We start from the raw sequence: 55,045 nt of genomic DNA, 5'->3' as shown, positions 1-55,045 counted from the left end.
CAGTAACGCCGTTGAGAGACCTAATTTCGCGACCGCAATCCCTAAACAACCATGCGATAATGATCGGCTTACCCAACTGATCAAGCGGGTTTTCTCTAGCGCGGCTGACGCTAAGATCAGCAGCACCAAGGTCAATAACGACGAGTTAGTGAAGTTAGTGGCAACGTCACCCAGCTCAATCATCCCGGCAAGAAAAGCGATAAACGCCGCACCTGCAAAAATAAAACTGGGTTTGATTCTCGTGGTCAATAAGCAAGTCACTATTCCTAGTAACATTGCCAATACTAAACCTTGTTGCCACATATACTTCCCTATCGCCTTCGCGGACTATTTCAGTCGCTGGCTAATATCTTTGCTTTCCCAATGTGGGAAATGTTTGCGCACTAGGGCATTGAGCTCTAGTTCAAACGCCGAGATATCTGTCGCTTTTTGTTCAATCTGAGACAGACTTTCACGTACTAGCCCAGCGCCAACCGTCACATTCGTTAAGCGGTCGATAATGATAAAGCCGCCCGTGTCTTGGCAAGCCAAGTAGCCATCCAGAGCCACAGATTCGGTTAGCGTCCACTCACACAGACCAATACCATTGAGTGGCAGCTCGGCGGCGCTATGTGTCGAGAGGTTATTAATATCGTACTGATGGCGAATCGCTTCCACTCGACCAACCGTCTTCTTACCGGCTAACTTGATGTCATACTCACGGCCAGGTTGCAGTGGTTGCTCAGTCATCCATACCACATCCGCAAGTAGATGATTACTTGACTCAACACTGGCATTTTCAAGCACAATCAAATCACCGCGACTGATATCAATTTCATCTTCGAGTGTCAGCGTCACCGCAAGGCCAGCTTGGGCTTGGTCAAGGTCATCATCAAAAGTAACAATTCGCGCCACTTTTGATGCTTTGCCAGAAGGTAAGGCTTTAACCGCATCACCGACGTTGACACTGCCTGACGCAATCGTGCCAGCAAAGCCACGGAAATCGAGATTTGGTCGATTAACGTATTGCACAGGGAAGCGGAAATCACCGACTTTTTTCTCGTAGTCGACATCAATGTTTTCTAAGATCTCTAACAAAGGCGGCCCTTCAAACCAGCTCATGTTCGAGCTTGGTTCGACGACGTTATCCCCTTCTAGCGCTGACAATGGCAAGATCTGAATGTTGATCTCTCCATGAAGGTTTTTTGAGAACTCAAGATACTCATCGCGAATCTGTTCAAAACGGCTTTGTGAGTAGTCGACCAAATCCATCTTGTTGACCGCAACCACAAAGTGCTTCAGACCAAGCAAGTTCGAGATGAAGGAGTGACGACGCGTTTGATCAAGCACACCTTTACGGGCATCAATTAAGATCACGGCCAAATCACAGGTAGACGCACCTGTTGCCATATTACGCGTGTACTGCTCATGCCCTGGAGTATCCGCAATAATAAACTTACGTTTTTGGGTCGAGAAGTAACGGTACGCCACATCAATGGTGATACCCTGTTCGCGTTCAGCCTGTAGTCCATCTACCAGCAGTGCTAAATCAGGACGCTCCCCAGTCGTACCAACACGCTGGCTATCATTGTGAACCGCCGCTAACTGATCTTCATAAATCTGTTTTGAGTCATGTAATAAACGACCAATTAGCGTACTTTTACCATCATCAACCGAGCCACAAGTTAAGAATCTAAGCATTGACTTGTACTGGTGCTGTGTGAGGTATCCTTCGATACCAAGCTCTTCAAGTTGAGCTTCAACTGCGCTATTCATTTTCTTTCCTTAGATCTATAGGCCAATGGCCCTAAAAGTAACCTTGACGCTTTTTCAGCTCCATCGATCCTGACTGATCGTGGTCGATCGCTCGCCCTTGACGTTCACTCGAGGTTGCGACCAACATCTCTTCGATGATGCCGGTTAACGTGTTCGCTTCAGATTCAATCGCTCCAGTGAGTGGATAACAGCCCAAGGTACGAAAACGTACGCTCTTATGTTCGATCTGCTCACCCGGTTCGAGTTTCATACGTTCATCATCAACCATGATCAACATGCCATCGCGCTCAACCACTGGACGAGTGTCCGACAGATAAAGCGGAACAATTTCAATATTTTCTAGGTAGATGTATTGCCAGATATCAAGCTCAGTCCAATTCGACAGAGGGAAAACTCGGATGCTCTCACCCTTGTTGATCTGACCGTTATAGGTGCGCCATAGCTCCGGTCGCTGGTTTTTCGGATCCCAAGTATGGTTCTTGTCGCGAAATGAGTAGACACGCTCTTTGGCGCGAGACTTCTCTTCATCACGTCGCGCACCACCAAAAGCAGCATCAAACCCATACTTGTTTAGCGCCTGCTTTAAGCCTTGCGTTTTCATGATGTCAGTGTGCTTTGATGAACCATGAGTAAACGGGCTACACCCCATCGCAAGACCTTCTGGGTTCTTATGCACCAAAAGATCAAAGCCATATTTTTTGGCGGTACGATCGCGAAATTCGATCATCTCTTTGAATTTCCAATCGGTATCGACATGAAGTAGCGGGAATGGAATCTTTCCTGGGTAAAAAGCTTTACGCGCCAAATGAAGCATGACCGATGAGTCTTTACCGATCGAGTACATCATCACAGGATTATCAAACTCGGCGGCCACTTCACGAATAATGTGAATACTCTCCGCTTCGAGTTGCTTTAAATGGGTTAAACGTTCTTGGTCCATGTTAGTTGCTTCCTTTACAGATCTATGAGCCTGTGGCTAATCTAAATAATGGCGTGAGTTAGGCTGACTGACGCTGCTTGGGATTCACGTGCGGTTGCGGCTCAAACCAAGCCAATTTATCCGACAGTGATACCACTTCACCAATCACAATCAGTGATGGTGATTGAGCGTCTTTGGCAAGATCAGCGAGTTGAGATAACTGACCTTTAAACACTTTTTGTTGGCGCTGGGTGCCGCGCTCAATAATCGCGATCGGTGTATCGAGTCGGCGACCGTGCGCAATCAACTGGCTTTGAATATATTCCGACGTCATCAAGCCCATGTAGATCACCAGTGTTTGCTGACCACGAGCGAGGGTTGTCCAATCCATTTGATCACTTTCAGCTTTAAGGTGACCAGTAATGAACATCGCTGATTGGGCGTAATCACGATGAGTGAGTGGAATACCAGCGTAAGCGGTCGCCCCTGCCGCTGCGGTAATTCCTGGCACAACATGAAAAGAGACGCCGGCTTCAGCCAAGACTTCTAACTCTTCACCGCCGCGACCAAAGATAAATGGATCGCCCCCCTTGATACGCACGACTCGATAGCCCTGTAGAGCAAAGTCGAGCAGCAGTTGATTGGTTTTTTCTTGAGGGACACTATGGTGGCCAGCGCGCTTACCCACACAAACTAAAATACTATCGCTTGGCACCAACGACATGATCTCATCAGCAACGAGATAATCATAAAGCACTACGTCAGCTTGCTGGAGGAAACGCATCGCTTTAATGGTCAGCAATTCGATATCACCGGGGCCTGCACCAACCAGCGCCACCTCACCCTTAGCCAGCACACTCGCGCCAATGGCGTTAAAGTCGGTTTGATTGCTACGTTGTGCACGCTGATTACTCACAGGAAATTGAGAAATCGTATCCTTGCTCGCCATAATGTCATCCTTCATCGTTTATGTTGGCATTATGGCGCCCTTGGCATATTACCTGAAATTCTAAAATTTCATTTTTTATACCTTTTTATGATAAGGGAAAATCATCACGATTTTCTCGCTGAGCGTTTTTGAGAGATTACCGACAGATCAGTTCATGTCCGGCGCTTCACGTCACACTTTGTCGCTGAATGAAATTATTGTTTCATTAAGTTTTGTTACATTATGCAGCGTCTAACTAAACGTTATCGGAGCTCAAAATGAAAGTAGTAGTGAAACCTCTGTCTCTTGCCATCCTCGGCGCAATGCTGACCATGGCTGGTCCTACAATGGCAGATACGATCAAACTTCGTATTGTCGAAACGACTGATATTCACACCAACGTAATGGATTATGACTACTACAAAGACACACCATCGCAAAAAATCGGCCTTACTCGCGCCGCAACCCTCGTCAAGCAAGCTCGAGCTGAAGTAGAAAATAGTGTCTTGGTTGATAACGGTGACTTGATTCAAGGCAGCCCGATGGGAGATTACATCGCTGCAAAAGGCATCAACGCTGGCGAAGTTCACCCAGTCTACAAAGCGATGAACCAATTGAACTACGACGTCGGTAACATCGGTAACCACGAATTTAATTACGGTTTAGAGTTCCTCGCAGAAACGATTAATGACGCAGATTTCCCATACGTCAATGCTAACGTATTCGATAAAAAAACCGGCGAGCACTATTTCAAGCCTTACATGATCAAGTCACACACTTTTAAAGACGTTGACGGTGCTGAGCACGAAATCAAAGTAGGTTACATCGGCTTTGTTCCACCACAGATCATGGTTTGGGATAAGAAAAATCTCGAAGGCAAAGTGTTTGCAAAAGACATCAAAGAGACGGCTGAAGAACTTGTCCCTCAGATGAAAAAAGAGGGGGCAGACGTTATCGTTGCGATTCCACACTCTGGAGTATCTTCTGATCCCCATAAAGTGGGCGCCGAGAACTCAACCTACTACCTAGCAGAAGTCGATGGCATCGATGCGATTGCTTTTGGTCATTCCCACGCGGTGTTCCCAGGTAAAGGCTTTGATAATATCCAAGGCGTCGACAACCAAGCAGGTACTATCAATGGCGTCGCGGCAGTCATGCCTGGCCGCTGGGGCAGTCATGTTGGTGTGATTGACCTTGAGCTTAAAGAGCAAGATGGCAAATGGACAGTGGTTAAAAGCCAATCGCAAGCACGCCCAATCTTTGATAAAGCCACCAAGAAACCGCTCGTTGACGCCGATACGGAGATGGTAAAAGTGCTTGAAGCCGACCACAAAGGCACGCGTGATTTTGTTAACCAACCGATTGGTAAAGCCAACGATGTGATGTACAGCTTCTTGGCCTTGGTGCAAGATGATCCAACGGTTCAGATCGTTAACTTAGCGCAAAAAGATTATGTCGAGCGCTTTATTCAGGGTGATCCTGACTTGGCCGATATCCCCGTGCTCTCCGCCGCCGCACCATTTAAAGCTGGCGGTCGTAAGAATGATCCAGGTAACTTTACCGAAGTTGAGTCTGGTCAGTTAACTTTCCGCAACGCTGCCGATCTTTACCTCTACCCGAACACGCTGGTGGCGATGAAGGTAACGGGTAAAGAAGTTAAAAAGTGGTTGGAATGCACCGCAGGTCAGTTCAAACAAATCGACGTGAACAGTAGCGCACCTCAACAACTGATTGATTGGGATGGTTTCCGTACGTATAACTTTGATGTAATCGATGGGGTCAACTATCAGATTGATGTCACTAAGCCTGCTAAGTACGATGGTAACTGTAAAGTCATCAACCAAGATGCAGAGCGTATTGTTGATCTGACTTACCAAGGTAAACCTATCGATACCAAGCAAGACTTCATTATCGCAACCAATAACTACCGCGCTTACAGCAACAAGTTCCCAGGAACTGGCTCTGACTTTGTCGCGTTCGACTCACCAGATGAAAACCGCTCCGTTATCGCAGCTTACATTAGTCGTGTTAGCCAAGAGAAAGGCCAAGTCACACCAAGTGCGGATAACAACTGGTCATTTGCACCGATCCAATCAGATAAGGCTCTCGATATTCGCTTTGAAACCTCACCGAGCGATAAAGCAGCACAATTTATCGAGCAAAAAGGCCAATATCCAATGAAGCGCGTCGCCACTGACGATGTCGGCTTTGCGGTCTACCAAATTGACTTACAAAAATAGTCTTTAAGTACGCCAAAAGCCGCGACTCTGTTCGCGGCTTTTTTATCTTTCTGATGGCATAAAATCGGTTAGAATCAGCTCACCTTCCTCCAATCAGACTGCAACCATGTTAGACAGCTTTAAGCAGCAACTCTCAGAATACGGTTTTCACTCATGTGAAATAAACCAACTGTGCCAATCTGCCCAGCTTATTGAGCTGCCCACTCGCCACATTTTGCTGCATCAGGGACAAATGGCCCAAGCGATCTATTTCTTACTTGATGGAATTTGTCACTCCGCTTACCTGACCGAGAAAGGCAAAGAGTTCAGCAAAGAGTTTTATTGGGAAAACGATTGGATTATTGGTTTCGAAAGCTTAATCAAACAGCAACCCTCCCCCTATTTACTTGAGTCTTTAACCCCCTGCTCGATGATCGCTTTACCGCTTGAAACGTTACGAATTTGGCGCGCTGAAAAACAGAGCCTTTATCTTAAGTTACTCGAAACTCAATTAATGCATAAAGAGAACAAAGAACGCTTTATGTTGCTTTACAGTCCAGAGGAACGTTATGCACTGTTTTGTCAGCACTTTCCTCATCTACTCTCGCGGCTCAATGACTATCAAATTGCCGCTTACTTGGGAATTACATCGATCAGCTTGAGTCGTATCAAAAAGCGCGCTCAAAGTTAACAATTGTTAATGTCGAACTTGAAGTGAGTTGCTACATTCGCGCTAAACACAGCATTAAGGCAAAGCAAATATGATCGATTGGCAACTCATTCCTTTTTCACAGCTTGACACCACCGAGCTCTATCAGCTGCTAAAACTCAGGGTCGATGTTTTCGTCGTTGAGCAGACGTGCCCTTACCCTGAGCTTGATGATAAAGATCATCAAGCAGGGGTTTACCATCTTCTTGGCTACCAAAATAAACAATTAGTCGCATATGCGCGTTTGCTACCTAAAGGCGTTAGTTACCCTAACAGCAGCATTGGTCGAGTGGCGACACTAGCGAGCAAACGCGGCGGCGGTTTAGGTCACCAACTCATTAAACAAGCCATCGCAAGCTGTCAAACACTGTGGCCAAATGAGAGCATTGAAATCGGCGCACAACAACATCTCGCAAACTTTTATCAGCGGCATGGTTTTGTCCAAACGTCACCGATGTACCTTGAAGATGATATTCCCCACATCGACATGAAGCTTGAGCAATAGCGTGGTTGCCTCAGCGACTTATAGCGCCATTCTACTATTGGTGATCGGGAACTTGGCTGCATCACTGTCAGATGTAGCCGTTAAGTTGCTTGATGGCCAAGTCTCTACGTTTCAATATGTGTTTCTGCGCCAATTGATTGCCACTGTAGTGATTTTACCTTTGTGGTGGCGACAAGCACCAAGCAACAAACAACTTCACAACCCCAGACTCAATTTATTCCGTGCCCATCTGATCATCATCGGTAGCGCTTGTATGGTGGTGGCAATTACTCATCTAACGTTAGCGACTGCCAATGCCGTGTTCTATGCCGCGCCACTATTGATGCTGCCGTTGGCCGTGTTACTACTGGATGAAAAAACGTCGCTACAGCGCTGGATCGCCTCCATCTTTGGTTTTATCGGTGTGATTGTGGTCTTGCGTCCTTCAGAATTCCATTGGGCCGCCCTTTTTGCGCTGGGCACAACGCTAACTCTGGCGCTATTTAACCTGACCGCACGTAAACTACCCAGCAATCAGAGCGTGATCAGTACCCTTTTCTGGACGTCGTTACTTTCATTGCCTGTGTCAGCCCTGCTGGCTTTTATCTATTGGACACCGATTTCACTTAGTCATTTGACACTTATCGTCGCCAGTGCGAGTTTAATATTGTTTTATAACGGTTTAGCTGTGATGGCTTATCGAAAGGCGCCTGCCGGACAGATTGCAATAGCTGAAAACTCAGGGCTAATCTTCGTGGTGTTGTTTGGCGTGATTGGGTTTGATGAGATTCCAGACTGGATGACGGCACTCGGGATAACAATGATTATTATCCCCCTAATGCCTTGGCAATTTCTACGTTACTTGCTGCGACCAAAACCGCCGTCTGACAAGCGGAAAAACATCACTGACTGATTGTTTTTTTCAAGCTGCAGGATATCGAGCTGACCGTTGTCCGCCAATTTAAATCGCACCAGTTGGCCTTGTTTGATGTAGCTTAACGGTTTATCAGAACCTTCAACTTTAACCAGTGCGTTTAAGTCTGCCATCGCTAATCCATTACTACGGAAAACCTGTGCTAAGGTATCGCCATTTTGCACTTGATACTCTTTCCAAGCATCTGCTGAAGTCTGTGACTTCTTGGGGGCACTGTTTTGCTCGCTCAAACTGCGCGTGTTGATATCCACATTGACACGCTGAGTCGCTGATGGCTGAGGAGAATCACTAGCAGCATCAGGTTTAGGTGCTGGAATTATCAGTAAAATAACCAATATCGGTATCAGTACCATTAATGCGCGCTGATGAAGTTTTGGTAGTATGTGCCACTTCCCTACGACCCGCTGCTTGGTAGCTGACCAGTCAACGGAGTTGAGCTTTGCCTTTACCATCTCAACGTAATCCACTTTCTGTTGCCTGTTCTTCTTTCTACGGTTCATCGCACCTTGTCTCCAAATCGGCGTTATTCTAAGTATAAAAACCAAGCCGCTATCAGTATAGGAATTTTATTGATTGATAGTGATAACGCAGTCAAATTTGACCGAAACGTGGTTAAAAAGAGAGACAGATCTCAGCCTGTAACACCACACTCGAATACCCATCGACCATTTCATCATAAGCGCATAACTGGTATCCTTGGCACTTTATACACCATAAATAGAGAGACACCATGTCTGAAGTAAAATTTGACACTGTAGAGCAAAAAGCAAGCTACGGTATCGGTCTACAAATGGGTCAGCAACTGGCTGGTTCTGGTCTAGAAGGTCTTAACGTTGACGCTATCGCAGCTGGTATCGCAACTGCACTTGTTGGTGAACAGCCAGCAATTGAAGTGGATGAAATCAACGCTGCACTACAAGAACTTCACACTCGTATGGAATCATCACGTCAAGAAGCCGCTAAAGTTGCTGCCGCTGACGGAGAAGCGTTCCTAAAAGACAATGCTCTACGTCCAGAAGTAACGGTTCTTGAGTCTGGTCTACAGTACGAAATGATCACTGAAGGTACTGGTGAAATCCCAACTTCAGATAAGCAAGTTCGCGTTCACTACCACGGCGAACTAACAGACGGTACTGTATTCGACAGTTCTGTTTCACGTGGCCAACCTGCTGAATTCCCTGTAACAGGTGTTATCAAAGGTTGGGTAGAAGCACTTCAACTAATGCCTGTAGGTTCTAAATGGAAACTCTACATCCCACAAGATCTTGCCTATGGTGAGCGCGGCGCAGGTGCAGCTATCCCTCCATTTGCAGCGCTAGTGTTCGAAGTAGAACTACTCGACATCCTTTAATTTTTCGCAAATTAACACATTTAAACGGCGACCAATGTGTCGCCGTTTTTATACCCAGAATTCAGGCACAAAAAAACCGAGCTAATGCTCGGTTTTTTCGTTCATACGAACCTGATTACTCAGCAGCTTCTTCAGCAGCTGGGCGATCGACAAGCTCAATGTAAGCCATTGGAGCTTTATCACCAGTACGGAAACCAGCTTTTAGGATACGAGTGTAACCGCCCTGACGAGCAGCAAAACGTGGACCTAGTTCGTTAAATAGTTTTGCAACTACTTCGTTGTCACGAGTACGTGCAAATGCTAGACGACGGTTAGCAACGCTGTCAGTCTTAGCTAGTGTAATCAAAGGCTCAACTACGCGACGTAGCTCTTTTGCTTTTGGCAATGTAGTCTTGATAACTTCATGACGTACTAGAGAGCTAGCCATGTTGCTAAACATCGCTTTACGATGTGAGCTGTTGCGGTTGAGTTGACGACCACTCTTACGATGGCGCATGACCTAATCCTTCTAACTATTATCGATTAATCTTCAGCGATAGACGCTGGTGGCCAGTTTTCTAGGCGCATGCCCAGAGACAGACCACGTGATGCAAGTACGTCTTTAATCTCTGTAAGAGATTTTTTACCAAGGTTAGGCGTTTTAAGTAGCTCAACCTCAGTACGCTGTACAAGATCACCGATGTAGTGAATCGCTTCTGCTTTTAGACAGTTAGCAGAGCGAACTGTTAGTTCAAGATCGTCTACAGGACGCAGTAGGATCGGATCGAATTCTGGCTTCTCTTCCTTCTCCTCAGGTACACGTACATCACGAAGATCTACGAACGCATCCAGTTGTTCAGCTAGGATGGTAGCTGCACGACGGATTGCTTCCTCAGGGTCTAGTGTACCGTTCGTTTCCATATCGATGACAAGCTTGTCTAAGTCTGTACGCTGCTCTACACGAGCCGCTTCAACAGAATAAGCAATTTTATCCACTGGGCTGTACGTAGCGTCAACCAGTAGGCGACCAATAGGACGCTCATCTTCTTCAGTATGGATACGAGCTGAAGCCGGAACATAACCGCGACCACGTTCAACTTTGATACGCATTGCGATCTCAGCGTTGTCATTAGTTAGATGACAAATAACGTGTTCAGGGTTAGCGATCTCTACATCACCATCATGGGTGATGTCACCTGCAACCACAGGGCCCGAGCCTGATTTATTCAAAGTAATGAACACTTCATCTTTGCCTTCGGCAACGTGTACAGCCAAACCTTTAAGGTTTAGAAGGATTTCAAGAATATCTTCTTGAACACCTTCTTTAGTGCTGTACTCATGAAGTACGCCTTCAATTTCTACTTCTGTTACAGCACAACCTGGCATAGAAGATAGAAGAATACGGCGAAGTGCATTACCAAGAGTATGGCCAAAACCACGCTCTAATGGCTCAAGAGTTACTTTTGCGTGAGTCGTGCTGACTTGTTCGATGTCAACAAGACGCGGCTTAAGAAATTCTGTTACAGAACCCTGCATTGTGTCCTCTCTTTAGTTTAACCTTACTTAGAGTAAAGCTCGACGATCAATTGTTCGTTGATGTCAGCAGACAGATCTGAACGCTCAGGCATACGCTTGAATGTTCCTTCCATCTTGCTACCATCTACTTCAATCCAAGTTGGTTTTTCACGTTGTTCAGCAACTTCTAGAGCCGCTTTAATACGAGATTGCTGTTTAGCTTTCTCGCGGATAGAAACAACGTCATTAGCCGCAACTTTGAAAGAAGGAATGTTTACAACTTTACCGTTAACTAGGATAGCTTTATGGCTAACTAGCTGACGTGCTTCTGCGCGAGTTGCACCAAAGCCCATGCGGTAAACCACGTTATCAAGACGACCTTCAAGAAGCTGAAGTAGGTTCTCACCCGTGTTGCCTTTAAGGCGTGCAGCATCTTTGTAGTAGTTACGGAATTGTTTTTCTAGAACGCCGTACATACGACGTACTTTTTGCTTCTCACGAAGCTGAACGCCATACTCAGATAGACGACCGCGACGAGCGCCGTGTACACCTGGTGCGTTATCAATTTTACACTTGGTATCGATCGCGCGTACACCAGACTTAAGGAATAAGTCAGTACCTTCGCGACGGCTAAGCTTCAGCTTAGGACCCAAATATCTTGCCATGATCTTTCTCCAGTGTTCTAAAAAACGTTATACGCGACGTTTCTTAGGTGGACGACAACCGTTATGAGGGATTGGTGTAGCATCAACGATGTTAGTGATGCGGAAACCAGCAGCGTTCAGTGCACGAACTGTAGATTCGCGACCTGGACCTGGACCCTTAACCATAACTTCCAAGTTCTTTAGACCGTATTCTTTAGCCATTTCAGCACAACGTTCAGCAGCAACCTGTGCAGCGAACGGAGTAGACTTACGAGAACCACGGAAACCTGAACCACCGGCAGTAGCCCATGCAAGAGCATTACCTTGACGGTCAGTGATGGTTACGATTGTGTTATTGAAAGAAGCATGGATGTGCGCTACGCCATCTGCTACTTGCTTGCGTACGCGCTTACGAGCGCGAGTTGGTTGTTTAGCCATTGTACTCTATACCTTCCCGATTATTTCTTGATCGGCTTACGCGGACCCTTGCGGGTGCGAGCATTGGTTTTAGTACGCTGTCCACGTAGTGGTAGACTGCGACGATGACGAAGACCACGGTAACAACCAAGGTCCATAAGGCGCTTGATGTTCATTGATACTTCACGACGTAGATCACCTTCTACAGTGTATTTAGCTACACCATCACGCAGTTGATCGATCTGCTCTTCAGTTAGTTCACTGATCTTAACATCTTCAGCAATACCCACTTCAGCTAGAATAGCTTGAGAGCGAGTTTTACCGATGCCGTAGATTGACGTTAGTGCAATCACAGCATGTTTCTGATCAGGAATGTTAATGCCTGCTATACGGGCCATTATTCACTCCATAGTGTTTCATAAAAGAATTAGCCGCAGCAAAGCCCGTTTAGGATACGCTGCGGAGTACTACTTCTTTTGCACGCAAAAGGTAGGCCGGGAAATATACTCGACACTACCTTATATTTCAAGTAAAAATTTCTGCTTATTAGCCTTGGCGTTGTTTATGCTTTGGCTCACTGCAAATCACACGAACGACACCGTTACGCTTGATAACTTTACAGTTACGGCAGATTTTTTTAACGGAAGCACGAACTTTCATTGCTAAACTCCGTAGATGAAATCTGAGACTACTGTCGGATTAACGACCGTACCCTTTCAGATTTGCCTTCTTCAACACAGAATCATACTGTTGGGACATCAGATGAGTCTGTACCTGTGCCATAAAGTCCATAATAACAACCACTACGATAAGTAGTGATGTACCGCCGAAGTAGAAACGTACGTTCCACGCGACCATCATGAACTCAGGAATCAGACAGATAAAGGTAATGTAAAGCGCACCCGCTAGGGTTAAACGCGTCATTACTTTATCAATATACCTAGCTGTCTGTTCACCTGGGCGGATGCCGGGTACGAATGCACCTGACTTCTTCAAGTTATCTGCTGTTTCACGCGGGTTGAATACCAACGCCGTGTAAAAGAAACAGAAGAAAATAATCGCTGCTGCATAAAGCATTACATACAGAGGTTGACCTGGGCTAAGAGCCAAAGACACGTCAGTTAACCAACCGAACGCGCTGCTCTCACCATTTTGACCAAACCACTGCGCCAATGTTCCTGGGAACAGGATAATACTTGATGCGAAGATTGCTGGAATAACACCTGCCATATTAATTTTAAGTGGCAAGTGAGTGCTTTGCGCAGCAAATACTTTACGACCTTGTTGACGCTTTGCGTAGTTAACGACGATTCGACGTTGACCGCGCTCCATGAACACAACGAAGTAAATAACTGCAAAAGCAAGTACACCAATCAACAACAGAAGAAGTACATGCAATTCACCTTGACGCGCTTGCTCGATTGTTTGACCGATTGCAGATGGCAATCCAGCAACAATACCTGCAAAAATGAGTATCGAAATACCATTACCGATTCCGCGCTCTGTAATTTGTTCACCTAGCCACATTAGGAACATGGTACCGGTTACTAAACTTACGGTTGCAATAAGCGTAAACATGGTTTGGTTGATAACAACCAGATTATCGACCATGTTTGGTAGGCCTGTTGCAATACCAATCGCTTGGAATGTTGCAAGTACAAGCGTGCCGTAGCGTGTATATTGGCTTATCTTACGACGGCCTGCTTCACCCTCTTTTTTGAGTTCAGCTAACGCTGGATGAACTACAGTTAGCAATTGGACAACAATAGATGCCGAAATATACGGCATGATGCCCAACGCTAATATAGATGCACGCTCAAGAGCACCACCGGAGAACATGTTAAACATTTCTACGATGGTCCCTTTTTGCTGTTCGAACAAATCGGCAAGTACAGCTGCGTCAATACCAGGAATCGGCACGAAAGAGCCTGCTCGGAATACTAAAAGTGCACCAATTACGAATAATAAGCGCGACTTTAGCTCACTTAAGCCGCTCTGAGCACTACGAAAATCTTGTCCTGGTTTCTTAGCCATCTGTACCTCGTTCCTCGAGATTATTCCTCGATTTTGCCGCCTGCAGCTTCGATTGCAGCTTTAGCGCCTTTAGTCACACGTAGACCTTTAACAGTCACTGCTTTGTTAATTTCACCAGATAGAACAACTTTTGCAAATTCGATGTTCTTAGTGATAACGTTCGCAGCTTTAAGGCTGTTTAGATCTACAACGTCACCTGTTACCTTCGCTAGCTCAGCTAGACGAACTTCAGCAGACACTAGGCTCTTACGAGAAGTGAAACCGAATTTAGGTAGACGTTGTTTTAGAGGCATCTGACCGCCTTCAAAACCTGGACGGACAGAACCGCCAGAACGTGACTTTTGACCTTTGTGACCGCGGCCACCAGTTTTACCTAGGCCAGAGCCGATACCACGACCTACACGCTTAGCGGTAGTTTTAGCACCAGCTGCTGGTGATAGAGTATTCAAACGCATTCTGATTACTCCTCAACTTTAACCATGTAGTAAACCTTGTTGATCATGCCGCGTACACACGGAGTATCTTCAAGTTCTACTGTATGATTGATTTTACGAAGGCCTAAACCGCGCAAAGTAGCTTTGTGCTTAGGTAGGCGACCAATTGAGCTTTTAGTCTGAGTTACTTTAATAGTTGCCATGGTGTTCTTACTCCGAAATAGATTCAACAGTTAGACCACGTTTAGCAGCAACCATGTCAGGTGACTTCATGCTACCTAGAGCATCGATCGTAGCACGAACGATGTTGATAGGGTTCGTAGAACCATATGCTTTAGATAGTACGTTATGTACACCAGCAACTTCTAGTACTGCACGCATCGCACCACCTGCGATAACACCAGTACCTTCAGCAGCAGGCTGCATGTAAACTTTAGAGCCCGAATGGCGACCTTTCACTGGGTGGTGAAGGGTACCTTCGTTAAGCGCGATCGTAGTCATGTTACGACGTGCTTTTTCCATTGCTTTTTGGATCGCTGCAGGTACTTCACGAGCTTTGCCGTAACCGAAACCTACACGACCATTACCGTCACCAACTACTGTTAGTGCAGTGAAGCTCATGATTCGACCACCTTTAACCGTTTTAGAAACGCGGTTAACGGCGATTAGCTTTTCTTGCAAATCATTCGCTTGAACTTGTTGTTCTTTAGCCATCTTCCAACCCTACCTTAGAATTTCAGACCAGCTTCGCGAGCAGATTCTGCTAGCGCCGCCACTCGACCGTGGTATTGGAAACCAGAACGATCAAATGCAACTGCTTCAACGCCTTTTTCAAGAGCGCGCTCAGCAACGGCTTTACCCACTGCTTTAGCTGCATCGATGTTACCAGTGTTCTTAACTTGCTCACGGATCGCTTTTTCTACAGTAGAAGCTGCTGCGATAACCTCAGAGCCATTAGCTGCAATAACCTGAGCGTACACGTGACGAGGAGTACGGTGTACTACTAGGCGAGTTGCACCCAGTTCTGCAATCTTACGACGTGCGCGTGTAGCACGACGGATGCGAGATGCTTTCTTATCCATAGTGTTACCTTACTTCTTCTTAGCTTCTTTAGTACGCACATTTTCATCTGCGTAACGAACACCTTTACCTTTATAAGGCTCAGGCTCACGGTAAGAACGAATGTCAGCCGCAACCTGACCAACAAGTTGTTTGTCACAACCCGTGATCACGATTTCAGTTTGGCTTGGACATTCAGCTTTAATACCCGCTGGCAACTCGTGCTCAACTGGGTGTGAGAAGCCTAAAGTTAGGCCTACAGCGTTGCCTTTGATAGCAGCACGGTAACCAACACCCTTAAGGGTTAGCTTCTTAGTAAAGCCTTCAGTAACGCCAACAACCATGTTATTAACTAGAGCGCGAGCAGTACCTGCTTGTGCCCATGCGTTAGCAACACCTTCGCGTGGACCGAAAGTAAGATTGTTTTCTTCCTGAGCAACAACTACTGCGTCGTTAAGAACACGAGATAGTTCGCCTTTAGCACCTTTTACAGTAACTTCTTGGCCGTTTAGTTTCACCTCTACGCCAGCTGGAATAGCGACAGGTGCTTTAGCAACACGAGACATAGTCTACTCCTTATTAAGCTACGTAACAGATGATTTCACCGCCAAGACCTGCTTTGCGTGCAGCTCGGTCTGACATCAGACCCTTGGAAGTTGAAACGACGGCAACACCAAGACCACCCATTACAGAAGGAAGTTGATCTTTCTTCTTGTAAACACGTAGACCTGGACGAGAAACACGTTTGATTTGCTCGATTACCGGTTTAGCTTGGAAGTACTTAAGAGTAACTTCTAGCTCAGGTTTTGCTTCGCCTTCAACAGCGAAGTCAACGATGTAACCTTCAGCTTTTAGTAGTGCAGCAATTGCAACTTTAAGCTTTGAAGAAGGCATTTTAACAGAGACTTTGTCTGCTGCTTGACCGTTACGAATGCGGGTCAGCATATCCGAAATCGGATCTTGCATGCTCATATGATTTACTCCAAATGATTAAGTGGCAATTACCAGCTAGCCTTACGAAGTCCAGGAATCTCGCCTTTCATGCAAGCTTCACGAACTTTAATACGGCTGAGACCGAACTTACGTAGGTAACCGTGTGGACGACCAGTTTGGTTGCAACGGTTGCGCTGACGTGATGCACTTGAATCACGTGGAAGAGATTGCAATTTAAGCACTGCATTCCAACGATCTTCTTCAGATGCGTTTACATCGCTAATGATAACTTTAAGCGCTGCACGCTTTTCAGCGAACTTAGCTACAAGTTTCGCGCGTTTTACTTCGCGCGCTTTCATTGAATTTTTAGCCATAACAGTAACCCTTCACCTTACTTACGGAATGGGAAGTTAAAGGCAGCCAGCAGAGCTCGGCCTTCCTCATCAGTAGCAGCAGACGTCGTAATAGTGATGTCTAGACCGCGTACTTTATCAACTTTATCAAAGTCGATTTCCGGGAAGATGATTTGCTCGCGAACGCCCATGCTGTAGTTACCGCGACCGTCAAAAGACTTAGCGCTAACGCCACGGAAGTCACGTACTCGTGGAAGAGCGATATTAATTAAACGCTCAAGAAAATCCCACATACGTTCGCCACGCAAGGTTACTTTACAACCGATAGGGTAGCCTTCGCGGATTTTGAAACCTGCAACAGATTTACGTGCTTTAGTGATAAGTGGCTTTTGACCTGAGATCGTTGCCATATCACTTGCTGCGTTTTCTAGCAGTTTCTTGTCGTTGATTGCTTCACCAACACCCATGTTTAGGGTGATTTTCTCGACTCTAGGGACTTGCATGACGCTTGTGTAGCCGAACTCTTTGGCAAGTTCAGCGACTACAGACGACTTGTAGTAATCATGCAGTTTCGCCATAGTAGAACTCCAAATTACTTCTATTAGTTAGAAACGATTTCGTCGTTAGACTTAAAGAAACGAACTTTCTTACCATCTTCGAAACGGAAACCGATACGGTCAGCTTTACCAGTAGCTGCGTTGAAAATAGCAATGTTAGAAACGTCAATTGCTGCTTCCTGCTCAACGATACCGCCTTGGATACCTAGAGCTGGAACAGGTTTTTGATGCTTCTTAACAAGGTTAATACCTTCAACGATAACTTTACCGGTTGCTAGAACCTTAGTTACTTTACCTTTCTTGCCTTTATCTTTACCAGCAAGAACGATTACTTCGTCATTACGACGGATTTTAGCTGCCATCTTACGTGCTCCTTACAGAACTTCTGGAGCCAGTGAAACGATCTTCATGAACTTATCGCCACGAAGTTCGCGAGTCACAGGACCAAAGATACGTGTACCGATTGGTTGCTCAGTATTGTCATTCAACAATACGCAAGCATTACGGTCGAAGCGAATGACAGAACCGTCTGGACGACGTACGCCTTTACGGGTGCGAACTACCACCGCCTTCAGAACGTCACCTTTTTTAACTTTACCGCGAGGAATTGCTTCCTTAACAGTAACTTTAATGACGTCACCGATATGTGCATAACGGCGGTGAGAGCCACCCAGAACCTTAATACACATTACGCTGCGAGCGCCTGAGTTATCAGCTGCGTCCAGCATACTTTGCATTTGGATCATGTTAGTGCTCCGCTAATATATAAAAAAACTAGACCCTCACGGGTCGGGCTGCCTCTTTAAAAGGGACGCGAATTGTACCACCCTTTTTTATAATTGGGTAGTCAAAAAATAAACGGCTCCAAAATATTTTTTGGAGCCGTTCTAGCTATAGAATAGAGAAGATTACATCTTCGCTTTTTCTAAAACTTTTACCAAAGCCCAAGACTTAGTCTTAGACAGTGGACGACACTCTACGATTTCAACTTTGTCGCCTAGGCCACATTGGTTGTTCTCATCGTGTGCGTGTACTTTAGTCGTGCGTTTTACGAACTTACCGTAAATTGGGTGTTTTACGAAACGCTCGATAGCAACAGTGATAGACTTATCCATCTTGTCGCTAACAACACGACCTTGTTGAGTACGTTTTACTTCGCTCATTATGCGCCTGCCTTTTCAGTCAAAACAGTTTTCACACGTGCGATATCACGGCGTACAGCTTTCAGAGTATGAGTTTGCTGTAGTTGACCAGTCGCAGCTTGCATACGCAAGTTGAACTGTTCACGCAACAAATTCAATAGCTCAGAGTTAAGCTCTTCAACGCTCTTCTCGCGTAGATCTTGTGCTTTCATCACATCACCTGCTTAGTTACAAATGTAGTTTTGAATGGCAGTTTACGAGCCGCAAGGCGGAACGCTTCACGCGCCAATTCTTCAGGTACACCACCCATTTCGTACATCACCTTTCCAGGTTGGATTTGGGCTACCCAGTACTCAACGTTACCTTTACCCTTACCCTGACGAACTTCAAGTGGTTTTTCTGTGATAGGCTTATCTGGGAACACACGGATCCAGATTTTACCTTGACGCTTAACGTGGCGTGTCATTGCACGACGTGCCGCTTCGATTTGACGAGCAGTCAGACGACCACGGCCAATAGCTTTAAGACCGAATTCGCCGAAGCTTACATCAGTACCTTTAGCTAGACCACGGTTACGACCAGTCATAACCTTACGGAACTTAGTACGTTTAGGTTGTAGCATCTGTCGACTCCTTACTTACGGCCTTTGCGCTGCTTCTTAGGCTTGTCGCCTTTAGGCTCTACAGCGTTAGCTGCTGGCATACCGCCTAGAATCTCACCTTTGAAGATCCAAACTTTAATGCCGATTACACCGTATTGGGTGTGAGCCGAAGAAGTTGCGTAATCAATGTCAGCACGTAGAGTGTGTAGAGGCACACGGCCTTCACGATACCACTCAGCACGTGCAATTTCAGCGCCGCCTAAACGACCACTTACTTGTACTTTGATACCCTTAGCACCTAGACGCATTGCGTTTTGTACCGCGCGCTTCATAGCACGACGGAACATCACACGACGTTCTAGTTGAGACGCGATGCTGTCGCCAACAAGCTGAGCATCTAGCTCTGGCTTGCGTACTTCAGCGATGTTGATCTGTGCTGGTACACCTGCAATTTTAGCTACAGCTGCGCGTAGTTTCTCTACGTCTTCACCTTTCTTACCGATAACAACACCTGGGCGAGCCGTGTGAATAGTCACACGGATGCTCTTAGCAGGACGCTCGATAATGATACGTGAAAGAGATGCTTTTTTCAGTTCGCTTGTAAGGAACTGACGTACCTTGAAGTCGCCGTCTAGGTTGTCAGCGAAATCTTTGGTGTTAGCAAACCATGTAGCATTCCAAGGCTTAACGATGCCTAGACGAATACCATTAGGATGTACTTTTTGACCCATTGCTTACTCTCCTAGTCTCAAGCGTCTGCTACAACAACAGTGATGTGGCTTGAACGCTTCAAGATACGATCCGCACGACCTTTAGCACGAGGCATAATACGCTTCATGATAGGGCCTTCATCTACGAAGATTTTTGCGACATTTAGATCGTCAATATCTGCACCTTCATTGTGCTCCGCGTTAGCGATAGCAGACTCTAGAACTTTCTTGATCAGATCAGCCGCTTTTTTGTTGCTGAATGTCAGGATTTCTAGAGCTTGGTCTACAGATTTTCCACGAATTTGGTCCGCAACTAAGCGAGCTTTCTGAGGCGAAATGCGAGCAAAGTTATGTTTAGCTAGTGCTTCCATCATCTACTCCCTAACGCTTCTTAGCTTTCTTATCCACGACATGGCCGCGGTAAGTACGTGTTGGTGCGAATTCGCCCAGTTTGTGGCCGATCATTTCTTCGGTTACAAAAACTGGTACGTGCTGACGACCATTATGGACAGCGATGGTCAAACCGATCATCGTAGGGATGATCATTGAACGACGGGACCAAGTCTTAATAGGCTTTTTGTCTCCGCTTTCCACCGCTTTCTCTACCTTCTTCAGCAAGTGTAGGTCAATAAATGGACCTTTCTTGAGAGAACGTGGCATGGCGATTCCTCTTTATATAGATTACTTATTACGACGACGTACGATGTACTTGTCGGTGCGTTTGTTCTTACGAGTCTTGAAGCCTTTAGTAGGCTGACCCCAAGGTGATACTGGGTGACGACCACCAGAAGTGCGGCCTTCACCACCACCGTGTGGGTGATCTACTGGGTTCATTACCACACCGCGAACGGTAGGACGAACACCACGCCAGCGGTTTGCGCCAGCTTTACCAAGTTCACGTAGCATGTGCTCAGAGTTACCAACTTCGCCGATGGTTGCACGGCCTTCAGATAGAACTTTGCGCATTTCACCAGAACGTAGACGGATAGTTACGTATGAACCGTCGCGAGCAACGATTTGAGCATACGCACCAGCCGAACGAGCTAGCTGACCACCTTTACCAGGCTTAAGTTCAACGTTATGTACAGTTGAACCTACTGGGATGTTACGCATTGGAAGTGCGTTACCAGCTTTAATCGGTGCATCAACACCTGACTGGATAGCATCACCCGCGTTAACACCTTTAGGTGCTAGGATGTAACGACGCTCACCGTCTGCGTACAGAACTAGAGCGATGTTAGCACTACGGTTTGGATCGTATTCTAGACGCTCAACTTTCGCTGGAACACCGTCTTTAGTACGTTTGAAGTCAATGACACGGTAGTGGTGCTTATGACCACCGCCGATGTGACGTACTGTAATACGACCGTTGTTGTTACGACCACCATTCTTAGAGTTTTTCTCTAGAAGAGGTGCGTATGGCTTACCCTTGTGTAGGTCAGCGTTAACAACTTTAACAACGTGACGACGACCAGGGGAAGTCGGCTTACATTTAACAATAGCCATTTCTCAACTACTCCTGTTATTCCGCGCCGCCAACGAAGTCAAGATCTTGACCTTCTTTCAAAGTAACGTACGCTTTCTTAACGTCGCTGCGGCGACCTTGGCGTAGACCTTGACGTTTGGTCTTACCCTTAGTGATAAGGGTATTTACTGACTTAACTTCAACTTCAAATAGCTTTTCTACAGCTGCTTTGATCTCTTTTTTAGTAGCGTCTTGAGCTACTTTGAAAACGATAGTGTTCGCTTTCTCAGCGGCCATAGTCGCTTTTTCAGAGATGTGCGGTGCACGTAGAACTTTTAGGATACGCTCTTCAGTGATCATGCTAGCATCTCCTCAACTTGTTTAACTGCATCAGCAGTCATTACAATTTTGTCGAACGCGATTAGTGAAACTGGGTCAATACCAGCTACGTCACGAGCGTCAACTTTGTATAGGTTACGAGCTGCTAGGAATAGATTTTCATCTACTTCGCTAGTCACGATAAGCGCATCAGTTAGCTCAAGCTCTTTCAGCTTAGCTACAAGCTCTTTCGTTTTTGGTCCTTCTACTGAGAAGTTATCAACAACGATTAAACGCTCTTGACGAACTAGCTCAGACAGAATGCTCTTCATAGCACCACGGTACATTTTTTTGTTTACTTTTTGGCTGTGATCTTGTGGTTTCGCAGCAAAAGTAACACCACCTGTACGCCAGATTGGGCTACGGATTGTACCAGCGCGCGCACGGCCAGTACCTTTTTGACGCCATGGCTTAGCGCCACCGCCAGAAACTTCTGAACGTGTTTTCTGAGCACGAGTACCTTGACGAGCACCTGCAGCAAACGCTACAACTACTTGGTGTACAAGAGCTTCGTTAAACTCACGTCCGAAAGTAGTTTCGGAAACAGTTAGTGCATCAGCACCTTTAACCATTAGTTCCATTACTTACTCCTGAGACGTTATGCTTTAACAGCTGGTTTAACGATCACGTTGCCACCTGTTGAGCCTGGTACTGCACCTTTAATAAGAAGCAGATTGCGCTCAGCGTCAACACGTACGATCTCTAGGTTTTGAGTCGTTACACGCTCAGCACCCATGTGACCTGCCATTTTCTTGCCTTTAAATACGCGACCTGGAGTTTGACATTGGCCAATTGAACCCGGAGCACGGTGAGACAATGAGTTACCGTGAGTCATATCTTGAGTACTGAAGTTCCAACGCTTGATAGCGCCTTGGAAGCCCTTACCTTTAGATGTACCAGTAACGTCTACTTTCTTAGTTTCGTTGAATAGTTCTACTGTTAGTTCAGCACCAACTTCGAACTCTTCGCCGTTTTCCAAACGGAATTCCCAAAGACCGCGACCAGCTTCAACACCTGCTTTAGCAAAGTGACCTGCTTCTGGCTTAGTTACGCGGTTAGCTTTCTTAGTACCAGTAGTTACCTGGATTGCTGCGTAGCCGTCTGTATCAAGTGTTTTAACTTGAGAAACACGGTTAGCTTCAACCTCAACAACAGTTACTGGGATAGAAACGCCTTCTTCAGTAAATACGCGGGTCATGCCCACTTTACGACCGATTAGACCAATCATTCTTCTAATCTCCCTTAACCTAGGCTAATTTGAACGTCAACGCCCGCAGCAAGGTCTAGACGCATTAGAGCATCAACAGTTTTGTCTGTTGGCTCAACGATGTCGATTAGACGCTTGTGAGTACGAATTTCGTACTGGTCACGTGCTTTCTTGTTAACGTGCGGAGAGATAAGAACTGTGAAACGCTCTTTACGAGTAGGTAGTGGGATTGGACCACGAACCTGTGCGCCAGTGCGCTTAGCTGTTTCAACGATTTCCGCGGTAGAAGCATCGATTAGTTTGTAATCGAAAGCTTTTAGGCGGATACGGATACGTTGGTTCTGCATGAGACAGAGCTCCAAAATTAAATATTACACAAACAATATCGCCACTCAAACTCGTCAAGACGAGAGAATGCCGATTGATTTATGTGAAACCGTAGCATCCAAGATTAGGACGCATTGTCAGTTAATTTTCGATCAACTACCCCTATGTGGCAGAGTCACCTCTGGGAATAGTTATTCCGAAGAATAAGTAGCTAATTGTATTAACCGCGAACATAAGCTGAGTTTACATTACCTGAAAAATCAAAGAGATAATTCAGCTCCTCGTTACTCATTGGTTCACAACTGGCTTAACCAGTGCGGTGCATTATACAGATCACAGTTTTACTTGCAAGGGGCGGATGAAAAATAAACGGCGTGACTTTTGACGATAAACGCTGAAAAGCGGCAAGAAGTCGGCAACTTGAACTCGATATACTTGCAGTTGTCCGTTGCGATTGATTAAATTGATACTAGAAATTGTGCTGCTACTACAAAAAATAAAACGCAGTTTGAGTCAACAACCTGCGTTTTATTTTACATTATCAAAGTGCAGTTGGGTTCGATTACGCCATACGCTGGCGTACCGCTTCAAACAAACACACACCCGATGCGACAGAAACATTCAAACTAGAGACTGAACCTGACATTGGGATCTTAATCAAATCATCACAGGTTTCGCGAGTAAGACGGCGCATACCATCGCCTTCTGCACCCATGACAATCGCCAGAGGCCCTGTAAGCTTAGCTTGATAGATATCGTGCGTTGCTTCGCCAGCGGTGCCGACAAACCAAATTCCCTGCTCTTGCAATGCGCGCATAGTACGAGCCAAATTCGTCACACGCACCAATGGAACGGTTTCCGCCGCACCACAAGCCACTTTACTTACTGTAGCTGTAATATTGGCTGACTTATCTTTAGGGACGATTACCGCCGCAACTCCCGCCGCATCAGCATTACGTAAACACGCACCGAGATTGTGTGGGTCTGTCACCCCGTCTAACACCAACAGAAGTGGTGATTCTTGTTGGGCAATGATGTCATCTAGATCGTTTTCGTTAAGTTGTTTGGCCGGTTTTACTCGCGCCATGATCCCCTGATGATTAGCACCACGTGCTTTGTCGTCGAGAGTTTTGCGCGTCATCTGTTGAATCGACACACCACACGTTTGCAGATCATTTAAAATCGGCATTAAGCGGTCATCTTGCCGACCTTTAAGCACGAACGCTTCAATAAAGCGTTCAGGTTCGCGTTCTAATACCGCTTTCACAGCGTGAATGCCGTAGATAAATTCGTTACTCATTAATCAAAACCTATTGGTTGTTCGCTACCGCTAATTACGCGTCGTCCGGACTACGTTTGCTTGTTTTTGGCTTACTGTGCGGTTTCTTCTTGCGCGCTTTTTTGACCTTGGGCTTTTTCGCTTCACCTGCGACTGTATCCGGTCGTTTCGTTGGTTCCACTTCCGGCGTAGCTTTTAAGGCCGCTTTGCCTCCTTTGCTCGCCGTACGCTTTTTTTCCTTGGCTTTGAGTTGCGCTTCTACCGCTCGCTTTTTGGCTGTTTTGCCTTTGCCGCGTAGCTTACGGCTTGTTCCAACTAATTCAAAGTCAATTTGACGATCATCTAAGTTGACGGACAGTACTTTAACTTTGACCGCATCGCCAAGACGATAAATAGCACCAAAGCTTTCGCCAATCAGTCTTTGCCCAATTGGATCAAACTGGTAGTAATCATTGTCTAACGCAGAGATATGCACTAAGCCATCAATGTGCAGTTCACTTAGACGAACAAAGAAACCAAAACCGGTGACATTGGCAATCACACCATCGAGCTCTTCACCGACATGATCTTGCATGAATTCACATTTGAGCCAATCCGACACTTCACGCGTTGCATCATCAGCACGACGCTCCGTCATCGAACATTGCTCGCCATAGAAGTCCATATCATCAAATGAGTAGTGGTAACCTCCGGTTGGCGTCGAACGATCTTGGTTACGCCCCTGCTCTTTGGCAATCAAATACTTAATTGCACGGTGAAGCAACAAGTCTGGATAACGACGAATCGGTGAAGTGAAGTGGGCGTAGCGTTTCAGTGCCAAACCAAAGTGACCACAGTTATCTGCATTATACACCGCTTGTTTCATCGAACGCAGTAGCATTGTTTGGATCAGCTCTTTGTCTGCGCGCTCACCAATTTGTTTAATGAGGTCAGCATAGTCAGTTGGTGAAGGCTCTAGACCACCATTGAGGTGCAGACCCAGCTCACCTAGAAAATCGCGGAAACCTTGTAAACGCAGTTCACCGGGTGATTCATGAATACGGAACAGTGCTGGTTCTTTGGCTTTCTCGACCAAAGATGCCGACGCAATATTGGCTAAGATCATGCACTCTTCAATCAGCTTATGCGCATCGTTACGAATCACAGGTTCAATACTGTCGATTTTACGCTCAGCATTAAAGATAAACTTAGTTTCGATGGTTTCAAACTCAATTGCACCACGATGTGCACGTGCTTTTTTCAGCACCTTGTACATATTGTGCAACTCTTCTAGGTGCGGCACCACGGGTTCATAACGGCTACGCAGTTCTTCATCCCCTTCAAGGATGTCATGCACCTTGTTATAAGTGAGTCGAGCATGCGAATTCATTACCGCTTCGTAGTGCTTATAACCTGAGAGCTTGCCGCTGTCTGAGATGGTCATTTCACATACCATACACAGGCGATCAACTTGTGGGTTTAACGAACACAGACCATTCGACAATACTTCTGGCAGCATAGGGACAACCTGTGATGGGAAGTAAACCGAGTTACCACGGTTGATGGCTTCTTTATCGAGCGCTGTACCTGGGCGGACATAGTAGCTTACATCAGCAATCGCGACCCAAAGGCGCCAGCCGCCGCCTTTCTTCGCTTCACAGTAGACCGCATCATCAAAATCGCGCGCGTCTTCGCCATCAATGGTCACCAACGGCAATTGACGTAAATCAACGCGGTCCACTTTAGCTTCTTGCGGAACTTCCTCGCCCAAATCGGCAATCTGCTTAGTGACTTCTTCCGGCCAATGATGCGGGATTTGGTGAGTACGGATCGCAATCTGCGTTTCCATACCAGGGGCCATGTTTTCCCCTAATACCTCGATAACCTTACCCATCATGCCACGTGAGCGTGAACCACGGTCGGTAATTTCAATCACCACCACATTGCCCATACGCGCACCGGCGCGGAGATCGTTCGGGATCAAAATATCTTGGTGAATACGAGAGTCATCTGGCACAACATACGAGTAGCCGTATTCCATAAAGAAGCGGCCAACGATTTGTGTTTGACGCTCTTCTAAAACGCGCACCAGTCGACCTTCCTTACGGCCACGCTTAGAATTATCAGTCGGTTGTACTAAAACAAAATCACCGTGGATGATGTTTTTCATCTGGTGGTGTGGCAAAACAATATCGTTATCTTTGCCGACACTTCCTTCTGGACGAACCCAGCCATGGCCATCTTTATGACCAATCACGTAGCCTTTAACCATCTCTAGTTTTTCTGGCAAGGCGTAACACTGACGACGAGTAAAGACTAATTGACCATCGCGCTCCATGGCGCGTAGACGACGGCGCAGACCCTCGTAGTGTTCTTCGCCTTCAAGCTTTAATGCTTCGAAGATATCGTTACGATTCATCGGTACGCCAGCTTGGTTTAGAAATTCTAAGATAAATTCTCGGCTCGGGATCGGATTTTCATAATTTTCCGATTCACGATCGGCAAATGGGTCATTATGGGTGTTGTCTGACATAGGCACGCCTATTAGTAGAAGGAAGGTAGTTAAATCTAGTATATCTGACTCATAGAATAAGCTACAGGTAAGTCGAGTTAAAAACGAAATTTTTAATCGTTTTCATCACTTAGCATAATTCTATTGGTAGAAAAGTGTGTTAAGAGAAAAAATGCCCAGCATTCGCGTTGGGCACTCAGTCAAGTCGCTAACCAGAGTGCAGTATGGTTAGCGAAAGGTGTTACCAGAAAGTGTCGCGTTTTTTAGCGCGCGCAATGATGTTTTGCGGCATTCGGCGCTCTAAACCTTGGCGTAATACATTGATTCGTTTGTGCGTGCGTTGGTCAGCCGTCACCGAATTATAAAGCCAACGATAGGCGTCTTCGTAATCAAGTGGACTACCATAGTCACGCAACAAAAGTTCGGCAAGATGAATGCGAGCATTGAGGTTACCCATTGCGGCGGCTTCACGCAGATAAGGAATCGCGCGTTCTTTGTCTTGTTGGACTAACGTTCCGCGTGAATAATAACGGCCAATTTGCTCAAGTGCTGCTGGCAAACCTTGGTGCGCAGCATTCTCCATATAATAGAGCCCGAGTTCGACATCTTGATCGACACACACGCCCCAAGCAAGCATATCACCGTAAAGAAACTCATACGCTGGCAAGCTGATGCGTGTCGCACGGGCAACAATGTCTTCGATCAACTGGCAATTGTCCGCTTTTACGCGTTCAAGATGTTGATTGTCATTAATCAGTTTAATTAGTTCGGCTTCGGTATAGATAGGTACAGGCTCACCGATTGCAGGCAAGGTATTCGCCTGTACCACTGAGGCACTCAACGCCAGTACCATCGAAGCTGCTAACTGTCTTAGCTTCATGTTCTGCACTCTTAACTTCGACTAAAGATACCTCGATACCACTCTCAATAAACGCTTAAACGTATCAGCCCTTATTGAGAGTAATATTGAGCAGCATCCTGATTTGCCACTTAAAGCGGCAAGCTTGATACTAGTATCGGCAACGGCTGCTAACTCTTTAATCAAAATTGCCGTCACATGGCAAATTGTTGCCGTAACAGCATGAGATTTCAAGAAAAATGGTCATAAAAAAACCAGCGACTTAGCGCTGGTTTTATAACTATTTGAAATCAATCAGAGATTAAGATTCGAATGGATGAACCTTGATGATGGTTTCATTACGATCTGGACCTGTTGAGATGATATCTACCGGTACACCAGTCAGCTCTTCGATGCGCTTGATGTAGTCAAGTGCCGCTTTTGGTAACGCATCAATTGACGTCGCACCGAAGGTATTTTCAGACCAACCAGGCATGGTTTCGTAAATTGGCGTCGCTTCTTCAAAGGCTTCAGCAGCCATTGGTGACACTTCTAACATTGAGCCATCTTTCATCTTGTAACCAGTACAGATTTTTAGCTCTTCTAGACCATCGAGAACATCAAGTTTAGTTAGACAGATACCAGAAAGCGAGTTGATTTGAATTGCACGACGCATCGCAACCGCATCAAACCAACCAGTCCGGCGTAGACGACCTGTTGTCGCGCCAAACTCATGACCAACAGTACCCAAGTGTTTACCAACTGGGTCTTGCTTGTCTAGACCATCGTAGAGTTCTGTCGGGAATGGACCTGAACCAACACGAGTACAGTAAGCCTTAGTAATACCAAGGATGTAACCGATATGACGAGGACCAAAGCCAGAACCTGCTGCAACGCCACCTGCGGTGGTGTTAGAAGAAGTTACATACGGGTAAGTACCGTGGTCAATGTCAAGAAGCGTACCTTGTGCGCCTTCAAACATGATTTTGTCGCCACGCTTACGCGCTGAATCTAGTTCGTCGGTCACGTCAATAACCATTGAAGTCAACAGTTCAGCATAACCTTTGGCTTGCTCTAGAACGTCATCGTAACTGACTGGCTCAGCTTTATAGAAGTGCACTAATTGGAAGTTATGGTATTCCATCACTTCTTTAAGTTTCTCAGCGAACGCTTCCATATCGAATAAGTCACCAACGCGTAGACCGCGACGAGCAACTTTATCTTCATAAGCAGGACCGATACCGCGACCAGTCGTACCAATTGCTTTGCTACCACGAGCAAGTTCGCGCGCTTGGTCCATCGCAATGTGGTATGGAAGAATCAGTGGACATGCTTCAGAAATGAAAAGACGCTCACGTACTGGAATACCGCGCTCTTCAAGAGGCTTCATTTCTTTCATTAACGCTTCAGGTGAAAGTACAACACCGTTACCGATAATACATTTGATATTATCGCGCAGGATACCTGATGGAATTAAATGAAGAACGGTTTTTTCACCGTCAATGACTAGAGTGTGACCTGCGTTGTGACCGCCTTGGTAGCGAACCACATACTTTGCATCTTCAGTTAAAAGGTCAACAATTTTACCTTTACCTTCGTCACCCCATTGGGTGCCTAGAACGACTACGTTATTTCCCATCTTTCCAGTTCTGATTGCTAATTAAAAATGGATTCTAGCACTGAATCACACTTCTTGCAGTCATTTTTTAAACACACCCACCCCAGTCGAGACTAAATTATTGACCTAGCATAATTTAAGCGCAATTTTTCTACGATTATTCTATTCGTCGGCGTAAATTTTAATGCTTAGCTTGCCAGCAATATCGATACAGGCGCGATACATTCCACAACTGTTCATCGCAAAGTGCACCTCACCTTGGCTATTAACCGCGATTAAACCGCCTTCGCCTCCCATTGCTTTAAGCTCACCCTGGATCACACTGTCACATGCGACATGAATATCTTGCTGTAAATAGCGCATCCGCGCAGCCACATCGCTCGCCACCGTTTTTCGAATAAAAAATTCGCCCATGCCTGTGGTCGACACCGCCACATTGCCATTTTCGGCATAAGTGCCAGCACCGATAATCGCTGAATCGCCGACACGGCCATACTGCTTATTGGTAATGCCTCCAGTACTGGTCGCCGCAGCAAGGTTACCTTCTTGGTCAAGAGCTACCGCACCGACAGTACCAAACTTTTTGTCGTCGGGGTATTTCGATTCAGAGAGCACAAATAATCCCTTGTCTTTCATCGATTGCAGTTGCTGATAACGTCGGTCAGTAAAAAAATAGTCTTGCTCTGTAAATGCATGACCGTGCTCGAAAGCAAACGCCTCGGCACCTTCGCCAATCAGTAGCACATGATGACTTTGGTTCATCACATCACGGGCCAGTTCAACCGGGTTTTTAATATGGCGAACGCCAGCAACCGCACCGGCATCAAGCACTTTGCCATGCATCACAGAGGCATCCATCTCAACCATCTCTTTATTGGTCAAAACGGAACCTTTACCGGCATTAAAATTAGGCGAGTCTTCTAGCACTTTTACTGCGGCAACCACCGCATCTAACGCATCACCGCCCTGCTCTAACACCTGATGACCACGACGAACCGACTGCTCTAGGTCATCTAAAATAGCGGCTTTCAGCTCATCGCTCATCTGCTCAGGTAAAATGGTCCCTGCGCCGCCATGAATAGCGATGGAAAAAGGTTGCGTCATAGTGTCTATCTCGATAGGGAAACGTCACCCATAAATAACAAAAAAGGCACCTCCCGCATAGCAGAAAGCGCCTTTTTCAGTCAATCACTAAGCGATTAGTGAGAGCCGCAACCACCGCCACCGCAGCAGCCTTCTTTTTTCTCTTCACCATGGTCGTGGCCTTCGCCACCACAGCAGCCACCTTCGTGGTCATGGTCATGATCGTGACCACAACCGCCTGCTTGGTGCACATGGCCGTGTTCGATCTCTTCTGCTGTTGCTTCACGCAGCGCAATCACTTCAACATCAAACGTCAATGTTTGGCCTGCTAGCATGTGGTTACCATCGACAACCACTTCATCGCCGTCGACTTCTGTGACTTCAACCGGGATCGGACCTTGGTCAGTATCCGCGAGGAAACGCATGCCAACTTCGATTTCTTCAACGCCTTGGAATACTTCAGCAGGAACGCGCTGTACTAGAGCATCGCTGTGCTCACCGTACGCTTCTTCAGGAGAAACCGTCACAGAGAACTTCTCGCCCGCCTCTTTGCCTTCAAGTGCGGTTTCAAGACCTGTGATTAGGTTGTCGTTGCCGTGCAAGTAATCAAGTGGCGCGTCCACTGTCGATTGATCAACAACCGCACCGTCTTCAAGTTTTACTTGGTAAGCAAGACTTACAACTACGTTCTTTTCAATTTTCATATTAACTCCAAGGAGAATTAGGACCCTACTTGATTAAGGTCTGCAAACTTTCTATCGGGGTATTATGGGGATGATTTATAGAAACACAATCAATCTGGTTTAAAAATCCCGATCATTGCTTGCCCACTGTGTTCGGATTGATCGACAGTTTGCGGTGTGCGTTGGTCTTGGTGATGACACTCAACACACTCAACCAATTCAATATTATTCTCTATCCACCAACGTAAGGTGTCTTGTGCTGCACATATAGGGCAACGTGCTCCGGCAATAAATCTTTTTTTCATGTTACAACTCTATTATTGGACTAATCCCAGAAGTTTTTAGCTTGTCGATCGCTTTCTAATTCACGACCGAAAATCTCTTCCAGTTCTTTACGGGCTTCTTTGGCTCTTGAGGCCAATTGTTTATCATCATTATGCTGAGGAAGTAACTCTTTAAGCATCGCATTATCTAATTTTCTGAAATGCGCTTCAGCACGTTTAGCTTGATAAGGATGCATACCCATACTGACCAATGCCTGACGTCCTAAGTCGAGCGCGCCTAAAAAGGTTTCTCTGGAGTAGTTATCTACCCCATGGCTTAACAGTTGATACGCTTCTACGCGACTGCGGGCACGAGCGAGCAGTTTCAGTTGTGGGAAATGCGTTTGACACAGTTCGACGATTTTCATGATTTCATCTGGTGAGTCGGTACAGATCACCATGGCCTCGGCTTTATCAGCACCCGCCGCACGTAGCAAGTCGAGTTGCGTCGCATCACCATAAAACACTTTATAGCCATATTTACGTAATAGCTTAATTTGGCTGGCATCACTCTCTAATACGGTAACCTTGATTTTGTTGGCGTACATTAAACGGCCAATAATCTGACCAAAGCGGCCAAAACCGGCAATAATGACGCGAGGTTGTTTGTTGATGACATCACTTTTTTGCGGCTTCCCAGATTCCAGTTCAAGATTGAGTAACCTGGCATAAAATTGATTTTGTAACATTAATAACAGCGGTGTTGTGACCATAGATAAACTCACAACGAGTAATAAAAAAGCCATTTGCTGCTCATCAAGCAGACCTTCGCTGCTTGCGGCGGTAAAGATAACAAAGGCAAATTCCCCGCCTTGGCTCAAGATCGCGGCCATTTTACTGCGGGCTTTATCTCGACTACCAGCGAGCCTTGCTAACAGATACAGAATAAAGCCTTTCACCGCGACCAAAGCAAAGACCGCCGAAAGTACCGCGACTGGCTGCAACGCCAGTAAACCTAAGTTGACCGCCATACCAACCGCGATGAAAAATAATCCGAGCAATAATCCTTTAAACGGCTCAATCGCGATTTCAAGCTCGTGGCGATATTCACTTTCAGCCAGCAGCACACCCGCAAGGAAGGTCCCTAACGCCATCGATAAACCGATGCGCTCCATCACCAGAGCAATACCAATCACCAATAACAGCGCAGCGATAGTGAAAAGCTCTCGTACCCCACTTAAAACAACATAGCGAAACACAGGGCGCAACAAGAAATGACCACCGACCAATAAACCGGCAACCCCAGCCATCATCCAGAGTACATCGAACCAGTCGCCGCCGGTATTACCAGCCAAAAGGGGAAGTACCGCTAAAATGGGAATCACCGCAATGTCTTGAAATAACAACACCGCAAAGCCAGACTGCCCCGTTTCACTGCCAGCTAAACCTTGTTCATCAATCACGCGTAAAGCAATCGCCGTTGATGAAAGAGCCAACCCCATACCAATCACTAAGCTGGTTTGCCACGATGTATCAAAGCTATAGGCAATACTCGCCAGCACTAACGTGGTGATCACCACTTGGGCGCCACCTAAACCTAAAATAGGCCTCTTCATTTGCAGCAGTTTTTTCGGATTAAGCTCTAAACCAATCAAGAACAGCAGCAGTACCACGCCAAACTCAGCAAAGTGGAGAATCGCCTCTACATCGCGAATTAAACCCAGCCCCCACGGGCCGATTGCGATGCCGGCTAATAAATAACCGAGCACTGAACCCAAACCGAGGCGCTGAGCTATCGGGACAGCAACGACTGCTGCAGTCAAAAAAATAACACTACTTTGGAGAAAATTACTTTCCACTACCATGCTCTTCTCCTTGTGCCGATTCGAATACCGCTAATGGGTCAAGTAACCAGTGCCGATAAGCCTCAGCGTGTTGATAGCGTTCCACTTCATCAACATTGCGCGCCCAATAGAGCACCAGAGGTTCAATCCAATGCATCTGACATAGCGCTGCCGTCAATTCGAAAGGTTGCAGAATTTCGGCCAAGGGATAGCGGTTATAACCACTGCAGCCAAACGCCTCTTGTTTACCACCAGTGGTGATGACACTACGCCAGTATTTGCCTTTCAGTGCTTCCCCTTTACCAAAGGCGAACCCTTTACCAAGCACTCTATCGAACCACTCTTTCAAAAGCGCGGGACAGGAATACATATAGAGAGGGTGATGAAAAACAATCACGTCATGGACATTAAGCAGCTTTTGCTCGGCGACAACATCAATAAAAAAGTCGGGGTAGTGCGCATAGAGGTCATGCACAGTAACGTGCTCAAGAGACTCTATTTTCTTGATCATCATCTGGTTAGCAACCGACGCCTGTGGCTCAGGGTGAGCGTAAAGCACTAGCACTTTCGGTTTATTTACGGCTGTCGTCTCCATTGCTTCGACTGCAATCCTTCTTTTGCTGATATGACTAAGATGATTTTCATCGTTATCAGATTGTTATACGTGGTTCACCAGAATAACGCAATAATCGACATAGGGAGCCAACTGCCCTACTATTCGAGCCATCACGAGTAAAGATATAGCAAATATTATGATAACCTTCTCTGGCATCCAACTGCTGCGTGGCGGAAAACCTCTGCTTGAACAGGCCTCAGCTACTATTCAACCGGGCGATAAAGTTGGCCTAGTCGGGAAAAACGGCTGTGGTAAGTCGACCTTATTCGCCCTAATTAAAGATCAACTCTCTATTGATGCTGGCCATTTTGCTAAGCCCGCTCATTGGGAACTGGCTTGGGTCGCGCAAGAAACCCCGGCAATAGAGCGTAGCGCGATTGAATACGTCATAGATGGTGATCGTGAGTACCGCGGCCTCGAAGTGGATCTTGCCAAGGCAGAACAGCAAGACAACGGCACTTTAGTCGCTGAAATTCATGGCAAAATAGAAACCATTGGCGGCTATAGCATTCGTGCCCGTGCGGCAGAACTGCTTGATGGTTTAGGTTTCAGTCAACAGCAAATGAGCTGGCGCTTAACTCAGTTCTCTGGGGGGTGGCGTATGCGCCTCAACCTAGCTCAGGCTCTACTGTGTCGCTCCGACTTATTGCTGCTCGACGAACCTACCAACCACTTGGATTTAGACGCGGTAATGTGGCTTGAACGTTGGCTACAGAACTACCCGGGCACGCTTATCTTGATCTCGCATGACCGTGATTTCCTTGACCCGGTCGTCAACCGTATCATCCATGTTGAAAACCAGCTCCTCAATGAGTACACCGGCAACTATTCGTCTTTTGAAGATCAACGCGCCCAGAAACTGATGCTCCAACAAGCAACGTTTCAGAAGCAGCAAAAGCAAATGGCACACATGCAAAGCTACATTGACCGCTTTCGCTACAAAGCATCCAAAGCACGTCAGGCGCAAAGTCGCATTAAAGCGCTCGAACGGATGGAAAAAGTGCTACCTGCGCAATTTGATAATCCATTTAGCTTTGAGTTTCGCAAGCCCGATGCGTTGCCAAACCCGATCATTATGATGGATGAAGTCAGCGCTGGTTACGATGATACCCTGATCTTAGAAAAGATCCGTCTTAACTTGGTGCCCGGCAGTCGCATTGGTCTACTTGGTCGCAATGGCGCTGGCAAATCAACCTTAATCAAAATGCTCTCACGCGATCTCAAACCTCAAGGTGGCGATCTCACTTATTCGCAAGGGGTTAAGATTGGTTACTTTGCTCAGCATCAACTGGAGACACTGCATCCAGAAGAGACGCCGTTGCAACATATGATGCAAATCGCCCCCGATAAGAATGAGCTAGAATTACGCAACTATCTAGGCAGTTTTGGGTTCCAAGGTGAAAAAGCACTTGAGAAAGTCGCACCATTCTCAGGCGGCGAAAAAGCGCGCTTGGTTCTGGCACTGATCGTGTGGCAAAAACCGAACCTATTGCTGCTCGATGAGCCAACCAACCACCTTGATCTCGACATGCGTCAAGCGCTGACTTTCGCTCTGCAAACCTTTGAAGGGGCAATGGTTATCGTCTCGCACGATCGCTATTTACTGCGAGCCACTAGCGACGACCTCTACCTAGTCCATGACCGTCAAGTCGCGCCCTTTGATGGTGACCTTAACGACTACTATAAATGGCTAACTGAGCAGCAAAAGCAAGAACGTCGCGACGCCCAAGCCGAACTACCTGAAAAAGACTCAACCAATAGCGCGGCGGCGAAAAAAGAGCAAAAACGCCGTGAAGCTGAGTTTCGCAAACAAACCGCTCCAATTCGCAAGAACCTGACAATACTGGAAGCGAAAATGGATAAGTTAGGGGCAACATTGGCCGAGGCTGAAACTCAGCTCTCTGACAACTCACTTTATCAAGCCGAAAATAAAGCTAAACTTAATCAAGTACTGGCGAGTCAAGCCAACAGTAAAAGTGCGCTTGAAGAAGTCGAGATGGAATGGATGGCAATCCAAGAGCAACTAGAACAGATGGAACTGGAGTTCGATAATCGATGAGTTCAGAGCACGTTAAAATTTCTCTAACACTAGAAAGGCTATGGCAATTCAGCTTGCAATACTACAGTGTGCGAGAAGTAAAATCAGCGTGCTTAACGTTACAAAATCAGTACAAAGGTAACGTCAACCTGCTGCTACTGCTAAAATGGCTTGATGAGCAGCAGGTGAGTTTTTCAGAGCAAGATTGGCACCATATTGAAGAGTGTCTTGGTCGCAGTGAAGCGTTATTGCTCAACTATCGTGAACTGAGGCGAAAGCTTAAATTCCACCTTCCTGATACTCTCTATCGCGAATCTCTTCAATTTGAGTTGCAACTCGAAAAGCAGCAGCAATCTGATCTGGTCGATTGCGTTAACAGTATCACACTACAGGTGAATCACAGTGAACCGTTAACCCTGCGCTACTGTCGTCAACTTGGCGGAGAACCGCTCTACTCGGTGTTCGCTCAACCTGTCAATAAACGAGCTAACCCCTAGAGAAACCACATGACTCAATTTGTTGCTGCTAAAGGATTAGCCAATCCGCACCTGCAAACACTCGCCCCGCGCTTTATTCGTAAAAAGGCGTTGTTTGAGCCCGTGTGGCAAACCTTAGATACTCCAGATGGGGACTTCCTTGATATCGCTTGGAGCGAACCGATGGCGTCACAAGTAACCCAACACAAACCTCTGTTTGTGTTGTTTCACGGTTTGGAAGGTAGTTTCTACAGTCCGTACGCTAACGGATTGATGAACGCCTTTGCCCAACAGGGTTGGCGTGCGGTCATGATGCACTTTCGCGGCTGCAGTGGTAAACCCAATAAGCTTGCACGCGCCTACCACTCGGGCGAGATAGAAGACGCGCGTTTGTTCCTCGAATACCTTGATGAGCTTTTCCCGCACCAGACTAAAATAGCTGTGGGCATCTCTTTGGGCGGCAATATGTTAGCCAACTACCTGGCTCAATATCGAGATGAACCACTGCTTGATGCGGCAACCATCATCTCAGCGCCATTAGATTTATCCTCTTGTTCCAAACGTATCGAGCAAGGTTTTTCTAAGCTGTACAAAAACTATTTACTCACTTCGCTGAAAAACAGCGCACTACAAAAATATCAGCTGTTAAAAGGCGAGCTTGCTCTTAGTTATCAACATATTAAGCAAGTCGCTACACTGTATGAATTTGATGATCAGATCACCGCACCACTGCACGGGTTTAAAGATGCCCAAGATTACTACCAGCAGTGTTCAGGTATTCATCGCCTCAAACAGATTCAGCTGCCAACACAGATTATTCATGCCAAAGACGATCCGTTTATGACCGAGGCGGTCATTCCTAAATACGTGCTGCCAAAAAACATCGACTACCGGCTTTTTGACCAAGGCGGTCATGTCGGATTTGTCAGTGGCAGCGTACTCAAACCGCGCTTTTGGCTTGAAGAGGCTCTGCCCGCCTACTATCAAAGTCTGGCAGTTTCAGCATAATCGCAACGTATTTCATTTCCGAGTATTCCGAGCATAAAGTAACGAGGTATTTATGATCGTTCCATGGCAACAAATCGATCCACAAACGCTAGACAATCTTATCCGTGAGTTCATCTTACGCGAAGGCACGGATTACGGCGATATGGAAATTTCTCTGCAAGACAAAATCGAGCAAATCAAAACCCAGCTTGAATCCGGCGAGGCCGTTGTGGTTTATTCAGAGCTGCATGAAACGGTTGATATTCAACTCAGACGCCAGCTTTAGCTTTTTAAAGCACATCATACAGTGACGCTAAGTTAAAGCATGGTATAGTAGTGGGTGTATACAGGATGGTTATTTACAGACAAGGTTTGTCATGTCAGCAAAACACCCAATTATTGCCGTAACTGGTTCCTCCGGAGCTGGAACGACAACAACATCAGAAGCGTTCCGTAAAATGTTCAACATGATGAGCATTAAACCCGCTTGGATTGAAGGGGATAGCTTCCACCGTTTTACTCGTCCAGAGATGGACGTCGAAATACGCAAAGCACGTGAACAAGGCCGCCACATCAGCTACTTTGGCCCACAAGCGAATGATTTTGGTGCCATCGCCGAGTTCTTTCGTAAGTATGGCCAAGAAGGGATAGGCCAGATGCGTCGTTACCTGCATACCTTCGATGAAGCGGTGCCTTATAATCAAATGCCCGGCACCTTTACCCCTTGGCAAGATCTTCCGGAAAACTCAGACGTTCTCTTTTATGAAGGTTTACACGGTGGCGTAGTCGATGGTGAAGTCAACGTCGCGCAACATGTCGATTTCCTAATTGGAATGGTGCCGATCGTCAACTTAGAGTGGATTCAAAAGTTTGTTCGTGATACTCGCGATCGCGGTCACTCCCGAGAAGCAGTCATGGATTCGATTGTTCGCTCAATGGACGACTATCTGAACTACATTACTCCGCAGTTCTCACGCACTCACATTAACTTTCAACGTGTCCCTACGGTCGACACCTCCAACCCGCTCAACGCCAAAGGCATTCCAAGTTTAGATGAGAGTTTTGTCGTCATTCGATTACGTGGTATCAAGAATGTCGACTTTCCTTATTTACTCGCCATGATCGATGGCTCCTTTATGTCACGCCATAACACACTGGTTGTGCCAGGCGGTAAAATGAGTTTCGCCATGGAGCTAATTGTCAGGCCATTGCTACAACAATTAATTGAAACTGGGAAAATTGGCTAGAGCTCACAGCTAAAACACGATTACTTTTCATACCGTGATCATGTGCACATTTTTGTATAGTAAAACCTTATCCGGACCCGATTAAAATCAAGAAATCGTTTTCGAAAAAGGATACTATTTGTTACCGAAACACAAGTTGGCTTGCAGCATTTATAAAGTGCTCTTATCCTAGCAAGTCTTAATCTAAGGCTTAGCTACAACATGGAAAGCAGCAAGCATACCCTGCAGAGGAAGTGAGATATTATGGTTCTAGGTAAACCTCAAACCGATCCAACATTAGAATGGTTTCTTTCACATTGTCATATTCATAAGTACCCATCAAAAAGCACGCTGATCCATGCGGGCGAAAAAGCAGAAACCTTGTATTACATCGTAAAAGGTTCTGTGGCGGTACTTATCAAGGATGAAGAAGGTAAAGAAATGATTCTTTCTTACCTCAACCAAGGCGACTTTATTGGCGAACTTGGCTTGTTCGAAGAAGATCAAGAACGTACCGCATGGGTTCGAGCAAAATCTCCTTGTGAAGTCGCGGAGATTTCATTCAAGAAATTCCGTCAACTAATCCAAGTTAACCCAGACATCTTAATGCGTCTTTCAGCGCAAATGGCAAGTCGTCTACAAGTGACAAGCCAAAAAGTCGGTGACCTTGCGTTCCTAGACGTTACTGGGCGTATCGCACAAACGCTACTTAACCTTGCAAAACAACCTGATGCGATGACTCACCCTGACGGTATGCAAATCAAAATCACTCGTCAGGAAATCGGCCAAATTGTTGGCTGTTCTCGTGAGACTGTAGGCCGTATCTTGAAGATGCTTGAAGAGCAAAACTTAATTTCTGCCCACGGCAAAACTATCGTTGTGTACGGTACGCGATAAATGTCAGTGACTAGTGTTTAGTACCTAGAGTAAAAAACACGACGGAATATGATTTTAAGCCACCCAACGCAAGTTGGGTGGCTTTTTGGTTTTTGAGCTGATGTCATGCCAGAAGTAAGGAACGAGCTATCTGGAATCTATACAGCGTGCAGCAAATCAATAGATTCTGAATCACGCTCATGCCTCACTGTTCAGAATGACATTTTCAATGACTGCTCACCAACGATAGAATTCCTACCCGTTAGTGCTCTCAAAAATCTTATCTGCAGAAGCGGCGACAAATCCTGGATACAATTCACCGTTGCTCATTGGGTAACGCTTAGCGAACTCATAGAAACCACCAGGAATGATTTCACTACCTTCAGTAAACTGGACAGCAACTTTGTCAGCCATAGTAGAAGACTGCTCGAGTAATACGTCAGGAGAACCTTTCACTTCGCCACCAGACTCATTGATGGTAAAGCCCGATTGACGAAGATGCTCATTGACCTCTCTCACTTCATCAAATGCCTTCAATTGATTAACGTTAACCGTAAAATGATTGGCACCATATCCATGCGCGGCCAGCCATGAGGCATACTCACTCTCAGTCGCAAGCGTTTGATAATCGGCAAAACTTAAATCCCATAAACGCCCACCATACAAGAACTCATGACCTTTTAGCTTACTGTGATCCAATTGCTCAACCAGTTTAGCCACGATCGTTTGCAGCGACTCAGAACACTCTTCTACTTTCAGCTCACTGATAAAGACCTTAGGCTGTTTTGGGTCGGGGTGTTCAAAGTGTTTAGCCACCAGTTTTTTACTTTCAAACAGGTAGTCACCACACGGCGTATAACCGATATCCAAAAATGGCTGCGCTAGCGTTGCAATGCCCAAAGGCGCAACATTAAACGTTCGCAGCGCAATATGATCGTTGATCAATGCTTCGTCTTCTTGCAGCAATTGATGCACTTTTTCAGCAGAGGGACACAAGCGTTGAATATAGTCATTCCATAACGATTGGAATAAAACATCTGGCGTCATAACGCCTCCTTGTTGGGGTTGTTTACGTTGTGAGTATCAATAAAAAAAGGCTATCGGACCGACATGTCCAGCGAGTCAATCCGATAGCCTTGAGCCTGTGACGTGGTAGGCCCCGATATCGGGGCAACAAGGGAATCCCTTATTATTAATATTATTATGGCGTTACAGTTCAACACCTGGGCTCAACGTCGCGGGAAGCACGGTCGCCTCCCCTTCCATTGAAGCCATAGGGTAAGCGCAGTAATCCGCGGCGTAAAAAGCACTAGGGCGCAAATTACCTGACGCACCCGGACCGCCAAATGGCGCGTCACCGCTTGCTCCCGTAAGTTGACGATTACGGTTAACAATCCCGGCACGAATATGATCGACAAAATAATCCCACTCGCTATCTTGGGTTGAGACTAAGCCTGCAGATAGACCAAAGCGGGTATCGTTGGCAAGCTCGACCGCTTGTTCAAGCGTCTGATAACGCACCAGTTGCAGAAGTGGACCAAAGTACTCTTCATCTGGTAGTTGCTCAATCGCCGTCGCATCAATGATACCAGGAGACACAAACGCCGCTTCGCCCGCTTTCGCTTCCACTAAGCTTACGCCACCAAGCTGTTGTAAATTCGCTTGGGCATTGAGAATAAAATCTGCGGCCGCTTTAGAAATTTGTGGGCCCATAAAAGGGGCAGGTTCAGCGAATGGTTGATCAACACGAATTTTCTGCGTTGCTTCGACCAACTTGCTAATCAGGATATCGCCTTTTTCACCAACCGGAACATACAGTCGACGAGCACAGGTACAACGTTGACCAGCACTGATGAAGGCTGACTGGATAATGGTGTAAACCGTCGCATCCACCTCACCATAATGTTCAGAGATCACCATCGGGTTATTGCCGCCCATCTCTAGTGCCAGCATCTTATCCGGTTGACCAGCAAATTGGCGATGTAGGATATGACCCGTATTAGCACTGCCGGTAAACAGCACGCCATCGATACCTTTGGCGTCAGCAAGCGCAATACCGGTCTCTTTAGCACCTTGAACTAGGTTGATAACCCCTTTAGGCAGACCGGCTTGCTCCCAAAGCTTCATGGCAAACTCACCGGTTAACGGCGTTTGCTCTGAAGGCTTAAATACCACGGTATTACCCGCGAGCAGCGCTGGGACAATGTGACCATTAGGTAAGTGGCCTGGAAAGTTATACGGACCAAATACCGCCATCACCCCCAGTGGGCGATGGCGCAGTACAATTTGATTGCCCGCCGCTTCACGCTGTGACTCACCAGTACGCTCGTGGTAAGCACGGATCGAAATCGCAATTTTTCCGGCCATTGCTGCCGCTTCAGTGCGCGTTTCCCAAATCGGTTTACCGGTTTCTTTGGCAATGATTTCAGCGATATGTTCGCTGTTGTTTTTTACTTGTTGTGCAAAGGCCAGTACCACGGCTTCACGTTCTGCGAAGCTGAGTTTTTTCCAACTCAAAAACGCTGTGCGCGCAGCACTGACTGCGGCATCAACTTGAGCCGGAGTGGCGCTGTCGCCTTGCCAAACCACCTCATTGTTGTATGGGCTTAGTGAATCGATTGGCTCGCCTTGTCCTGCGACCCATTCTCCTGCAATCCAATGTGTCATTACTCTATCCTTTGTTTACTGAGGCAACATACGCACGAAATCACCATCACTGACGTGCAGCGCTTTAGCTACCGCTGGTGAGATAATCACAGAGTCAGACTCTTTGTCATACGCGGCTTTGGCTGCGGTGGCGCGGAAATTTTCAAATGAAGTGTTTGAGATCAGGCAGTCTTGTGAACTACTGTGCTCAGCCACGGTGACTTTAGCGCGGATCGAATGACGCACCGACTCGATATGACGCACGTCACACTCAACCGTTGGGCCGCCATCGAAGATGTCGACGTAGTTACGACAGGTGAAGCCTTCTTTTTCTAACAGTCTCAGTGCCGGCTTGGTATTGTCATGTACTTGACCAATCACCGCTTGCGCTTCTTTACTCAGTAAGTTGATGTAAATCGGTAATTTTGGCATCAAATCAGCAATAAAGCCTTTCTTACCTATGCCGGTCAAATAGTCGGCCATGGTGAAATCAATCGAGAAGAAGTGCTCTTGCAGCCACTGCCAAAATGGTGAGTTCCCGTCTTCATCAGAAACACCACGCATCTCGGCAAACACCGTTTTCGAGAAGCGATGCGGGTGCTCTGCCATCATCAGGAAGCGACATTTCGACATCAAACGACCATTTAACCCCTGACGAAATGAAGGGCGTAAAAACAAGGTGCAGATTTCACTGCAACCTGTGTAGTTATTACCAAAAGTCAGTAGCTTGACCGTGTTATTGACACCCAATTTAGTTGACGAGTGCACGATGGTACTAATGTGGTACGAATAGAAAGGGACGTCCCAGCCTATTGACGCTTCAATGCCAGTACAGCCGGCCACCTCATCAGTTTCGCTGTCATAACCAACCATAAGGTAACCTTCGTCCCCGGGTTGACTTACGTTCGGCTTGGCGAAACTGTATTCTGAATGAGTAATACGATTGGTTAACAGTTCTTGGTTAACCGGTAGAGATGTAAATCCGTGACCAGATTCAACGGCACATGTGTGCAGCGCGTCGTAATCCGACATTGTGATAGGGCGAACAACCAGCATCGATACTTCCCTCCAGATGCAGGATACCAATGCGACCGTTCATCTATTCGTTGTTGCTGCGCAATGACCTGAACACATGAACGGTAGCACTGGTATAGGGGAGGCTTATTAAGTTATAAGCCTCCGATATTGTTATTAATTATTTAACTAGCGTTGCTAGCGCTTTATCTAGACGAGCTAATCCTTGTTGGATTTCTTCCTTGGTGATCACCAGTGATGGTGTGAAACGCACCACGTTTGCACCGGCAACCAGTACCATCAAACCTTGTTTGCCCGCCGCGACTAATACATCACGGGCACGGCCTTGCCATTGTTCGTTGAGCGCAGCGCCTAATAGCAGGCCTTTACCACGGATTTCGGCAAACATGTTGTATTTGTCATTAAGCTTAGCCAGACCTTCGCGGAACAGTGCTTCACGTTCAGCAACGCCCGCAAGCGTTTCAGGTTGACTCACGACATCAACCACCGCTTCTGCAACTGCACAGGCCAGTGGGTTACCGCCATAAGTTGAGCCGTGAGTGCCGACTTTCATGTGTTGCGCGAGCTCAGTAGTCGTTAGCATCGCACCGATTGGAATACCACCACCGAGTGATTTTGCGGTACTTAGAATATCTGGTGTGACACCCAAACCTTGGTAAGCGTAGAAGTTACCTGTACGGCCATTACCGGTCTGCACTTCATCAAAAATAAGCAGTGCATTGTGTTTGTCACACAGCTCACGTACGGTTTGAACAAACTCATCGGTTGGAGAAATAATACCGCCTTCGCCTTGCAGCGGCTCCATCATAATGGCGCAAGTACGATCCGAAATATGCTCACGCAATGCATCTATATCGTTGTAAGGCAAGTGAGTGACATCGCCAGGTTTAGGACCAAAGCCATCTGAATACGCCGCTTGCCCACCGACCGTGACGGTAAAGAATGTGCGACCGTGGAAGCCTTGTGTGAAGGCGATGATCTCTGACTTTTCTGGTTCAAATTTATCGGCCGCGTAACGACGAGCAAGCTTAAGTGCGGCTTCGTTCGCTTCAGCGCCTGAGTTAGCGAAAAAGACTTTTTCAGCAAAGCTCACTTCGGTGAGCTTTTTCGCCAAGCGAAGGGCGGGCTCATTGGTCATGACGTTGCTAAGGTGCCAAAGTTTTTGGCCTTGCTCAGTTAAAGCGTTAACCATCGCAGGATGACAATGACCCAAGCAGCTCACGGCGATACCACCAGCAAAATCGATATATTCATTGCCTTGCTGGTCCCAAACGCGAGCACCCTCGCCTTTTACTGGGATCATTTCCATTGGGTTATAACAAGGCACCATCACCTCATCAAACAAACCGCGTTCTACATTCATTTCTACAGTCATTGCACATTCCCTCTCGATACCGCATGCATAGCGAATATGGTGTCCTTACTTCGATTCAATGAAATAAGATATTGTTTTGCTTGTTAGCAATTACGGCATTGTATTTACATTTAATTAACCATTTCAATAGTGATTTATTCTTTTTGACAATCGCAATGAAGCCGAATAACCACCACCATTGAGTATTTATGCATCATGCTATCGCTTTTATGAAGCAATATATTCTTATAACAAAGATAAGCTTAGGTTAATCATAGTCTCAATAAGGGCTTGAGCGCAGGCGTCACAAACTCTGCGCATACTTTTTCACAAAATATCCGCCCGCTGAATTATGAAAGAAATGTTAAGAAAAGTGATCTTGCTCAGGCTTTGTCGCCCGCCGAAAACTTACAAATGCTGTTTTAAAGCACGCTTCGAGCGATAAAGTTGGCAAGGATTTGGTGGCCCTGCTCTGTTTTAATCGACTCTGGGTGAAACTGTACCGCATCAATGGGTAAGGTTTTATGTTGATAACCCATAATTTCATCCATCGAGCCATCGGCCAGTTCCGTCCAAGCCGTCAGTTCGAAGCAATCGGGTAACGTGCCATTTTTTACCACCAGTGAGTGGTAACGGGTGACCGTCAGCGGATTATTCAGACCAGCAAAGACACTGCGATTGTTATGACGAATCGGTGAGGTTTTACCATGCATCACTTGGCGTGCGCGCACCACTTGACCACCAAACACTTGCGCAATCGCCTGATGGCCTAAGCAGACGCCAAGAATCGGCAATTGACCGGAAAAATGTTCAATCGCGGAGAGTGAAATGCCCGCTTCGTTAGGCGTACACGGCCCAGGAGAAATCACTAAGTGACTGGGATTAAGTTGGCTGATGCCGGCAATATCAATCTCATCGTTGCGCACCACTTTCACCTCTGCGCCTAACTCACAGAAGTACTGATAAAGGTTGTAAGTAAACGAATCGTAGTTATCGATGATTAACAGCATGACATCACAACAGGTGTTGATAAATTTCCATATAGGGACGGTATTGTGCCGCCTTTTTAACTAAACGCAAGCCTGATCAACTGATCATACGCAACAGCGATAAGCTGATCGATGAAAACACCAACCAAAAACTTAGTTAGCGTTGACTAGCGCATATTAGCGAGTCATTTAACACCGCTAACGCCATCGGGATTGACAGACAAACGAGCCTAAAACCTTTAGAGCCGAATAAGACAAGAGCGACATCATCAACTAAAAACACCAGTAACACAAATAGTACGGGTTATCATTTGCATTTGCATTAACGGGAGGGACCTCGTATTATCGCGCTCATTTTTTTATATAAATACAAAATAATGCAACGAAAAATATTCACAACACTAATACCAATATGCCTATTGACGGGATGTAATTATGAGCCAAAAGAGCAATCGCATACGCATTTCTATTCGAAGAATAAAGTCGAAAATATTATCTTAAGCCAGTCAAACATTACGATTCTGACTGTTGATAAACTAGCGATTGATGCCCCAGGCATTACCCAAAACAACAAGACATCGATCGGTCATATTTCTAGTAACTTTGGTCATGCCGCCATTGATCTGTCCAGCGGTCAAATCATTTTCAATCCTTACAATCAAAAAAGACAAGATAAATACACAGACATCCTTTCCTCACCAAACTTTCAAGCGATACATCACAACTATCAATTTAAAATCAACTATCAAGTTGAACAACAACACTATCAACTAACGGGCAGCGCCCTCCCATTATTCAGGAACTCAACCGGACAAATCCAATCGCGGTTTACCAAGTTAGATTATCAAGGAACGAGACTGTCTAGAGATGAGCAAATAATGATCAGGAAAAAAAGCGATTGGTCCTGTGTGGATGACGCCAGTACGGGTCTCACTTGGCAGGTACCTCAAGCAAATGGCGACTTCGCTTTTGATACCACCTACTACTGGGGGGATCGGGAAATAAATCATCGTGACTTTGCTCAAGCAAGCTGTCACTTAAATACTACCTGCAATACTGATCATTTGATTAAAGCTGCCAATCAACAACAACTATGCCGCCACTCAGACTGGCGCTTACCAACACGTGCCGAGTGGCTAAGTATACTCGAAGTTAAGCTGGTCGACAGTGAGTCCTACCTATCGCCTATTGACTCTTTCTATTTTCCCTATCTGGATGCCAATTATGATCAAGCTTATTGGACATCATCTTTTGTTAAGTATCCAAATGGTTACGATAGTCCTGCTGTCGAAGGGGACTGGCAAGGTTCGAATGCGACGGTAGGTGATGCAAAAGTTATGTGGATGAGTGATGATTTTGCTTTAGAGAACATGCCCCCTCGTTCGACTAATGAGCCACATGTATCATTGTTAGTTAGAGGAAAAATGATCACCGATGAAAACAATGACACGATTGAGTCAATTACGGTAGCCCTTCCACCGGAATCGAGACAGGATCATCATGAAGATAACAACTGGCAAAAGCGCTTCATTAAACGCGGTACATTAGGCCAACCACTGCAAAACCAGGACGCCCTTGATTGGCAGTGCACTGAAGATACCTTCTATGCCGACACGCTCCCCAACACACAAATACTGTGGCAACGAATTAGCCCATCAGGTCCTTTATTTAGTTACCATCAAGCTCAAGCGTACATTGATGAGATCAATCAGAACACGCTCTGTGGTCGTAAGGATTGGCGTTTACCAACAGAAACAGAGCTAAAGTCCATTTTAGTTGAAAGTCCTTCACCTTCTATCGATTGGCCTTCATTACGTGCAGGCTATGTCAACACAATATTCAATGACACCGTCGTTGAATATGACAGTTTTTACTGGACCCAGACTGCCGATGGATACTCTCCTGAAAATAAAAAGATAGCGGTTGCTTTTCAAGACGCTTGGTCAGAAAGCAGTAGCGCTGAACATGAACATTTATATCGCATCCGTTTAATTTCAACTTCTCGCGGCCAATGATGAAAAATATATCAAAATTAAAAAAGACGATGGTAATCTTCGTTCCTACTTTGCTTATTGCATGCCATGACTGGGATTCATCGCTCAGACAACAAGGTCAACCAAAACAACAAAACACCATCACTAACACCATAGACAGGACACCGAAAGCGAGAATTCTAGGTAATGATGAGTTCACTTTCACCTATCCGCTGCTTGATCACCAAACGATACGTATGGTTGAACAACCGAAACAGGGAAGGTTAACAATCAAAGGGCGCTCCATCCATTATATACCAGCAGAGAATCATATCGGCACAGATCAGTTTCGCCTCGAAATTATCCATGACTCTGAACATATAATGATAGCATGGCAGATCAGAGTGGACGGCGATGAACCAAGGTTCACTGAACTGCCAACGACTCACCAAGACTGGCAATGTGTTAATGATAAAACCACACACCTTGGGGTAACTTGGGCAATACCAAAAGAACCACAACAACAAACATTTGGTTGGAAAAACTGGAATGCTGAACTACCCAAACTTGAAGCCCAATGTTTTTTAGAACAAGGACCATGTAATACCGAGAATCTCGTGGATTACGCAAACCGACATCAGTGGTGTGGTCAGTCCGATTGGCGATTACCTTATGCTTATGAACTAAAAAACCTAACCAGTAAGCAAGATTTCGCCTTGGATCGCAATCAGGCAGCTATTGATCCCTATTTTTTCCCGTCCGTTGGCTTTGAATACTATTGGCTAACTACAGATGAAAGCGATCTTCAGCAAGATAATCTTGCTCATAGATACAGTTTTGGGCGGACAAATATGCAAGTATCAAATCAAAATAAACGTCGCCCCGCATCGACTATTTTGGTTAGTGGTGCCGTCCGAGATCAAAGCCTACCAAGTGAACAAGTAAACCCACAACCAGAGAGTTCAAGTTTTATTCGCTTGAATCAGCAAGGTTTACCATTAACGATAGAAAATCAACAACACGATTTTACTGATACTCCTTGGGTCTGTTTAGATGATACTCGAAGTTTGGTAAGAGATAATCTCTATTTACGCGATGGCCAATTTTCTTACGTGTACTGGTTAACTCCGCAACCATCACAAATAACCGATACAGAAAATCAATATCGTTTAAATACTAAAGATACACATGTTAGTGGCAGTCATCATACATTAGATGGTGTACTGCAATTTATTAATCATTCAAAGCAGTGTGGTAGGCAGGACTGGCGGGTCCCAACCCTAGAAGAACTGGCGAGCTTACTTCATCAAAGTATTGATGGTGGCGATTATACGTTGTTATATCAAACATCCTTTAACACCCCAAAACACGGCTTATATTGGGTCAAAACGGAGCAAGGTTATGGCACCTTAACCTTACCAAATCCGAAACAACTTATCGTCAATGATCCAGAACCCAATACCGAGGCAAAAGCGTTATTTATTGCGACGGAATTTGAACCACGAGCGAGTGAGGATCCACGTTCAATTAATAACCATGGCCAGCCGAATATGGCACGTCTTCGTCACGCCTATGCTTCATCTACGGATGAATGGCCAGTCCCATTTGTTGATGATAACATCAATTACCAAGAGTTAGGGTTAATGCCACAGCCATCGTTTCCTCATAACAACCCTTACCAAAAAGAAAAAGTGCTGTTAGGAAAAGATTTATTCTTCGACTCTTTTCTCTCAAAAGCAAAGGATGTTTCTTGTGCGAGTTGCCATGCCCCCCAAAAAGGTTGGACGGATCATCTTGAAGTATCGATAGGACATGATCGACAACGCGGCAAACGGAATGCACCAAGTATTGTAAATAGTGCCTTTTTACCTCAACTATTTTGGGATGGCCGCGCAACGACTTTAGAGCAGCAAGCATTAATGCCGATTCAAGACCCCGTCGAAATGGCCGAAAGCTTAGATAACCTGGTGAATAGACTAAACGAACATCCCACCTATCCAGCACGCTTTAAAACCGTTTTCCATCAATCACCGATCACGGCACAACAGCTGGCAATGGCATTGGCGACTTTCCAACGAACCATTGTGAGTCAGAAAAATCGCCTTGATCAATTTATTGAACAAGCTCGTCATGGGGATACTCAAGCACTCAACGATCAAGAATTATGGGGACTCGATATTTATCGTCGTAATGGACGCTGTGTCAATTGTCATATGGGTCCTGAGCTGACAGATCATGGATTTGAAAATGTCGGTTTAACCTACTATAAAGGCTTTTATCAAGACTTAGGTCAATATAATGTCGATGGTCACAGTCAAAACGTAGGCAAATTTAAAACACCGTCGCTGCGCGATACAATGAATACTGGCCCATGGTTCCATAATGGCTTAGTACCGACGATGGAAGGCGTTATTTCCATGTATTCAGAAGGAATGGCAAGCAACGCACCATTCGGTTGGGATAAATATGATCCGAACTATCCGAAACTCTCAGAAAAAATTCGTCCGCTAAACTTAACCTTCCAAGAAAGAGAGGCATTAAAAGCATTTATGCATGTCATTACCGCACCAAGCCCAAGTCAACCGGCCACAAAAGCCGAGCTTGGGCAATGAAGAATGTATATCGCTGAGTCAAACTACGGGGTCATATATGGTCCCGTTAATCTCGTTGAATTAATAGAAAAAAATACCATTATTCATGCGTTAAAACATCATCAGGGGCATTTGCAACAAACCGCTAAAGCATTGGGCGTTGGCCGGACAACCTTATGGCGTAAGATCCGCAAATACGACATTGATGAAACCGCGATTGTTGAATCTTCTTAGCTAACGAACAGAAATGCCTGACATCAATCGTCTTCCATCAATATAAACTGGCACCAAATATGCTTAATAAAAATAACTCAGCACTCACTTGTCATCATGCTGAATACAACGTTTAGAGGAAAGCATTATGGGCCATCTCTATAAAATTGAATCTTACAGCGAAGAAGCGGTGCGAACACTTGCTCAATTCATTCAAGCCAAAGGGGGCAAATGCTGCATCGCAGGGTTTGCGGTGATCACCAATCACCCTTTTAAAGAAAGAGACGCAGGGCGCTTACTGCCATTGATTGGCAAAGTCACCGATAATCTCACCGAATGGGATAAAACTCAGTTCGAAGTGCTGAGTAATCAGATCGCTTGTTAACGAATTCATTGTCACTAGACCAGCCACATATAGCTGATGTGCGTTAACCAACACAGAGTGGTTAACGCACATCAGCTATATAGTTCAAGCACAAGCCACTACTCCTTAATCAACCAGGCGATATGCAACAGCTTCATTTTGCAATGCAGATTGCACTATCGCCTCTCAAACTTCTCTCTTACAATTACTTTACTGCTTTATTTCTCTTCTGAGCGATGATTTCGATAACCTACAACAACTCTGGGCGTGGCTCAGAATTGGCTATAATAACCAGTGTATTATTAATGAGCGTGGATAAAACTACGGGGGCAGGTCTTGCGTTTTGACACAATGCAGTTGCCCCGTGAATCACGCGATGTCACGTGATATAGCGTATTAACCAATTCGCCCCTTAATCACCGGCTCATTTTCTCTCCCTGAAAACACCACACCAAATACCTAAATTAAACCACCCGCCAACAAACCCAAAGGGCAAAAGGCAAGACCTGACCCCGTTAATTCCTTATACTAAAGTCTATCGCCTTACCCATAGAGTTTGGTCTATTATGACAAGATAACTATTAAAAAACGTTGTCGTTGGCCTTCAATAGTATAGGCTTTTGGAGAGAGCAGAATGAAAGATAATGGACCGGTTACTCAGAGGGAAGTCTTCTTTGATGACAGAGGTGATTTAGTTTCCGTAACCGATACTCAGGGAAAAATTAAGTTTGTTAACGATGACTTTGTGTCCATTAGTGGTTTTTCACGAGAAGAATTGACAGGAAAAGACCATAATATTGTTAGGCATCCAGATATGCCGCCAGCCGCTTTTAAAAGTTTATGGCATACAGTTAAAGCCGGTAACGTTTGGCGAGGCATTGTAAAAAATCGTTGTAAAAATGGTGACCATTACTGGGTCGACGCCTTCGTATCACCGATAATGAAAAATGGGCAGTTAGTAGGCCTCCAGTCAGTTCGCTCAGAGCCAACAAAGCAACAAGTGGCTGATGCTGAAACGTTGTACAAAAAAATGCGTAGCAATACCTCTCTTGATCTTCCTGGTCCAACATTAATTGAGCGGGTTACATACAACCAGATTTTCTCATTCACTCATCTGATTTTAATTTTAGGTGGGTCACTTTTGGCGGGACAATCTTTCCTTTCTGATCAACTAACCAACGCTTTGGTCGCTGTAACTTTAACGGTTGTTGCCGCCCTCAATTGGTCCGTTATTCGCCACCAAATCTTAAAGTCGGTGAAAGAGACTGAAGAGCTGGTCAAAAAGATGTCTCATGGTGATCTTTGTTCTAACATCAATTTGTTGAGACAAGATGAGGTCGGCTGTTTGAAGCAATCAGTCAAAATGCTTCAAGCACGCTATAAAACGATTCTTAGCCAAGTAGTGGGGGCGTCACAAAAAGTCGTCGAAGACTCAGATAATGTGTCGTCAGACAGTTTTTACATGCAGCAGATGATGGCCTCGCAGTCATCTCATACCTCTCAAATCGCCAGTGCTATGACACAAATGGCAGCAACAGTGCAACAAGTGACGGAGAATACGATCCAAACGTCGCATACTGCGCTGGAAACGCAAAAAAATGTCCAAGCTGGCGATGAGCTTATAGATCAGGGGCTAGAGAAGCTGTCCAGCTTCTTGGTTGAGTTAGATGCAACCATTGCTCAGATAGCACAAGTATCTGAACAAAGCCAAAGCATAGGGCAAGTAACGAAGACGATAAGTGAAATTGCAGAACAAACTAACTTACTGGCATTGAACGCCGCAATTGAAGCTGCTCGTGCAGGAGATCAAGGTCGTGGTTTTGCTGTAGTGGCTGATGAGGTTCGTAGCTTGGCGCAGAGAACACAAACCGCGACAGAAGACATTAATTCGATGCTAGAGAGCCTACAAAAAGGCGTTCAAGACTCATCGACAAGAATTTCCGAAAACAACACACTTGCTCAGAATGCCTATGAAGGTGTCTCTAAAGCCAGAGAAACTTTTTCTGAGATTATTCATCAAGTTAGCCATGTCAATGATATGAGTACACAAATTGCCGCGGCATCGGAAGAGCAATCTACAGTAGTGCAAGATATGAATAAGTCGGTAGAAGTCATCAGCGAAAAAAGTGGTCACACTGAAGAAAGCGCCCTTCACCTTCAGAATAAAGCCAAAGCTTTAAGTCAGGAGGCTTTAGAACTAAGGAAGCAACTAGCAGACTTCAAACTTAGCTTTGTTAAGCGCATTGATTTCACTGATATTAAAAACGCCCACTTAGCTTGGAAAACGAAGGTTAGGGAGTACCTGAATGGTGATCATGCAGCACTAGACAAAAAAGTTGCCTGTGACCATCATTTCTGTGCATTGGGCAAATGGTACTACGGAGAGGGAAAAAGCCTTTATGGTTCTGAGGCCACATTTAAAGCTCTAGAGCCACCTCATGCGAAACTACATGGCGTCATTAAGGATGTACTCGAATTGATAGACCAAGGTCAACATGAAGACGCGAATAGAGTGTTTGAGCAAATAGAGCCAATATCGGAGGATGTTGTGCGTAAAATTTCAGATCTTGAGCGGGCGATTAATCAAAAAATATCGCGATGAAACAGCACCGAGTGAAAAACTACGGGTCAAACTACGGGGCCAGGTCTTGCGTTTTGACACAATGCAGTTGCCCCGTGAATCATGTGATATAACGTATTAGCCAATTCGCCCCTTGATCATCGGCTCATTTTCTCTCCCTGAAAACGCCACACTAAATACCTAAATTAAACCTCCCGCCAACAAACCCAAAGGGAAAAAGGCAAGACCTGACGCCGTTAATTTTCTTTACTGTTTGGTGATTCGAAATCAATACGGTTGATCGCCTTTTTCAACGTCAAGCCAGAGCCGATACCAATGACTTGCTCCTGCTGATCTTTGGTATATTCGAAGGATCTTGGAGCCACTTCATCATGGCGTTGTGTTTTCAATATCCTCACTCATCTTTTTCTCCTTGTTCATAATCGATTTCAAATCCGGTGGAAGAGAGGTCAGAAAACGATTTGGCGAGCTCAGCATTGACCTCTCTGCACACTTCCATGATTGACGCCTGTAACTCTTTGCCGATTTGGGCGTCAGTCCCTTGGCTATTGATTAACTTATCCAATTGTTCATCATAATCCGGGGGAAGGTAGCTCTCAAAATGTGAAGGTTTATCAGACATGATGGTTTTCCTTTAACGCATAAACTTTGATAGTAACATCATTAAAAATCCTTGTATTACCGCAACAATTAACTGGACATGAGCGGCAATAATAATGAGAAGAAACATGAGGTTAAAAGGCTGTGTTAACCATTTCTGAAATGCTTTTCCTACAACCGTCGTGGTTTGAAGTGCTGTATCTCTCAGGTGATCGGCGGTTGTCTGAACCAAAAGAGAGGAAGACATTCGCTTCCCTTCTTTTGCCGCATCTGTCTGTTCCTTCATGGAGCTTACAGATCAACAATTTTATTGAGCTGCTTGGTCATCAACAACATACGTTGGTTGCGCGCATTCACCTGGTCTTGCAACGTGGTTTCTACGGCACTATTGATAGAACGCTGAAGGTAGGCACTCGACATCACATCAATGAGCCTACCTTTTTCATCAGAGAGCTCGCGAATGGTCGGGGTATCGTCCGCCTTTGCCATGCTTTATTCCCTCTATCGTAGCGAATTATAAAATCTCGTTACTTGCGCGAGCACCCACTGCTGACATTTGCATGATCGCATTCGCCGTGGCTTGCATTTGTGTCGCGCCAGTATGAGTAAACTCACGAACTTGAAGCTTAGACAGGGCGGATAGATCGCGCAAACCATCAAGGTGAAGGCTTAACGCGGCGGATGTGGCCATCTGATCGCTCACTTTTGCAGACAGGCGATCTCGAAATGTATCACTCATCGTTTTACTCCTTTAAAAGGTGAAGGGGCAGCTGAAATTACAACTGCCCCACACAAAGGTCTATCGCCTTATTTGCCGCCGTCCATAATATAGTTCACGGCTTTAGCACCCGCTGCGGCCATTTGTGTCATAGCGTTAGAGGTCGCTTGCATCTGCGTCGCGCCTGTATTAGTGAACTCACGTATCTGCAGTTTTGACATAGCAGAAAGGTCACGCGGGCCATCTAGGTTCATGTCTTTCAGAGCTTGCGCCGCGCTGTTTGCGACTTGATCAGAGTCTTTTGGATCCAAACGATCGCGGTGCGGTGCTGGGTCAATTTCTTCTAACTTGGTTTCGTCAAACATAGTATTCCCTTATTTCAGATAGTGGTTAGGTACAAGTTCATAGAAAATTTGCTAGAGACACCAATGGAAACGGATAAGCAAAGCTAATTTTCCATCTGAACAATATATTACACCTCTTGATATTGTTCTATCTGAGTTAAAAAGTCATCTAAGTCCTTACGCGTTTCGATCTTCACCTCACGAGAAGATCAGGGTGAGATCGTGAACATTTTTTAATCAAAATAACGATCGATTTGACGATCAC

General features: G+C 45.8%; 68 protein-coding genes and 1 pseudogene (1 of these 69 cut by a window edge). 16 read left to right on the top strand and 53 right to left on the bottom strand.

Annotated features, from left to right (window positions below; genetic code table 11):
* The 4 genes and pseudogenes from CDZ87_RS12365 to cobA all read right to left on the bottom strand — a co-directional run.
* Positions 1-303, bottom strand: the beginning of a protein-coding gene (locus tag CDZ87_RS12365; protein ID WP_100753816.1) for an SLC13 family permease. Its footprint begins 1,422 nt before the window's first position; only the first 303 of its 1,725 coding nucleotides appear in the window; its start codon is at positions 301-303; its stop codon lies beyond the left edge, outside the window.
* Positions 304-327: 24 nt separating this feature from the next.
* The gene (cysN, locus tag CDZ87_RS12360) at positions 328-1,755 is read right to left on the bottom strand and encodes a sulfate adenylyltransferase subunit CysN (RefSeq protein ID WP_100753815.1); all 1,428 of its coding nucleotides are present in this window, start codon (positions 1,753-1,755) and stop codon (positions 328-330) included.
* A 31-nt stretch (positions 1,756-1,786) separates the two neighbouring features.
* Positions 1,787-2,716 (bottom strand): annotated as a pseudogene (gene cysD / locus CDZ87_RS12355) (sulfate adenylyltransferase subunit CysD); the annotation flags it as partial.
* A 37-nt stretch (positions 2,717-2,753) separates the two neighbouring features.
* Positions 2,754-3,623, bottom strand: a complete 870-nt coding sequence (cobA, locus tag CDZ87_RS12350; RefSeq protein WP_100753813.1) for a uroporphyrinogen-III C-methyltransferase — start codon at positions 3,621-3,623, stop codon at positions 2,754-2,756.
* Positions 3,624-3,880: 257 nt separating this feature from the next.
* On the opposite strand from cobA, the gene cpdB reads away from it, so the two are divergent.
* The 4 genes from cpdB (at position 3,881) to CDZ87_RS12330 (ending at position 7,927) form a co-directional block, all read left to right on the top strand.
* A complete protein-coding gene (gene cpdB, locus CDZ87_RS12345; RefSeq protein ID WP_100753812.1) occupies positions 3,881-5,842 on the top strand; it encodes a 2',3'-cyclic-nucleotide 2'-phosphodiesterase in 1,962 nt (653 codons plus the stop codon).
* A 106-nt stretch (positions 5,843-5,948) separates the two neighbouring features.
* A complete protein-coding gene (locus tag CDZ87_RS12340) occupies positions 5,949-6,512 on the top strand; it encodes a Crp/Fnr family transcriptional regulator (protein WP_100753811.1) in 564 nt (187 codons plus the stop codon).
* 70 nt (positions 6,513-6,582) lie between these two features.
* Complete coding sequence (locus tag CDZ87_RS12335) at positions 6,583-7,035, top strand: GNAT family N-acetyltransferase (protein WP_100753810.1); 453 nt, start codon at positions 6,583-6,585, stop codon at positions 7,033-7,035.
* On the top strand, positions 7,025-7,927 hold the full coding sequence (locus CDZ87_RS12330; RefSeq protein WP_245834706.1) for a DMT family transporter: 903 nt from the start codon (positions 7,025-7,027) through the stop codon (positions 7,925-7,927). Before CDZ87_RS12335 ends, CDZ87_RS12330 begins: the two co-directional genes overlap by 11 nt.
* On the opposite strand, the gene CDZ87_RS12325 is transcribed toward CDZ87_RS12330, so the two are convergent.
* A complete protein-coding gene (locus CDZ87_RS12325; protein WP_100753808.1) occupies positions 7,873-8,448 on the bottom strand; it encodes a LysM-like peptidoglycan-binding domain-containing protein in 576 nt (191 codons plus the stop codon). The genes CDZ87_RS12330 and CDZ87_RS12325 overlap by 55 nt on opposite strands.
* A gap of 230 nt (positions 8,449-8,678) precedes the next feature.
* Here CDZ87_RS12325 and bamJ point away from each other — a divergent pair, with 230 nt between their 5' ends.
* Positions 8,679-9,299, top strand: coding sequence for a BamJ family beta-barrel-assembly machinery protein (bamJ, locus tag CDZ87_RS12320; protein WP_038175196.1), 621 nt, complete (start codon positions 8,679-8,681; stop codon positions 9,297-9,299).
* 115 nt (positions 9,300-9,414) lie between these two features.
* Here bamJ and rplQ read toward each other — a convergent pair whose 3' ends face one another.
* From rplQ to kefG, 37 genes are all read right to left on the bottom strand, one after another.
* Positions 9,415-9,795: a 50S ribosomal protein L17 gene (gene rplQ / locus CDZ87_RS12315; protein ID WP_004410405.1), complete on the bottom strand. Its 381-nt coding sequence runs from the start codon at positions 9,793-9,795 to the stop codon at positions 9,415-9,417.
* A gap of 26 nt (positions 9,796-9,821) precedes the next feature.
* Entirely contained in the window at positions 9,822-10,814 is a 993-nt protein-coding gene (locus CDZ87_RS12310; protein ID WP_038175193.1) for a DNA-directed RNA polymerase subunit alpha, read from the bottom strand.
* 23 nt (positions 10,815-10,837) lie between these two features.
* Positions 10,838-11,458, bottom strand: coding sequence for a 30S ribosomal protein S4 (rpsD, locus tag CDZ87_RS12305; RefSeq protein WP_038175192.1), 621 nt, complete (start codon positions 11,456-11,458; stop codon positions 10,838-10,840).
* A gap of 27 nt (positions 11,459-11,485) precedes the next feature.
* Complete coding sequence (rpsK, locus tag CDZ87_RS12300) at positions 11,486-11,875, bottom strand: 30S ribosomal protein S11 (protein ID WP_001118870.1); 390 nt, start codon at positions 11,873-11,875, stop codon at positions 11,486-11,488.
* Between the two features lie 20 nt (positions 11,876-11,895).
* Positions 11,896-12,252, bottom strand: coding sequence for a 30S ribosomal protein S13 (gene rpsM / locus CDZ87_RS12295; RefSeq protein ID WP_005435100.1), 357 nt, complete (start codon positions 12,250-12,252; stop codon positions 11,896-11,898).
* Positions 12,253-12,400: 148 nt separating this feature from the next.
* Positions 12,401-12,514: a 50S ribosomal protein L36 gene (gene rpmJ / locus CDZ87_RS12290; protein ID WP_000868186.1), complete on the bottom strand. Its 114-nt coding sequence runs from the start codon at positions 12,512-12,514 to the stop codon at positions 12,401-12,403.
* Between the two features lie 39 nt (positions 12,515-12,553).
* The gene (secY, locus tag CDZ87_RS12285; RefSeq protein WP_038175190.1) at positions 12,554-13,888 is read right to left on the bottom strand and encodes a preprotein translocase subunit SecY; all 1,335 of its coding nucleotides are present in this window, start codon (positions 13,886-13,888) and stop codon (positions 12,554-12,556) included.
* A 20-nt stretch (positions 13,889-13,908) separates the two neighbouring features.
* Positions 13,909-14,343: a 50S ribosomal protein L15 gene (gene rplO / locus CDZ87_RS12280; RefSeq protein WP_038175188.1), complete on the bottom strand. Its 435-nt coding sequence runs from the start codon at positions 14,341-14,343 to the stop codon at positions 13,909-13,911.
* 5 nt (positions 14,344-14,348) lie between these two features.
* Positions 14,349-14,525, bottom strand: coding sequence for a 50S ribosomal protein L30 (rpmD, locus tag CDZ87_RS12275; RefSeq protein WP_000201159.1), 177 nt, complete (start codon positions 14,523-14,525; stop codon positions 14,349-14,351).
* Between the two features lie 7 nt (positions 14,526-14,532).
* Positions 14,533-15,036 (bottom strand): 30S ribosomal protein S5, encoded by a 504-nt coding sequence (gene rpsE / locus CDZ87_RS12270; RefSeq protein ID WP_038175186.1) that lies wholly within the window; start codon positions 15,034-15,036, stop codon positions 14,533-14,535.
* A 14-nt stretch (positions 15,037-15,050) separates the two neighbouring features.
* Entirely contained in the window at positions 15,051-15,404 is a 354-nt protein-coding gene (gene rplR / locus CDZ87_RS12265) for a 50S ribosomal protein L18 (RefSeq protein WP_038175185.1), read from the bottom strand.
* A gap of 9 nt (positions 15,405-15,413) precedes the next feature.
* Complete coding sequence (gene rplF, locus CDZ87_RS12260) at positions 15,414-15,947, bottom strand: 50S ribosomal protein L6 (protein ID WP_038175184.1); 534 nt, start codon at positions 15,945-15,947, stop codon at positions 15,414-15,416.
* Between the two features lie 13 nt (positions 15,948-15,960).
* Positions 15,961-16,353, bottom strand: a complete 393-nt coding sequence (gene rpsH / locus CDZ87_RS12255) for a 30S ribosomal protein S8 (protein ID WP_038175182.1) — start codon at positions 16,351-16,353, stop codon at positions 15,961-15,963.
* 29 nt (positions 16,354-16,382) lie between these two features.
* Complete coding sequence (gene rpsN / locus CDZ87_RS12250) at positions 16,383-16,688, bottom strand: 30S ribosomal protein S14 (RefSeq protein ID WP_038175180.1); 306 nt, start codon at positions 16,686-16,688, stop codon at positions 16,383-16,385.
* Positions 16,689-16,705: 17 nt separating this feature from the next.
* Complete coding sequence (rplE, locus tag CDZ87_RS12245) at positions 16,706-17,245, bottom strand: 50S ribosomal protein L5 (RefSeq protein ID WP_100753807.1); 540 nt, start codon at positions 17,243-17,245, stop codon at positions 16,706-16,708.
* 23 nt (positions 17,246-17,268) lie between these two features.
* Positions 17,269-17,586, bottom strand: a complete 318-nt coding sequence (gene rplX, locus CDZ87_RS12240) for a 50S ribosomal protein L24 (protein ID WP_038175177.1) — start codon at positions 17,584-17,586, stop codon at positions 17,269-17,271.
* A 12-nt stretch (positions 17,587-17,598) separates the two neighbouring features.
* A complete protein-coding gene (gene rplN, locus CDZ87_RS12235; protein ID WP_004410450.1) occupies positions 17,599-17,970 on the bottom strand; it encodes a 50S ribosomal protein L14 in 372 nt (123 codons plus the stop codon).
* Positions 17,971-18,132: 162 nt separating this feature from the next.
* Positions 18,133-18,387 (bottom strand): 30S ribosomal protein S17, encoded by a 255-nt coding sequence (rpsQ, locus tag CDZ87_RS12230; RefSeq protein ID WP_100753806.1) that lies wholly within the window; start codon positions 18,385-18,387, stop codon positions 18,133-18,135.
* Positions 18,387-18,578, bottom strand: coding sequence for a 50S ribosomal protein L29 (rpmC, locus tag CDZ87_RS12225; RefSeq protein ID WP_011078825.1), 192 nt, complete (start codon positions 18,576-18,578; stop codon positions 18,387-18,389). The genes rpsQ and rpmC overlap by 1 nt, the downstream gene beginning before the upstream one ends.
* A complete protein-coding gene (gene rplP, locus CDZ87_RS12220) occupies positions 18,578-18,988 on the bottom strand; it encodes a 50S ribosomal protein L16 (protein WP_038175174.1) in 411 nt (136 codons plus the stop codon). The genes rpmC and rplP overlap by 1 nt, the downstream gene beginning before the upstream one ends.
* 11 nt (positions 18,989-18,999) lie before the next feature.
* Entirely contained in the window at positions 19,000-19,698 is a 699-nt protein-coding gene (gene rpsC, locus CDZ87_RS12215; protein ID WP_038175172.1) for a 30S ribosomal protein S3, read from the bottom strand.
* A 17-nt stretch (positions 19,699-19,715) separates the two neighbouring features.
* On the bottom strand, positions 19,716-20,048 hold the full coding sequence (gene rplV, locus CDZ87_RS12210) for a 50S ribosomal protein L22 (protein WP_038175171.1): 333 nt from the start codon (positions 20,046-20,048) through the stop codon (positions 19,716-19,718).
* Between the two features lie 10 nt (positions 20,049-20,058).
* Positions 20,059-20,337, bottom strand: coding sequence for a 30S ribosomal protein S19 (gene rpsS, locus CDZ87_RS12205; protein ID WP_004745876.1), 279 nt, complete (start codon positions 20,335-20,337; stop codon positions 20,059-20,061).
* A gap of 21 nt (positions 20,338-20,358) precedes the next feature.
* Complete coding sequence (gene rplB / locus CDZ87_RS12200) at positions 20,359-21,183, bottom strand: 50S ribosomal protein L2 (RefSeq protein ID WP_100753805.1); 825 nt, start codon at positions 21,181-21,183, stop codon at positions 20,359-20,361.
* 16 nt (positions 21,184-21,199) lie between these two features.
* Positions 21,200-21,502 carry a 50S ribosomal protein L23 gene (rplW, locus tag CDZ87_RS12195; protein WP_038175168.1) on the bottom strand — a complete coding sequence of 101 codons (303 nt, stop codon included), beginning with the start codon at positions 21,500-21,502 and terminating at the stop codon, positions 21,200-21,202.
* Entirely contained in the window at positions 21,499-22,101 is a 603-nt protein-coding gene (rplD, locus tag CDZ87_RS12190; RefSeq protein ID WP_038175167.1) for a 50S ribosomal protein L4, read from the bottom strand. The genes rplW and rplD overlap by 4 nt, the downstream gene beginning before the upstream one ends.
* Before the next feature lie 17 nt (positions 22,102-22,118).
* Positions 22,119-22,748, bottom strand: a complete 630-nt coding sequence (gene rplC, locus CDZ87_RS12185; protein ID WP_100753804.1) for a 50S ribosomal protein L3 — start codon at positions 22,746-22,748, stop codon at positions 22,119-22,121.
* Positions 22,749-22,762: 14 nt separating this feature from the next.
* The gene (gene rpsJ, locus CDZ87_RS12180) at positions 22,763-23,074 is read right to left on the bottom strand and encodes a 30S ribosomal protein S10 (RefSeq protein ID WP_004410492.1); all 312 of its coding nucleotides are present in this window, start codon (positions 23,072-23,074) and stop codon (positions 22,763-22,765) included.
* A gap of 542 nt (positions 23,075-23,616) precedes the next feature.
* Positions 23,617-24,354: a 23S rRNA (guanosine(2251)-2'-O)-methyltransferase RlmB gene (gene rlmB / locus CDZ87_RS12175; RefSeq protein WP_038175165.1), complete on the bottom strand. Its 738-nt coding sequence runs from the start codon at positions 24,352-24,354 to the stop codon at positions 23,617-23,619.
* A 34-nt stretch (positions 24,355-24,388) separates the two neighbouring features.
* A complete protein-coding gene (gene rnr, locus CDZ87_RS12170; RefSeq protein ID WP_100753803.1) occupies positions 24,389-26,845 on the bottom strand; it encodes a ribonuclease R in 2,457 nt (818 codons plus the stop codon).
* 220 nt (positions 26,846-27,065) lie between these two features.
* Positions 27,066-27,704: a flagellar protein MotX gene (gene motX / locus CDZ87_RS12165; protein WP_100753802.1), complete on the bottom strand. Its 639-nt coding sequence runs from the start codon at positions 27,702-27,704 to the stop codon at positions 27,066-27,068.
* A 280-nt stretch (positions 27,705-27,984) separates the two neighbouring features.
* The gene (locus tag CDZ87_RS12155) at positions 27,985-29,301 is read right to left on the bottom strand and encodes an adenylosuccinate synthase (RefSeq protein ID WP_100753800.1); all 1,317 of its coding nucleotides are present in this window, start codon (positions 29,299-29,301) and stop codon (positions 27,985-27,987) included.
* 141 nt (positions 29,302-29,442) lie between these two features.
* Entirely contained in the window at positions 29,443-30,384 is a 942-nt protein-coding gene (locus tag CDZ87_RS12150) for an isoaspartyl peptidase/L-asparaginase family protein (protein ID WP_100753799.1), read from the bottom strand.
* 95 nt (positions 30,385-30,479) lie between these two features.
* Positions 30,480-31,067: a peptidylprolyl isomerase gene (gene slyD, locus CDZ87_RS12145; protein ID WP_100753798.1), complete on the bottom strand. Its 588-nt coding sequence runs from the start codon at positions 31,065-31,067 to the stop codon at positions 30,480-30,482.
* 89 nt (positions 31,068-31,156) lie between these two features.
* Positions 31,157-31,351 (bottom strand): YheV family putative zinc ribbon protein, encoded by a 195-nt coding sequence (locus CDZ87_RS12140; protein ID WP_100753797.1) that lies wholly within the window; start codon positions 31,349-31,351, stop codon positions 31,157-31,159.
* A 20-nt stretch (positions 31,352-31,371) separates the two neighbouring features.
* The gene (kefB, locus tag CDZ87_RS12135) at positions 31,372-33,174 is read right to left on the bottom strand and encodes a glutathione-regulated potassium-efflux system protein KefB (protein ID WP_100753796.1); all 1,803 of its coding nucleotides are present in this window, start codon (positions 33,172-33,174) and stop codon (positions 31,372-31,374) included.
* Positions 33,158-33,748 carry a glutathione-regulated potassium-efflux system ancillary protein KefG gene (gene kefG / locus CDZ87_RS12130; RefSeq protein WP_100753795.1) on the bottom strand — a complete coding sequence of 197 codons (591 nt, stop codon included), beginning with the start codon at positions 33,746-33,748 and terminating at the stop codon, positions 33,158-33,160. Before kefG ends, kefB begins: the two co-directional genes overlap by 17 nt.
* A gap of 157 nt (positions 33,749-33,905) precedes the next feature.
* Here kefG and CDZ87_RS12125 point away from each other — a divergent pair, with 157 nt between their 5' ends.
* From CDZ87_RS12125 to crp, 6 genes are all read left to right on the top strand, one after another.
* Positions 33,906-35,828: an ABC transporter ATP-binding protein gene (locus CDZ87_RS12125; RefSeq protein WP_100753794.1), complete on the top strand. Its 1,923-nt coding sequence runs from the start codon at positions 33,906-33,908 to the stop codon at positions 35,826-35,828.
* A complete protein-coding gene (locus CDZ87_RS12120; RefSeq protein WP_100753793.1) occupies positions 35,825-36,304 on the top strand; it encodes a TIGR02444 family protein in 480 nt (159 codons plus the stop codon). Before CDZ87_RS12125 ends, CDZ87_RS12120 begins: the two co-directional genes overlap by 4 nt.
* Before the next feature lie 9 nt (positions 36,305-36,313).
* On the top strand, positions 36,314-37,291 hold the full coding sequence (locus CDZ87_RS12115) for a hydrolase (protein WP_100753792.1): 978 nt from the start codon (positions 36,314-36,316) through the stop codon (positions 37,289-37,291).
* Between the two features lie 52 nt (positions 37,292-37,343).
* The gene (locus CDZ87_RS12110) at positions 37,344-37,556 is read left to right on the top strand and encodes a YheU family protein (RefSeq protein ID WP_100753791.1); all 213 of its coding nucleotides are present in this window, start codon (positions 37,344-37,346) and stop codon (positions 37,554-37,556) included.
* A gap of 91 nt (positions 37,557-37,647) precedes the next feature.
* The gene (locus CDZ87_RS12105) at positions 37,648-38,517 is read left to right on the top strand and encodes a phosphoribulokinase (protein WP_100753790.1); all 870 of its coding nucleotides are present in this window, start codon (positions 37,648-37,650) and stop codon (positions 38,515-38,517) included.
* Positions 38,518-38,760: 243 nt separating this feature from the next.
* On the top strand, positions 38,761-39,393 hold the full coding sequence (gene crp / locus CDZ87_RS12100) for a cAMP-activated global transcriptional regulator CRP (RefSeq protein WP_004410522.1): 633 nt from the start codon (positions 38,761-38,763) through the stop codon (positions 39,391-39,393).
* Positions 39,394-39,627: 234 nt separating this feature from the next.
* Here crp and CDZ87_RS12095 read toward each other — a convergent pair whose 3' ends face one another.
* The 5 genes from CDZ87_RS12095 to CDZ87_RS12075 all read right to left on the bottom strand — a co-directional run bounded on the left by CDZ87_RS12095 (position 39,628) and on the right by CDZ87_RS12075 (position 45,417).
* Entirely contained in the window at positions 39,628-40,419 is a 792-nt protein-coding gene (locus CDZ87_RS12095; RefSeq protein ID WP_100753789.1) for a DUF1338 domain-containing protein, read from the bottom strand.
* Positions 40,420-40,581: 162 nt separating this feature from the next.
* Positions 40,582-42,039 (bottom strand): succinylglutamate-semialdehyde dehydrogenase, encoded by a 1,458-nt coding sequence (gene astD, locus CDZ87_RS12090; RefSeq protein WP_100753788.1) that lies wholly within the window; start codon positions 42,037-42,039, stop codon positions 40,582-40,584.
* Positions 42,040-42,054: 15 nt separating this feature from the next.
* Complete coding sequence (astA, locus tag CDZ87_RS12085) at positions 42,055-43,074, bottom strand: arginine N-succinyltransferase (RefSeq protein ID WP_100753787.1); 1,020 nt, start codon at positions 43,072-43,074, stop codon at positions 42,055-42,057.
* 139 nt (positions 43,075-43,213) lie between these two features.
* The gene (locus tag CDZ87_RS12080; protein ID WP_100753786.1) at positions 43,214-44,428 is read right to left on the bottom strand and encodes an aspartate aminotransferase family protein; all 1,215 of its coding nucleotides are present in this window, start codon (positions 44,426-44,428) and stop codon (positions 43,214-43,216) included.
* A gap of 401 nt (positions 44,429-44,829) precedes the next feature.
* Entirely contained in the window at positions 44,830-45,417 is a 588-nt protein-coding gene (locus CDZ87_RS12075) for an aminodeoxychorismate/anthranilate synthase component II (protein ID WP_100753785.1), read from the bottom strand.
* Between the two features lie 356 nt (positions 45,418-45,773).
* Here CDZ87_RS12075 and CDZ87_RS12070 point away from each other — a divergent pair, with 356 nt between their 5' ends.
* The 5 genes from CDZ87_RS12070 to CDZ87_RS12050 all read left to right on the top strand — a co-directional run bounded on the left by CDZ87_RS12070 (position 45,774) and on the right by CDZ87_RS12050 (position 53,139).
* Entirely contained in the window at positions 45,774-47,411 is a 1,638-nt protein-coding gene (locus tag CDZ87_RS12070) for an Lcl domain-containing protein (protein ID WP_245834705.1), read from the top strand.
* A gap of 29 nt (positions 47,412-47,440) precedes the next feature.
* A complete protein-coding gene (locus tag CDZ87_RS12065) occupies positions 47,441-49,981 on the top strand; it encodes a cytochrome c peroxidase (RefSeq protein ID WP_216639384.1) in 2,541 nt (846 codons plus the stop codon).
* Positions 49,982-49,984: 3 nt separating this feature from the next.
* On the top strand, positions 49,985-50,194 hold the full coding sequence (locus tag CDZ87_RS12060) for a helix-turn-helix domain-containing protein (RefSeq protein WP_100753783.1): 210 nt from the start codon (positions 49,985-49,987) through the stop codon (positions 50,192-50,194).
* Between the two features lie 127 nt (positions 50,195-50,321).
* A complete protein-coding gene (locus tag CDZ87_RS12055; RefSeq protein ID WP_100753782.1) occupies positions 50,322-50,558 on the top strand; it encodes a hypothetical protein in 237 nt (78 codons plus the stop codon).
* A 613-nt stretch (positions 50,559-51,171) separates the two neighbouring features.
* Positions 51,172-53,139 (top strand): methyl-accepting chemotaxis protein, encoded by a 1,968-nt coding sequence (locus tag CDZ87_RS12050; RefSeq protein WP_100753781.1) that lies wholly within the window; start codon positions 51,172-51,174, stop codon positions 53,137-53,139.
* Between the two features lie 215 nt (positions 53,140-53,354).
* Here CDZ87_RS12050 and CDZ87_RS17355 read toward each other — a convergent pair whose 3' ends face one another.
* The 6 genes from CDZ87_RS17355 to CDZ87_RS12025 form a co-directional block, all read right to left on the bottom strand.
* On the bottom strand, positions 53,355-53,507 hold the full coding sequence (locus CDZ87_RS17355; protein ID WP_157806470.1) for a hypothetical protein: 153 nt from the start codon (positions 53,505-53,507) through the stop codon (positions 53,355-53,357).
* Positions 53,508-53,512: 5 nt separating this feature from the next.
* Positions 53,513-53,740 carry a hypothetical protein gene (locus tag CDZ87_RS12045; protein WP_100753780.1) on the bottom strand — a complete coding sequence of 76 codons (228 nt, stop codon included), beginning with the start codon at positions 53,738-53,740 and terminating at the stop codon, positions 53,513-53,515.
* A gap of 12 nt (positions 53,741-53,752) precedes the next feature.
* Positions 53,753-54,004, bottom strand: coding sequence for a hypothetical protein (locus tag CDZ87_RS12040; RefSeq protein WP_100753779.1), 252 nt, complete (start codon positions 54,002-54,004; stop codon positions 53,753-53,755).
* A gap of 5 nt (positions 54,005-54,009) precedes the next feature.
* The gene (locus tag CDZ87_RS12035; RefSeq protein ID WP_100753778.1) at positions 54,010-54,207 is read right to left on the bottom strand and encodes a hypothetical protein; all 198 of its coding nucleotides are present in this window, start codon (positions 54,205-54,207) and stop codon (positions 54,010-54,012) included.
* A gap of 25 nt (positions 54,208-54,232) precedes the next feature.
* Positions 54,233-54,457, bottom strand: coding sequence for a hypothetical protein (locus CDZ87_RS12030; RefSeq protein ID WP_100753777.1), 225 nt, complete (start codon positions 54,455-54,457; stop codon positions 54,233-54,235).
* 68 nt (positions 54,458-54,525) lie between these two features.
* Positions 54,526-54,801 carry a hypothetical protein gene (locus tag CDZ87_RS12025; RefSeq protein ID WP_100753776.1) on the bottom strand — a complete coding sequence of 92 codons (276 nt, stop codon included), beginning with the start codon at positions 54,799-54,801 and terminating at the stop codon, positions 54,526-54,528.
* Positions 54,802-55,045: the final 244 nt, after the last annotated feature.

This window comes from Vibrio salilacus, assembly GCF_002811245.1.
Lineage (GTDB): Bacteria > Pseudomonadota > Gammaproteobacteria > Enterobacterales > Vibrionaceae > Vibrio > Vibrio salilacus.
The sequence above is the reverse complement of the archived record's forward strand: the minus strand, read 5'-3'. Positions and strand labels throughout refer to the sequence as shown.

Coding starts and splice junctions, on each gene's coding strand:
- cysN (WP_100753815.1), bottom strand. CDS start 1,755: ATGAATAGCGCAGTTGAAGCTCAACTTGAAGAGCTTGGTATCGAAGGA.
- cobA (WP_100753813.1), bottom strand. CDS start 3,623: ATGGCGAGCAAGGATACGATTTCTCAATTTCCTGTGAGTAATCAGCGT.
- cpdB (WP_100753812.1), top strand. CDS start 3,881: ATGAAAGTAGTAGTGAAACCTCTGTCTCTTGCCATCCTCGGCGCAATG.
- CDZ87_RS12340 (WP_100753811.1), top strand. CDS start 5,949: ATGTTAGACAGCTTTAAGCAGCAACTCTCAGAATACGGTTTTCACTCA.
- CDZ87_RS12335 (WP_100753810.1), top strand. CDS start 6,583: ATGATCGATTGGCAACTCATTCCTTTTTCACAGCTTGACACCACCGAG.
- CDZ87_RS12325 (WP_100753808.1), bottom strand. CDS start 8,448: ATGAACCGTAGAAAGAAGAACAGGCAACAGAAAGTGGATTACGTTGAG.
- bamJ (WP_038175196.1), top strand. CDS start 8,679: ATGTCTGAAGTAAAATTTGACACTGTAGAGCAAAAAGCAAGCTACGGT.
- rplQ (WP_004410405.1), bottom strand. CDS start 9,795: ATGCGCCATCGTAAGAGTGGTCGTCAACTCAACCGCAACAGCTCACAT.
- CDZ87_RS12310 (WP_038175193.1), bottom strand. CDS start 10,814: ATGCAGGGTTCTGTAACAGAATTTCTTAAGCCGCGTCTTGTTGACATC.
- rpsD (WP_038175192.1), bottom strand. CDS start 11,458: ATGGCAAGATATTTGGGTCCTAAGCTGAAGCTTAGCCGTCGCGAAGGT.
- rpsK (WP_001118870.1), bottom strand. CDS start 11,875: ATGGCTAAACAACCAACTCGCGCTCGTAAGCGCGTACGCAAGCAAGTA.
- rpsM (WP_005435100.1), bottom strand. CDS start 12,252: ATGGCCCGTATAGCAGGCATTAACATTCCTGATCAGAAACATGCTGTG.
- rpmJ (WP_000868186.1), bottom strand. CDS start 12,514: ATGAAAGTTCGTGCTTCCGTTAAAAAAATCTGCCGTAACTGTAAAGTT.
- secY (WP_038175190.1), bottom strand. CDS start 13,888: ATGGCTAAGAAACCAGGACAAGATTTTCGTAGTGCTCAGAGCGGCTTA.
- rplO (WP_038175188.1), bottom strand. CDS start 14,343: ATGCGTTTGAATACTCTATCACCAGCAGCTGGTGCTAAAACTACCGCT.
- rpmD (WP_000201159.1), bottom strand. CDS start 14,525: ATGGCAACTATTAAAGTAACTCAGACTAAAAGCTCAATTGGTCGCCTA.
- rpsE (WP_038175186.1), bottom strand. CDS start 15,036: ATGGCTAAAGAACAACAAGTTCAAGCGAATGATTTGCAAGAAAAGCTA.
- rplR (WP_038175185.1), bottom strand. CDS start 15,404: ATGGATAAGAAAGCATCTCGCATCCGTCGTGCTACACGCGCACGTCGT.
- rplF (WP_038175184.1), bottom strand. CDS start 15,947: ATGTCTCGTGTTGCTAAAGCACCTGTCGCTATTCCAGCTGGCGTAGAG.
- rpsH (WP_038175182.1), bottom strand. CDS start 16,353: ATGAGCATGCAAGATCCGATTTCGGATATGCTGACCCGCATTCGTAAC.
- rpsN (WP_038175180.1), bottom strand. CDS start 16,688: ATGGCTAAAAATTCAATGAAAGCGCGCGAAGTAAAACGCGCGAAACTT.
- rplE (WP_100753807.1), bottom strand. CDS start 17,245: ATGGCGAAACTGCATGATTACTACAAGTCGTCTGTAGTCGCTGAACTT.
- rplX (WP_038175177.1), bottom strand. CDS start 17,586: ATGGCAGCTAAAATCCGTCGTAATGACGAAGTAATCGTTCTTGCTGGT.
- rplN (WP_004410450.1), bottom strand. CDS start 17,970: ATGATCCAAATGCAAAGTATGCTGGACGCAGCTGATAACTCAGGCGCT.
- rpsQ (WP_100753806.1), bottom strand. CDS start 18,387: ATGAGCGAAGTAAAACGTACTCAACAAGGTCGTGTTGTTAGCGACAAG.
- rpmC (WP_011078825.1), bottom strand. CDS start 18,578: ATGAAAGCACAAGATCTACGCGAGAAGAGCGTTGAAGAGCTTAACTCT.
- rplP (WP_038175174.1), bottom strand. CDS start 18,988: ATGCTACAACCTAAACGTACTAAGTTCCGTAAGGTTATGACTGGTCGT.
- rpsC (WP_038175172.1), bottom strand. CDS start 19,698: ATGGGTCAAAAAGTACATCCTAATGGTATTCGTCTAGGCATCGTTAAG.
- rplV (WP_038175171.1), bottom strand. CDS start 20,048: ATGGAAGCACTAGCTAAACATAACTTTGCTCGCATTTCGCCTCAGAAA.
- rpsS (WP_004745876.1), bottom strand. CDS start 20,337: ATGCCACGTTCTCTCAAGAAAGGTCCATTTATTGACCTACACTTGCTG.
- rplB (WP_100753805.1), bottom strand. CDS start 21,183: ATGGCTATTGTTAAATGTAAGCCGACTTCCCCTGGTCGTCGTCACGTT.
- rplW (WP_038175168.1), bottom strand. CDS start 21,502: ATGATCACTGAAGAGCGTATCCTAAAAGTTCTACGTGCACCGCACATC.
- rplD (WP_038175167.1), bottom strand. CDS start 22,101: ATGGAACTAATGGTTAAAGGTGCTGATGCACTAACTGTTTCCGAAACT.
- rplC (WP_100753804.1), bottom strand. CDS start 22,748: ATGATTGGTCTAATCGGTCGTAAAGTGGGCATGACCCGCGTATTTACT.
- rpsJ (WP_004410492.1), bottom strand. CDS start 23,074: ATGCAGAACCAACGTATCCGTATCCGCCTAAAAGCTTTCGATTACAAA.
- rlmB (WP_038175165.1), bottom strand. CDS start 24,354: ATGAGTAACGAATTTATCTACGGCATTCACGCTGTGAAAGCGGTATTA.
- rnr (WP_100753803.1), bottom strand. CDS start 26,845: ATGTCAGACAACACCCATAATGACCCATTTGCCGATCGTGAATCGGAA.
- motX (WP_100753802.1), bottom strand. CDS start 27,704: ATGAAGCTAAGACAGTTAGCAGCTTCGATGGTACTGGCGTTGAGTGCC.
- CDZ87_RS12155 (WP_100753800.1), bottom strand. CDS start 29,301: ATGGGAAATAACGTAGTCGTTCTAGGCACCCAATGGGGTGACGAAGGT.
- CDZ87_RS12150 (WP_100753799.1), bottom strand. CDS start 30,384: ATGACGCAACCTTTTTCCATCGCTATTCATGGCGGCGCAGGGACCATT.
- slyD (WP_100753798.1), bottom strand. CDS start 31,067: ATGAAAATTGAAAAGAACGTAGTTGTAAGTCTTGCTTACCAAGTAAAA.
- CDZ87_RS12140 (WP_100753797.1), bottom strand. CDS start 31,351: ATGAAAAAAAGATTTATTGCCGGAGCACGTTGCCCTATATGTGCAGCA.
- kefB (WP_100753796.1), bottom strand. CDS start 33,174: ATGGTAGTGGAAAGTAATTTTCTCCAAAGTAGTGTTATTTTTTTGACT.
- kefG (WP_100753795.1), bottom strand. CDS start 33,748: ATGGAGACGACAGCCGTAAATAAACCGAAAGTGCTAGTGCTTTACGCT.
- CDZ87_RS12125 (WP_100753794.1), top strand. CDS start 33,906: ATGATAACCTTCTCTGGCATCCAACTGCTGCGTGGCGGAAAACCTCTG.
- CDZ87_RS12120 (WP_100753793.1), top strand. CDS start 35,825: ATGAGTTCAGAGCACGTTAAAATTTCTCTAACACTAGAAAGGCTATGG.
- CDZ87_RS12115 (WP_100753792.1), top strand. CDS start 36,314: ATGACTCAATTTGTTGCTGCTAAAGGATTAGCCAATCCGCACCTGCAA.
- CDZ87_RS12110 (WP_100753791.1), top strand. CDS start 37,344: ATGATCGTTCCATGGCAACAAATCGATCCACAAACGCTAGACAATCTT.
- CDZ87_RS12105 (WP_100753790.1), top strand. CDS start 37,648: ATGTCAGCAAAACACCCAATTATTGCCGTAACTGGTTCCTCCGGAGCT.
- crp (WP_004410522.1), top strand. CDS start 38,761: ATGGTTCTAGGTAAACCTCAAACCGATCCAACATTAGAATGGTTTCTT.
- CDZ87_RS12095 (WP_100753789.1), bottom strand. CDS start 40,419: ATGACGCCAGATGTTTTATTCCAATCGTTATGGAATGACTATATTCAA.
- astD (WP_100753788.1), bottom strand. CDS start 42,039: ATGACACATTGGATTGCAGGAGAATGGGTCGCAGGACAAGGCGAGCCA.
- astA (WP_100753787.1), bottom strand. CDS start 43,074: ATGCTGGTTGTTCGCCCTATCACAATGTCGGATTACGACGCGCTGCAC.
- CDZ87_RS12080 (WP_100753786.1), bottom strand. CDS start 44,428: ATGACTGTAGAAATGAATGTAGAACGCGGTTTGTTTGATGAGGTGATG.
- CDZ87_RS12075 (WP_100753785.1), bottom strand. CDS start 45,417: ATGCTGTTAATCATCGATAACTACGATTCGTTTACTTACAACCTTTAT.
- CDZ87_RS12070 (WP_245834705.1), top strand. CDS start 45,774: ATGCAACGAAAAATATTCACAACACTAATACCAATATGCCTATTGACG.
- CDZ87_RS12065 (WP_216639384.1), top strand. CDS start 47,441: ATGGTAATCTTCGTTCCTACTTTGCTTATTGCATGCCATGACTGGGAT.
- CDZ87_RS12060 (WP_100753783.1), top strand. CDS start 49,985: ATGTATATCGCTGAGTCAAACTACGGGGTCATATATGGTCCCGTTAAT.
- CDZ87_RS12055 (WP_100753782.1), top strand. CDS start 50,322: ATGGGCCATCTCTATAAAATTGAATCTTACAGCGAAGAAGCGGTGCGA.
- CDZ87_RS12050 (WP_100753781.1), top strand. CDS start 51,172: ATGAAAGATAATGGACCGGTTACTCAGAGGGAAGTCTTCTTTGATGAC.
- CDZ87_RS12045 (WP_100753780.1), bottom strand. CDS start 53,740: ATGTCTGATAAACCTTCACATTTTGAGAGCTACCTTCCCCCGGATTAT.
- CDZ87_RS12040 (WP_100753779.1), bottom strand. CDS start 54,004: ATGAAGGAACAGACAGATGCGGCAAAAGAAGGGAAGCGAATGTCTTCC.
- CDZ87_RS12035 (WP_100753778.1), bottom strand. CDS start 54,207: ATGGCAAAGGCGGACGATACCCCGACCATTCGCGAGCTCTCTGATGAA.
- CDZ87_RS12030 (WP_100753777.1), bottom strand. CDS start 54,457: ATGAGTGATACATTTCGAGATCGCCTGTCTGCAAAAGTGAGCGATCAG.
- CDZ87_RS12025 (WP_100753776.1), bottom strand. CDS start 54,801: ATGTTTGACGAAACCAAGTTAGAAGAAATTGACCCAGCACCGCACCGC.